Annotated in this window: 51 protein-coding genes and 1 pseudogene (2 of these 52 only partly in view); 25 read left to right on the top strand and 27 right to left on the bottom strand. The window is 71.6% G+C overall.

The genetic code is table 11. From position 1 onward, the window contains the following. Positions 1-226: the final stretch of a twin-arginine translocase subunit TatC gene (gene tatC, locus AB0F17_RS19880; protein WP_358024798.1), read on the top strand. It extends 647 nt beyond the left edge of the window; 226 of the gene's 873 nt are visible here — the last part of the coding sequence; its start codon lies beyond the left edge, outside the window; its stop codon occupies positions 224-226. 16 nt (positions 227-242) lie between these two features. Next, a complete protein-coding gene (locus AB0F17_RS19875; RefSeq protein WP_358024794.1) occupies positions 243-1130 on the top strand; it encodes a YegS/Rv2252/BmrU family lipid kinase in 888 nt (295 codons plus the stop codon). Here AB0F17_RS19875 and AB0F17_RS19870 read toward each other — a convergent pair. Next, positions 1123-1902, bottom strand: a complete 780-nt coding sequence (locus AB0F17_RS19870) for a transposase (protein WP_358024791.1) — start codon at positions 1900-1902, stop codon at positions 1123-1125. The genes AB0F17_RS19875 and AB0F17_RS19870 overlap by 8 nt on opposite strands. Between AB0F17_RS19870 and AB0F17_RS19865 the strand changes: the two genes are divergently transcribed. The 3 genes from AB0F17_RS19865 to AB0F17_RS19855 all read left to right on the top strand — a co-directional run bounded on the left by AB0F17_RS19865 (position 1783) and on the right by AB0F17_RS19855 (position 6214). Further along, positions 1783-2943, top strand: coding sequence for a transposase (locus AB0F17_RS19865; protein ID WP_358024788.1), 1161 nt, complete (start codon positions 1783-1785; stop codon positions 2941-2943). The genes AB0F17_RS19870 and AB0F17_RS19865 overlap by 120 nt on opposite strands. A 230-nt stretch (positions 2944-3173) precedes the next feature. Next, a complete protein-coding gene (locus AB0F17_RS19860) occupies positions 3174-5897 on the top strand; it encodes a DEAD/DEAH box helicase (RefSeq protein ID WP_358024785.1) in 2724 nt (907 codons plus the stop codon). Between the two features lie 104 nt (positions 5898-6001). Beyond that, positions 6002-6214: a hypothetical protein gene (locus AB0F17_RS19855; protein ID WP_358024782.1), complete on the top strand. Its 213-nt coding sequence runs from the start codon at positions 6002-6004 to the stop codon at positions 6212-6214. A 46-nt stretch (positions 6215-6260) separates the two neighbouring features. Here the strand turns inward: AB0F17_RS19855 and AB0F17_RS19850 are convergent, their stop codons facing one another. The 3 genes from AB0F17_RS19850 to AB0F17_RS19840 are packed head-to-tail and all read right to left on the bottom strand — an operon-like array spanning position 6261 to position 9905. Next, positions 6261-7679: an RNB domain-containing ribonuclease gene (locus AB0F17_RS19850; RefSeq protein WP_358024779.1), complete on the bottom strand. Its 1419-nt coding sequence runs from the start codon at positions 7677-7679 to the stop codon at positions 6261-6263. 56 nt (positions 7680-7735) lie between these two features. Further along, the gene (locus AB0F17_RS19845; RefSeq protein WP_358024964.1) at positions 7736-8632 is read right to left on the bottom strand and encodes a 5'-3' exonuclease; all 897 of its coding nucleotides are present in this window, start codon (positions 8630-8632) and stop codon (positions 7736-7738) included. Between the two features lie 10 nt (positions 8633-8642). Next, the gene (locus AB0F17_RS19840) at positions 8643-9905 is read right to left on the bottom strand and encodes a SpoIIE family protein phosphatase (RefSeq protein WP_358024776.1); all 1263 of its coding nucleotides are present in this window, start codon (positions 9903-9905) and stop codon (positions 8643-8645) included. 143 nt (positions 9906-10048) lie between these two features. Here AB0F17_RS19840 and AB0F17_RS19835 point away from each other — a divergent pair, with 143 nt between their 5' ends. Both AB0F17_RS19835 and AB0F17_RS19830 read left to right on the top strand, forming a co-directional pair. Beyond that, positions 10049-11158 carry a Xaa-Pro peptidase family protein gene (locus tag AB0F17_RS19835; RefSeq protein ID WP_358024773.1) on the top strand — a complete coding sequence of 370 codons (1110 nt, stop codon included), beginning with the start codon at positions 10049-10051 and terminating at the stop codon, positions 11156-11158. A gap of 167 nt (positions 11159-11325) precedes the next feature. After that, entirely contained in the window at positions 11326-14106 is a 2781-nt protein-coding gene (locus tag AB0F17_RS19830) for an AAA family ATPase (RefSeq protein WP_358024770.1), read from the top strand. A gap of 150 nt (positions 14107-14256) precedes the next feature. On the opposite strand, the gene AB0F17_RS19825 is transcribed toward AB0F17_RS19830, so the two are convergent. The 3 genes from AB0F17_RS19825 to AB0F17_RS19815 form a co-directional block, all read right to left on the bottom strand. Further along, positions 14257-14709 (bottom strand): hypothetical protein, encoded by a 453-nt coding sequence (locus tag AB0F17_RS19825; protein ID WP_358024767.1) that lies wholly within the window; start codon positions 14707-14709, stop codon positions 14257-14259. Positions 14710-14714: 5 nt separating this feature from the next. Next, entirely contained in the window at positions 14715-15296 is a 582-nt protein-coding gene (locus AB0F17_RS19820) for a sigma-70 family RNA polymerase sigma factor (RefSeq protein WP_358024764.1), read from the bottom strand. Positions 15297-15370: 74 nt separating this feature from the next. After that, positions 15371-16729: a S8/S53 family peptidase gene (locus AB0F17_RS19815; RefSeq protein WP_358024761.1), complete on the bottom strand. Its 1359-nt coding sequence runs from the start codon at positions 16727-16729 to the stop codon at positions 15371-15373. 115 nt (positions 16730-16844) lie between these two features. Here AB0F17_RS19815 and AB0F17_RS19810 point away from each other — a divergent pair, with 115 nt between their 5' ends. The 7 genes and pseudogenes from AB0F17_RS19810 to AB0F17_RS19780 all read left to right on the top strand — a co-directional run bounded on the left by AB0F17_RS19810 (position 16845) and on the right by AB0F17_RS19780 (position 26072). After that, positions 16845-19565 (top strand): CHAT domain-containing tetratricopeptide repeat protein, encoded by a 2721-nt coding sequence (locus tag AB0F17_RS19810; protein ID WP_358024758.1) that lies wholly within the window; start codon positions 16845-16847, stop codon positions 19563-19565. A gap of 214 nt (positions 19566-19779) precedes the next feature. Next, a complete protein-coding gene (locus AB0F17_RS19805) occupies positions 19780-20631 on the top strand; it encodes a terpene synthase family protein (RefSeq protein ID WP_358024755.1) in 852 nt (283 codons plus the stop codon). A gap of 284 nt (positions 20632-20915) precedes the next feature. Next, positions 20916-21473, top strand: a pseudogene (locus AB0F17_RS19800) (ATP/GTP-binding protein); the annotation flags it as partial. Between the two features lie 70 nt (positions 21474-21543). Continuing rightward, entirely contained in the window at positions 21544-22032 is a 489-nt protein-coding gene (locus AB0F17_RS19795) for an Lrp/AsnC family transcriptional regulator (protein WP_358024751.1), read from the top strand. Between the two features lie 55 nt (positions 22033-22087). Further along, the gene (locus tag AB0F17_RS19790) at positions 22088-22972 is read left to right on the top strand and encodes an IclR family transcriptional regulator (protein ID WP_358024748.1); all 885 of its coding nucleotides are present in this window, start codon (positions 22088-22090) and stop codon (positions 22970-22972) included. Between the two features lie 62 nt (positions 22973-23034). Next, entirely contained in the window at positions 23035-24510 is a 1476-nt protein-coding gene (gene glpK / locus AB0F17_RS19785; RefSeq protein ID WP_358024746.1) for a glycerol kinase GlpK, read from the top strand. After that, positions 24507-26072, top strand: coding sequence for a glycerol-3-phosphate dehydrogenase/oxidase (locus AB0F17_RS19780; RefSeq protein WP_358024743.1), 1566 nt, complete (start codon positions 24507-24509; stop codon positions 26070-26072). The genes glpK and AB0F17_RS19780 overlap by 4 nt, the downstream gene beginning before the upstream one ends. An 86-nt stretch (positions 26073-26158) precedes the next feature. Here AB0F17_RS19780 and AB0F17_RS19775 read toward each other — a convergent pair whose 3' ends face one another. The 6 genes from AB0F17_RS19775 to AB0F17_RS19750 are packed head-to-tail and all read right to left on the bottom strand — an operon-like array spanning position 26159 to position 32811. Further along, positions 26159-27184: a BadF/BadG/BcrA/BcrD ATPase family protein gene (locus AB0F17_RS19775; protein ID WP_358024740.1), complete on the bottom strand. Its 1026-nt coding sequence runs from the start codon at positions 27182-27184 to the stop codon at positions 26159-26161. Continuing rightward, entirely contained in the window at positions 27169-28428 is a 1260-nt protein-coding gene (locus AB0F17_RS19770) for a 6-phospho-beta-glucosidase (RefSeq protein WP_358024737.1), read from the bottom strand. Before AB0F17_RS19770 ends, AB0F17_RS19775 begins: the two co-directional genes overlap by 16 nt. Then, complete coding sequence (locus tag AB0F17_RS19765) at positions 28425-29315, bottom strand: carbohydrate ABC transporter permease (RefSeq protein ID WP_358024734.1); 891 nt, start codon at positions 29313-29315, stop codon at positions 28425-28427. The genes AB0F17_RS19770 and AB0F17_RS19765 overlap by 4 nt, the downstream gene beginning before the upstream one ends. Continuing rightward, positions 29315-30238 carry a sugar ABC transporter permease gene (locus tag AB0F17_RS19760; RefSeq protein WP_358024731.1) on the bottom strand — a complete coding sequence of 308 codons (924 nt, stop codon included), beginning with the start codon at positions 30236-30238 and terminating at the stop codon, positions 29315-29317. Before AB0F17_RS19760 ends, AB0F17_RS19765 begins: the two co-directional genes overlap by 1 nt. Before the next feature lies 1 nt (position 30239). Continuing rightward, entirely contained in the window at positions 30240-31577 is a 1338-nt protein-coding gene (locus AB0F17_RS19755; RefSeq protein WP_358024728.1) for an ABC transporter substrate-binding protein, read from the bottom strand. A gap of 28 nt (positions 31578-31605) precedes the next feature. Then, positions 31606-32811, bottom strand: a complete 1206-nt coding sequence (locus AB0F17_RS19750; protein ID WP_358024725.1) for an ROK family transcriptional regulator — start codon at positions 32809-32811, stop codon at positions 31606-31608. Positions 32812-33104: 293 nt separating this feature from the next. Here AB0F17_RS19750 and AB0F17_RS19745 point away from each other — a divergent pair, with 293 nt between their 5' ends. The 4 genes from AB0F17_RS19745 to AB0F17_RS19730 all read left to right on the top strand — a co-directional run bounded on the left by AB0F17_RS19745 (position 33105) and on the right by AB0F17_RS19730 (position 38900). After that, the gene (locus AB0F17_RS19745; protein WP_358024722.1) at positions 33105-35336 is read left to right on the top strand and encodes an AAA family ATPase; all 2232 of its coding nucleotides are present in this window, start codon (positions 33105-33107) and stop codon (positions 35334-35336) included. Positions 35337-35898: 562 nt separating this feature from the next. Then, positions 35899-37530 (top strand): apolipoprotein N-acyltransferase, encoded by a 1632-nt coding sequence (gene lnt / locus AB0F17_RS19740; protein ID WP_358024719.1) that lies wholly within the window; start codon positions 35899-35901, stop codon positions 37528-37530. A gap of 13 nt (positions 37531-37543) precedes the next feature. Next, entirely contained in the window at positions 37544-38287 is a 744-nt protein-coding gene (locus AB0F17_RS19735) for a polyprenol monophosphomannose synthase (RefSeq protein ID WP_358024716.1), read from the top strand. Positions 38288-38405: 118 nt separating this feature from the next. Further along, a complete protein-coding gene (locus AB0F17_RS19730; protein ID WP_358024713.1) occupies positions 38406-38900 on the top strand; it encodes an FxsA family protein in 495 nt (164 codons plus the stop codon). 93 nt (positions 38901-38993) lie between these two features. Here the strand turns inward: AB0F17_RS19730 and AB0F17_RS19725 are convergent, their stop codons facing one another. The 3 genes from AB0F17_RS19725 to xylB all read right to left on the bottom strand — a co-directional run bounded on the left by AB0F17_RS19725 (position 38994) and on the right by xylB (position 42187). Further along, the gene (locus AB0F17_RS19725) at positions 38994-39338 is read right to left on the bottom strand and encodes an RNA polymerase-binding protein RbpA (RefSeq protein ID WP_103962598.1); all 345 of its coding nucleotides are present in this window, start codon (positions 39336-39338) and stop codon (positions 38994-38996) included. A gap of 288 nt (positions 39339-39626) precedes the next feature. Then, the gene (xylA, locus tag AB0F17_RS19720) at positions 39627-40784 is read right to left on the bottom strand and encodes a xylose isomerase (protein ID WP_358024710.1); all 1158 of its coding nucleotides are present in this window, start codon (positions 40782-40784) and stop codon (positions 39627-39629) included. Next, positions 40781-42187 (bottom strand): xylulokinase, encoded by a 1407-nt coding sequence (gene xylB, locus AB0F17_RS19715; RefSeq protein WP_358024707.1) that lies wholly within the window; start codon positions 42185-42187, stop codon positions 40781-40783. Before xylB ends, xylA begins: the two co-directional genes overlap by 4 nt. A gap of 83 nt (positions 42188-42270) precedes the next feature. Between xylB and AB0F17_RS19710 the strand changes: the two genes are divergently transcribed. Next, a complete protein-coding gene (locus tag AB0F17_RS19710) occupies positions 42271-43497 on the top strand; it encodes an ROK family transcriptional regulator (RefSeq protein WP_358024705.1) in 1227 nt (408 codons plus the stop codon). On the opposite strand, the gene AB0F17_RS19705 is transcribed toward AB0F17_RS19710, so the two are convergent. Then, positions 43463-44083 carry a hypothetical protein gene (locus AB0F17_RS19705; RefSeq protein ID WP_358024701.1) on the bottom strand — a complete coding sequence of 207 codons (621 nt, stop codon included), beginning with the start codon at positions 44081-44083 and terminating at the stop codon, positions 43463-43465. The two genes, AB0F17_RS19710 and AB0F17_RS19705, sit on opposite strands and share 35 nt — an antisense overlap. Positions 44084-44151: 68 nt before the next feature. Further along, on the bottom strand, positions 44152-44565 hold the full coding sequence (locus tag AB0F17_RS19700) for a hypothetical protein (RefSeq protein ID WP_358024698.1): 414 nt from the start codon (positions 44563-44565) through the stop codon (positions 44152-44154). Between AB0F17_RS19700 and AB0F17_RS19695 the strand changes: the two genes are divergently transcribed. Further along, a complete protein-coding gene (locus AB0F17_RS19695; protein WP_358024695.1) occupies positions 44564-45025 on the top strand; it encodes a helix-turn-helix domain-containing protein in 462 nt (153 codons plus the stop codon). The genes AB0F17_RS19700 and AB0F17_RS19695 overlap by 2 nt on opposite strands. A gap of 12 nt (positions 45026-45037) precedes the next feature. Here AB0F17_RS19695 and AB0F17_RS19690 read toward each other — a convergent pair whose 3' ends face one another. The 7 genes from AB0F17_RS19690 to AB0F17_RS19660 are packed head-to-tail and all read right to left on the bottom strand — an operon-like array spanning position 45038 to position 51416. Beyond that, positions 45038-46480, bottom strand: coding sequence for an MFS transporter (locus AB0F17_RS19690; protein ID WP_358024692.1), 1443 nt, complete (start codon positions 46478-46480; stop codon positions 45038-45040). Positions 46481-46494: 14 nt separating this feature from the next. Continuing rightward, positions 46495-47295: a glycerophosphodiester phosphodiesterase family protein gene (locus tag AB0F17_RS19685; RefSeq protein WP_358024690.1), complete on the bottom strand. Its 801-nt coding sequence runs from the start codon at positions 47293-47295 to the stop codon at positions 46495-46497. A gap of 36 nt (positions 47296-47331) precedes the next feature. After that, positions 47332-47871 carry a TrmH family RNA methyltransferase gene (locus AB0F17_RS19680; protein ID WP_358024687.1) on the bottom strand — a complete coding sequence of 180 codons (540 nt, stop codon included), beginning with the start codon at positions 47869-47871 and terminating at the stop codon, positions 47332-47334. Beyond that, on the bottom strand, positions 47868-48458 hold the full coding sequence (locus AB0F17_RS19675) for a methyltransferase (RefSeq protein WP_358024683.1): 591 nt from the start codon (positions 48456-48458) through the stop codon (positions 47868-47870). Before AB0F17_RS19675 ends, AB0F17_RS19680 begins: the two co-directional genes overlap by 4 nt. An 11-nt stretch (positions 48459-48469) precedes the next feature. After that, on the bottom strand, positions 48470-49417 hold the full coding sequence (locus AB0F17_RS19670) for a VWA domain-containing protein (RefSeq protein WP_358024962.1): 948 nt from the start codon (positions 49415-49417) through the stop codon (positions 48470-48472). 54 nt (positions 49418-49471) lie between these two features. Continuing rightward, positions 49472-50407: a DUF58 domain-containing protein gene (locus AB0F17_RS19665; RefSeq protein WP_358024680.1), complete on the bottom strand. Its 936-nt coding sequence runs from the start codon at positions 50405-50407 to the stop codon at positions 49472-49474. A gap of 7 nt (positions 50408-50414) precedes the next feature. Continuing rightward, entirely contained in the window at positions 50415-51416 is a 1002-nt protein-coding gene (locus AB0F17_RS19660) for a MoxR family ATPase (protein ID WP_358024677.1), read from the bottom strand. Between the two features lie 54 nt (positions 51417-51470). Between AB0F17_RS19660 and AB0F17_RS19655 the strand changes: the two genes are divergently transcribed. Continuing rightward, positions 51471-52232, top strand: coding sequence for a hypothetical protein (locus AB0F17_RS19655; protein ID WP_358024674.1), 762 nt, complete (start codon positions 51471-51473; stop codon positions 52230-52232). Positions 52233-52287: 55 nt separating this feature from the next. Further along, on the top strand, positions 52288-53142 hold the full coding sequence (locus AB0F17_RS19650; protein WP_358024671.1) for a DUF2268 domain-containing putative Zn-dependent protease: 855 nt from the start codon (positions 52288-52290) through the stop codon (positions 53140-53142). Here AB0F17_RS19650 and AB0F17_RS19645 read toward each other — a convergent pair. After that, complete coding sequence (locus AB0F17_RS19645) at positions 53131-53781, bottom strand: response regulator transcription factor (RefSeq protein WP_358024667.1); 651 nt, start codon at positions 53779-53781, stop codon at positions 53131-53133. The two genes, AB0F17_RS19650 and AB0F17_RS19645, sit on opposite strands and share 12 nt — an antisense overlap. After that, positions 53778-54983 carry a histidine kinase gene (locus tag AB0F17_RS19640; protein ID WP_358024664.1) on the bottom strand — a complete coding sequence of 402 codons (1206 nt, stop codon included), beginning with the start codon at positions 54981-54983 and terminating at the stop codon, positions 53778-53780. Before AB0F17_RS19640 ends, AB0F17_RS19645 begins: the two co-directional genes overlap by 4 nt. 136 nt (positions 54984-55119) lie before the next feature. Between AB0F17_RS19640 and AB0F17_RS19635 the strand changes: the two genes are divergently transcribed. The 3 genes from AB0F17_RS19635 to AB0F17_RS19625 all read left to right on the top strand — a co-directional run. Then, positions 55120-55683, top strand: a complete 564-nt coding sequence (locus AB0F17_RS19635; RefSeq protein ID WP_358024662.1) for an ATP-dependent Clp protease proteolytic subunit — start codon at positions 55120-55122, stop codon at positions 55681-55683. A 1-nt stretch (position 55684) separates the two neighbouring features. Further along, positions 55685-56302: an ATP-dependent Clp protease proteolytic subunit gene (locus AB0F17_RS19630; protein ID WP_358024659.1), complete on the top strand. Its 618-nt coding sequence runs from the start codon at positions 55685-55687 to the stop codon at positions 56300-56302. Between the two features lie 159 nt (positions 56303-56461). Next, positions 56462-57196: the 5' portion of a TSUP family transporter gene (locus AB0F17_RS19625; protein ID WP_358024656.1), read on the top strand. 27 nt of this gene lie beyond the right edge of the window; the window shows 735 of its 762 coding nt (coding positions 1-735); the start codon lies at positions 56462-56464; the stop codon falls past the right edge of the window.

The following is a 57196-nucleotide window of genomic DNA, read 5'->3' as shown; positions in this document are numbered from 1 at the left end:
CATGTTCGTGTTCGGCGCCGTCATCACGCCGGGTGGCGATCCGTTCGCGATGATGGCCCTGGCCGCGCCGATGATCATCCTGTTCGCGGCGGCCGAGCTGTTCATGTACGTGCGCGAGCGGCGCATGCCCGCAGGTGAGGACTTCTCCTACCTGTCCGACGACGAGGCGTCGCCTCTGGCAGCCGACGCGCCACCCCTGGAACAGGATTCCGATGCGGACCGATAGGCGATAAGTTCCGGGCGTGTCCCCACAACTCGTCCTGCTCGTCAACCCCGCCGCCCGCGGCGGCCGTGCGGTGCGCCTGCTCGGACCCGTGGCCCGCCGCCTGCGCGCGGGCGGGGCCGACGTGTCGGTGATCGTCGGTGACAGCGCGCCCGACGCGCTGGAGCGGGCCTGCGCCGCCGTGGCCGAGCGCCCCGACGCGCTGGTGGCCTTCGGCGGTGACGGCCTGGTCCACCTGGCCGTGCAGGCGGTCGCCGGGACGGACGTGCCGCTCGGCATCATCCCCGCGGGCACCGGCAACGACATCGCCACCGCCCTGGGCGTGCCGCGCGGGGACCCGATCGCGGCGGCCCGCGTGGTGCTGCGCGGCAGGTCCCGCCTGGTCGACGCCGCCCGCATCCGCGCCGGTCAGGCCGAGGAGCTGTTCGCCGGGGTGGTGTGCTGCGGGTTCGACTCCCGGGTGAACGAGCGGGCCAACGGGCTCACCTGGCCGCCGGGGATGGCCAAGTACCTGCTGGCCACCTTCCAGGAGTTGCGGCGCTTCCGGCCCATCCCCTTCCGCATCACGCTCGACGACGGTGAGCCGATCGAGCGGGAGGCCATGCTGGTCGCGGTGGGCAACACCTCCTCCTACGGCGCCGGGATGCGGGTCTGCCCCGACGCCCAGGCTGACGACGGGCTGCTCGACGTGATGATCCTGGGGGCTCTGTCCAAGGCCGAGTTCGTCCGGGTGTTCCCGAGCGTCTACCGGGGGGTGCACGTCTCTCACGAGGCCGTGTCGGTCAGGCGGGTGCGGAGCGTGCGGCTGGAGGCGCCTGACGTGGTGGCCTACGCCGACGGTGAGCGGATCGGGCCGGCCCCTGTCACGTGCGAGATCCAGCCGGGGGCGCTGCGGGTCATCACTTGAGATCTACAACGTAAAGGCGCGCGGGTCGTACGCGGTGCCGTACAGAGGGACCAGACGGGATCAGACTGTGACGCGTTGCGGGGCGGGCGGGTCGGCGGGCAGGGCGGAGCTGGAACAGGGCGAGCACCAGGGTGGCGGCCATCACGCCCGCCGCCGACAGGAACACACGTGCACGCCCGACACCAGCGCGCCGACCGCCTGCTCGCGCACCTCGGGCGGCAGCGCCCCGGCAGGCTCCCGGCAGGCAGTGCTTCGCCGCAGGAGGCGGCGAGCTGCGAGGATGACCAGAAGTGGGCACCCACGGGTAGGTGCGGATGTGGTCGAGGTATTGCTGTTGCGATCTTCGGGCGGACACGCCTTTGAGGGAGCCGGCCAGCCTGGACGGGGAGATTTTCGGCGGGGAGTACGCCGACAGGCGCGCGTGGTCACGCTCGCCGTCGAACTCGGCCGGTTCGGTCTCGAAGTCGGCGCCGACGGCCCGCATGATGTGTTCGCATCGGGTGGGGATGTCGTCGGTGAAACGGTCCGCGCCGGTACTGGAGTGTGCAGACCACGTGCGAGTGGAGGGTGGAGGGTGGAGACGACCGTCGGGTCCCTGCGAATGTCGGGGTTCGCACGCGTGCTTACGTAGAGTAACGCTACGATCTTGCCTGTGAAGATCGTCGTGCAGGTGAAACTGATGCCGCAGGCCGATCAGGCCGCCGCGCTGTCGGCGACCCTGCGGGCGGTCAACGACGCCGCGAACTGGGTGTCGGCCGTGGCGTTCGAGCATCGCGTGCCGCGTGAGTATGCGTTGCGTAAGCACACCTACGCCGAGTTGAAGAGGCGGGGGCTGGGGGCGCAGGCCGCTCAGCACACCATCAAGAGGGTCCGCGACGCCTACACCACGCTGCAGGCGAACATCCGCGCCGGCAACCTCGGCAAGAAGGGCTCCAAGCGCCGGACCAAAGCCGAATCCAAGCCGGTCACCTTCCGCCCCGAGGCGGCGCACCCGTTCGACGACCGGTGTCTGAGCTGGCAGTACGACGCTCAGACGGTCAGTATCTGGACCACCGCCGGGCGTATCAAGAACGTCCGCTTCGCCTGTTCCGCCGACGCCCTCAAGACGCTGCGCGAACACCGCAGGGGCGAGTCCGATCTGATCCAATGCGACGGCGTGTTCTACTTGATCGCGGTGTGCGAGGTGCCCGAAGCCCCGCTCAACGAGCAGCCCGGCGGCTGGCTCGGCGTGGATCTGGGCATCGTCAACATCGCCACCGTGGATGGCATGACGCCGTTCACCGGACGTGGCTTGAACCGGCACCGCAAGCGGCAGTTCGAACTGCGCCGCAAGCTCCAGGCCAAGGCCACCCAGTCCGCGAGGCGGCGGCTCAAGCATCGCCGTCGCAAAGAGTCGCGGCACGCCGCGAACGTCAACCACATCATCTCCAAGAAGATCGTGACCGAGGCCGCACGCACCTGTTCCGGTATCGCCCTGGAAGACCTGGGCGCAATCCGGGACAGGGTACGGCTCCGCAAGCCCCAACGGGTCACGTTCCACTCCTGGGCTTTCCACCAGCTCGGGACCTTCCTGGCTTACAAGGCGCGGCGGGCGGGCGTCCCGCTGGTGTACGTCGATCCGGCGTACACCAGTCAGCAATGCGCCGACTGCCATCACATCGACAAGAACAACCGGGTCGACCAGGCCCTGTTCATCTGCCGGAACTGCGGGGTCGTTGCCCACGCCGACCGCAATGCCTCCCGCAACATCGCCGCACGCGGCGAGGCTGCGTGGATTGCGGGGCGTGAGTCACGCGTCCCAGCCACCCCGTAGGTGGTCTGGACGGAGGAGGCCCCACCACAGCCAGTGGTGCCCTACCTCCAAGCCCGGTCCTTCAGGACCGGGTCAAGTTGACGAAGACCCCCTCGCTGGCGGCCAGGCTGGTGCTGTTCCACGTCGAGGCCGAGGCCAAGTTGACCGAGGCCATCTCCGCGGGGCCTCGGCGACTATCTGGCGGGCTAGCCGGGACGGACCGGAATGGCGATTTCGGTAAGGTGACGGTTATGACGAGTCCAGCGGAACGGTACGCGGCTTTCCGCGAGAAGTACGGGGACGACGGAGTCGCCCTCTCATCGTTCCGGGGTCACTACGACTTCGAGCTCGACGACTTCCAGATCGACGGCTGCCGCGCGCTGGAAGCGGGCGACGGGGTGCTGGTGGCGGCGCCCACCGGGTCCGGCAAGACGGTCGTCGGTGAGTTCGCCGTCCACCTGGCCCTGGAGCAGGGGCGTAAGTGCTTCTACACCACCCCGATCAAGGCGCTGTCCAACCAGAAGTACAACGACCTGGTCAAGCGCTACGGCACGGCCAAGGTCGGGCTGCTGACCGGTGACAACAGCGTCAACGGCGAGGCCCCGATCGTCGTCATGACCACCGAGGTGCTGCGCAACATGCTTTACGCCGGCTCGGCCACGCTGGCCGGGCTGGGCTACGTCGTCATGGACGAGGTGCATTACCTGGCCGACCGCTTTCGCGGCGCGGTCTGGGAAGAGGTGATCATCCACCTGCCCGAGTCGGTCCGGCTGGCGGCGCTGTCGGCGACGGTCAGCAACGCCGAGGAATTCGGCGAATGGCTGGGCGAGGTACGCGGCGACACCACGGTCATCGTCGACGAGCACCGGCCGGTGCCGCTGTGGCAGCACCTGATGATCGGCAACCGCATCTACGACCTGTTCATGACCGACGAGCAGACGCCGCGCCTCAATCCCACGCTGATGCGGGTCACCCGTGAGACCGAACGGCTGACCGCCGGGCGCGGCAGGCGGGGCTACGGCCGGCCGCAGCGTTCGCGCCCGCCGGACCGCGCCCAGGTGATCGAGAAGCTCGACTCCGAGGCGCTGCTGCCCGCGATCACGTTCATCTTCTCCCGCGCCGGCTGCGACGCGGCCGTCAAGCAGTGCCTGTACGCCGGCATCCGGCTCACCGACGAGCGGGAGCGGCACGAGATCAGGCAGCTCGTCGACGAGCGCACCGCGCACCTGCCCGACGAGGACCTGTCCGTGCTCGGCTACCTGGAGTGGCGCGACTGCCTGGAGCGCGGCCTGGCCGCCCACCACGCGGGCATGCTGCCGGCCTTCAAGGAGGTCGTCGAGGAGCTGTTCACCCGCGGCCTGGTCAAGGCGGTGTTCGCCACCGAGACGCTGGCGCTCGGCATCAACATGCCCGCCCGCAGCGTCATCATCGAGAAGCTCGACAAGTGGAACGGTGAGACGCACGCCGACCTCACCCCCGGCGAATACACCCAGCTCACCGGCCGGGCCGGGCGGCGTGGCATCGACGTCGAAGGTCACGCCGTGGTGCTCTGGCAGGCCGGCATGGATCCCCTGTCGGTCGCCGGGCTGGCGGGCACCCGCACCTACCCGCTGCGCTCCAGCTTTCAGCCCTCGTACAACATGGCCGTCAACCTGGTCGGCCAGTTCGGCCGTGAGCGCGCCCGCACGCTGCTGGAGGAGTCGTTCGCCCAGTTCCAGGCCGACCGGGCGGTCGTCGGGCTGGCCAAGCAGCTGCGCAAGCACGAGGAGGCGCTGGAGGGCTACAAGGAGGCGATGACCTGCCACCTGGGCGACTTCCCCGAATACGCGGAGATGCGCCGCCGCCTGTCCGACCGCGAGGCCGAGCTGTCCAAGCAACGCGGCGCCGCGCGCCGGGCCGCGGCCGTCAAGTCGCTGGAGGCGCTGCAGCCCGGCGACGTCATCCGCGTGCCGGGCGGGCGCCGGGCCGGTCTGGCGATCGTGCTCGACCCGGGCCGCAACCCGCGTGGTAACGGCCCCAACCCGCTGGTGCTGACGATCGGCAAGCAGGTCAAGAAGCTCGACCCGGCCGACTTCCCGGTCCCGGTCGAGCCGATCGAGAAGCTGCGCATCCCGAAGAACTTCAACGGCCGCTCGCCGAAGGAGCGCGCCAACCTCGTCTCCACGCTGCTCGCCAAGCTCGGCGACCGCGACCTGGGCAAGCCCACCAGGGCCCGCGACCACGCCGTCGAGGACGAGGAGATCAACGAGCTGCGCCGGCGCATCCGCCAGCACCCGTGCCACGGCTGCGACGAGCGGGAGGACCACGCCCGCTGGGCCGAGCGCTACCACAAGCTGCAGCGCGAGACCGAGGGGCTGCGGCGCCGCGTCGAGGGCCGCTCGCACGTCATCTCCCGCACCTTCGACCGGATCTGCTCGGTGCTGGAGCAGCTCGGCTACCTGCACGATGAGGCCGTCACCGACGAGGGCCGCCGCCTGGGCCGCCTCTACACCGAGCTCGACCTGCTCACCGCCGAGTGCCTGCGCAGCGGGCTGTGGGAGCAGCTCGACCCGGCGGAGCTGGCGGCGTGCGTGTCGGCGCTGGTCTTCGAGTCGCGCAACGCCGACGACGCCCGCCGCCCCAAGATCCCCGCCGGGCAGGCGCAGGACGCGCTGACGGCCATGATGCGGCTGTGGGGCGAGCTGGAGGGCATCGAGTCCGACCACGGGCTGTCCACGATCCGCGAGCCCGACCTGGGGTTCGCGTGGGCGGCCTTCCGCTGGACCAAGGGGCACAACCTCGACGCGGTGCTCATGGACGGCATCAACGGCAACGAGCTGGCGGCCGGCGACTTCGTGCGCTGGGTGAAGCAGCTGATGGACCTGCTCGGCCAGCTGGGCAACGCCGCCCCGCAGGGGAGCAAGATCAAGCAGACCGCGGGCAAGGCCATGGACGCCATGCGGCGGGGGGTAGTGGCGTATTCGTCGCTGTCTTGATGGCCGGGGCCTTCCTGGCCGACTGACCGTCCGGTCAAGGGGATGTAGTCGGCTGTATGCGTAACGTCACTTTGTGGTCAGTTTCTGTGTGTTTCGGTGCGGACATGCCCAGGTCGAAGCGGTTTTTCCCCGAGCCGGAGGACGCCATGTTCGCTCTCGTCGCCGCACTTCTGTTCCTGCTCGCGCTGATCTTCGAGATCGCCAACGTGGCCGTGGGCGGCGTGCTCACGGCCACCACGCTCACCACCGCCGGACTGCTCTGCGTCGCAGTGCACCTGATGGGGGTGGGGGCGGGCTGGAAGCCGCTGAAGCGGTAGCAGGGTCTCATGGAGCCGCGTGCGGGGCCTCCCGTGCGCGGCTCATTCACGCCAGGGTGAAACGTACTTCCCGGGTGGCCGGGTCGGCCTGGGTCAGGCGTACCGAGACCTGTTCGCCCAGGGGGAGCGGGCCGTCGCAGCGGGCGATCACCGCCGGGTCGGCGAGCTGGACCTGGCCGCCCTCGCGGTGCTCGTCGGTGTCGATCACCATCGCGTCGAACGTCTGGCCGACGCGCTCGCGCAGCAGGAACGCCTCCACCAGGTCGACGCAGGCGCGCTCCACCGCGCCCGCCCGGCGGCCGGTCGCGGACATGATGTCCGGCAGGCCCGCCAGCGCCTCCTCCACGTCCTGCGGCACCGGCTCGCCCGCGGCGATCGCCAGGCAGACCTCCGTCGCATAACGGTCGACCAGGCGCCGCAGCGGCGCCGTGACGTGCGCGTAGGGCGCGGCCACCGCGACGTGCTCGGCCAGCTTCGGCGGCTCCCCGTTGAACGCCACGTAGCCGGCGCCGCGCAGCAGCACCCTCGACTCGTGCAGGAACGCCGCCTGCTGGGGGTTCTTCGGATCCAGGTCGTGGACCACGTCGCCGTAGGAGGCGCCGCTGGGCCACGGGACGCCCAGCGCCTCGGCCACCCGGCGCACCTTGGCCAGGTCGCCGGAGCGCGGCGGCGGCAGCACGCGCAGCACGCCGATCTCCGCGTCGAGCATCATCGAGGCCGCCGCCATGCCGGTGAGCAGGGAGATCTGCGCGTTCCACGCCTCGGCGGGCAGTGGCACCCGGTATTCGAGCCGGTAGCCGCCGCCGTCCGGCACCACCTCCTGCTCGGGGGTGGGCAGGGTGACGCCGCCGCGCTCGCGTTCGAGCTCCAGCCGCAGCCTGCCGACCTCGGCCAGCAGGGCCAGCGTGCCGCCGGCGGTGCCGGTGTCGACCGCCGCCTGCGCGTAGTCGTAGTCGAGCCGCTCGCGGCTGCGTACCAGGCCCCGCTGGACGTCGGCGCCGACCGTGCGGCCCTCCGCGTCGAGGTCGATCCGCCACACCGCGGCCGGGCGGGTCACGCCGGGCAGCAGGCTGGCCGCGTCCTCAGAGATCACCTTCGGGTGCAGCGGCACCTTGTCCATGGGCATGTAGACGGTCTCGCCCCGGGTGTGGGCCTCGGCGTCGATCGCGCCGCCCGGCCGCACGAACGCGCCGACGTCGGCGATCGCGTACCAGACGCGGTAGCCGCCGCGCAGCCGCTCCAGGTGGAGGGCCTGGTCGAGGTCCATCGAGCCGAGCGGGTCGATGGTGACGAACGGCAGCTCCGTCAGGTCCTTGCCGCCGAACCTGGGCACCGACGCCACCCAGTCGGCCTCGTCCAGCACGGCCCTCGGGAACTCGCCGGGCAGCCGCTGCTCCCGCCGGATGCGCTCGAACCCGTCGTCGAGGCGGGCGGGGACGTCGCTGGGTACCCGGATGTTCGTCACCGGATCAACCTATCGCCACGGACTCGCCGGCCCGATCCCCGGGCGTCGCGGCGCGCTCACCTCTGGCCGAGCGCCTCCAGCAGGCGGTTGAGCGGGCTGTCGAGGCCGTACTGGTCGGCCAGCCGTACGAGGGCCTCGGGGTCGCGGGGCTTGCGCGGCAGCGCCAGGTCGGTGTCGGGCAGCGGCGCGTCCGAGGCCACCTCCACCACGGCGGGGGCGACCCGCAGGTAGTCGCGGGCGGCGGCCAGCTTGGTGCGGCTGCCCGCCGGGAAGCCGTCCGTGGCACCCGCGTCGAGGGCCTCCAGCAGCGCGCCGAGCGAGCCGAACCGGGTGATGAGCGCGGCCGCCGTCTTCTCCCCGACACCCGCCACGCCCGGCAGGCCGTCGCTGGGGTCGCCGCGCAGGGTGGCGAAGTCGGCGTAAGCGCGGCCGGGAATGCCGTACTTGTCCGCCACGAACGCCTCGTCGACCGTCTGCAGGTTGCGGATGCCCCGCACGGTGTAGAGGACGCGTACCGGGCGGGCGTCGTCGACCAGCTGGAACAGGTCGCGGTCGCCCGTCACGATGTCCACCGCGCCGTCGGCGCGGTGGGTCAGCGTGCCGATCACGTCGTCGGCCTCGTAGCCGGCCGACTCCAGCCGGGCGATGCCGAGCGCGTCGAGCACCTGCTCGATGACCGCGATCTGCGGCACCAGCGTCGCGGGCACCTCCTCGGTGTCGCCGTGGGCGACCCGGTGCGCCTTGTACGTCGGGATGGCGGCCACCCGGAAGGCGGGGCGCCAATCGGCGTCCATCGTGGCGACCAGCTCGGTGGGGGAGTGGTGGCGCACCAGGGTGGCGATCATGTCGATGAGGCCGCGCACCGCGTTCACCGGCGAGCCGTCGGGCGCGGTGATCGACTCCGGGATCCCGTAGAAGGCGCGGAAGTACAGCGACGGGGTGTCGAGAAGCATCAGCACCCGCCTATGGTCGCACCCTCGCAGGTCGGCCGCCCACTCCCAGCCCCACGGCCAGCAGGCAGGCGTCGTCTTCGGGGTTGGGGCCGCCGATGCCGGTCAGCAGCCGGTCCAGCCCGGCGTCGAGGTCGTGGCCCGGCAGCTCGCAGGCGGCCGCCGTGGCCAGCGCCAGGCCCTCGTCGATGTCGCGGGTGCGCCGCTCCACCAGCCCGTCCGTGAACAGCAGCAGCACGTCCCCGTCGCGCAGCGCCGTACTGGCCAGGCCGTACGGCTGGTCGCCGGTGGCGCCGAGCAGGACGCCCTTCGGCTGGCTCAGCGGGCCCGCCACGCCGTCGCGGACCAGGATCGGCGCCAGGTTGCCCGCCTGACCCCAGGTGAAGACCCGGCTCGCGGGGTCGAGGTGGCCGATGATCGCGGTCGCCGTGGTCTCCTGGAGCCGGTGCAGAACCAGCTCGTTCAGCCAGGCCAGCAGCTGGTTGGGCGGCTCGCCGGTCATCGTCAGGCCGATGAGGGCGTGGCGGAGCTGCGCCATGTGCGCGATGGCGGGCAGGCCGTGGCCGGAGACGTCGCCGATCGCCAGCAGCATCCGGCCGTCGGGCAGCGCGGCGGCCTCGAACCAGTCGCCGCCCAGGTTCGCCGTCTTCTCGGCCGGCACGTAGCGGACCGCGATCCGGGTGCACGGCAGGTCGAGGCAGCCGACCGGCTCGGGCAGGATCGCCTCGCGCAGCGCCAGCATCACGTGGCGCTCCTCGGCCGCCTTCTCCCGCGCTTCCAGGAGCTGGCGGCGCGACTCCGACATGATGCGCTCGGCGCGGCGGCGGCCGGTGATGTCCTGGACCACGCCGTGCACGCTCTCTGGCCCGCCGGGCGCCATCAGCGGCTCCAGTACGACGCGCAGGTTGCGCAGCTCGGCGCCGCGCCGGATGCGGAACTCGGCCTGGACCGGCTCCTCGCCCCGCACGACGCTCCACAGGAGCTGGTCGAGCGCGCCCTGGTCGCCGGGCTCGACGTGCTTGGCCAGGTCGGGCAGGTGGATCGGCCCGTCGTCCCGGTCCCGCCCGAAGATCAGGTAGACGTGATCGGACCAGGTGCCCGCCCCGGTGTGGAGGTTCCATTCGGCCCAGCCCATGTTGCCGAGCCGCTCGGCGTGCGCCAGCCGTGCGGCGAGCAGCTCGGCGTCGCGCTCGGCCGCGGGCGGCTGCGCGAGGCGCCGGACCAGGTCGGCGGCACTCATCGGGCGGCGCTGGTGGCTGCCCCAGACGTCGACCATGAGTCTCTCTCTCGAAACGCGGTGGAACCGGACAATTGACACCACAATACGTGATCGACCACCTGCGGAGTGTAGCCATGGCTTGCCGCGTTGTGAGAGCTTTTCGCGGATTTTAGGAGGAGCGGTCCGAGTAGATTGTGCCTGTGACGTCCTCAGACTTGTATCCCGTGTCCCGCCTGGCCGCCGTCCAGGAGGCCACCGCGAAATCCGGCCTCGACGCCCTCCTGCTCACGCCGGGCTCGGACCTGCGCTATGTGAGCGGCTACGGGGCCAAGCCGCAAGAACGGCTGACCTGCCTGGTGGTGCCGGCCGCCGGCGAGGCGTTCCTGATGGTGCCCCGGCTGGAGCTGCCCGCCGCGCAGGCATCGCCCGCCTCGCGGCTCGGCCTGGACTTCGTGGCGTGGGACGAGACCGATGACCCCTACGGCATCGCGGCCGCGCGGCTCGGCCGGGTGGCCAAGGTCGGGCTGGCCGACCGGATGTTCGCGATGTCGTCGCTGCGCTTCCGCGAGGTCATGCCGCAGACCGAGCAGGTGCTGGCCGGCAGCGTGCTGCGCGAACTGCGGATGCGCAAGTCGCCGGCCGAGGTGGCGGCGCTGCGCGAGGCGGGGGAGGCCATCGACTCGGTGCACCGGCGGGTGCCGGAGTTCCTGCGGGCCGGGCGCACCGAGCGCGAGGTCGGCCGGGACATCGCCGAGGCGATCCTGGCCGCCGGGCACGAGACGGTCGACTTCGTCATCGTCGCCTCGGGCCCCAACGGCGCCAGCCCGCACCATGACGTGTCGGACCGGGTGATCCAGGCGGGCGAGCCCGTGGTGGTCGACATCGGCGGGCAACTGCACAACGGCTACTGCTCCGACTCCACCCGTACGTACTCCGTCGGCGCCCCGCCGGCCGACTTCGCCGAGTACTACGAGGTGCTGCGCCGCGCCCAGGACGCCGCCTGCGCCGCCGTACGGCCGGGCGTGCCGTGCGAGTCGATCGACGCGGCGGCCCGCGACCTGATCGGCGCGGCGGGCTACGGCGACTACTTCATTCACCGCACCGGGCACGGGATCGGCGTGGAGACGCACGAGGAGCCGTACATCGTCTCCGGCAACGCCGAGCCGATGGAGCCCGGCTTCGCCTTCTCCGTCGAGCCGGGCATCTACCTGCCCGAACGGCACGGCGCGCGCATCGAGGACATCGTGGTGTGCACGGAGACCGGCGGCGAGCGGCTGAACGTCACCTCCCGCGACCTGGTGATCGTCTGACGCTGCCGAACCGGCCGACCCGCCGGGCCCTGCTGGGGAACGGCGGGTCGGCTATGTGAAAAGGGAAAACGGTTACCGCCCCTTCGCTGCACGTTTGCGGTGAAAGAGGTGTATCAGGACCCTCCGCGCGCGCTCTGGGAAGTCGAGGGGCGACGGAGGGAGAGGGGATGTTCGTCGGGAGAGCAACGGAGCTCGCCCTGGTGCGCGGGGAATTGCGTGCCGCGGGCAACGGCGCCGTGCGGCGGATGGTCATTGAGGGGCCCGAGGGCATCGGGAAGACGGCGCTGATCCGCCAGGTCCTCGACGGGGAGGCGAACGTACGGGTGCTGGCGGCCAGCGGGGACGAGGCCGAGCGGCACCTGCGGTACGGGATCGTCAGCCAGCTCGCCGACCAGGCGCGATCCGTCCTGGACGGCGCCGGACCAATGGACGCCGGATTCGGGAGAACCGTCCTGGACGGCATCGGACTGGGGAGCGGTGGATCGGGGGGTACCGGCCTGGGGAGGGCCGGACCGGGCGGCTCCGGATCGAGGTTGAGGGGAGCCGGGCCGGAGGGCGCGGCCATCAGGAGCGCGGCGGCGCGGGACCTGTGGTCCGTGGGGGAGGCCCTGTGCGAGGCGGTCGGCCGCCTGCAGGCCGTCGGGCCCGTCGTCGTCCTGGTGGACGACGTTCAGTGGGCCGACAGGGCGTCGCTGCGGGCGCTCGGCTACCTGCTGCGCCGCCTGCGCGCCGGCCGCGTGCTCGTGGTGGTCATCTGCCGCAGCACCGCCGATCCGTGGCTGCCGGAGGGGCTGCGGCGGCTGCTGACCGGCGAGGGCAGGCTCCGTCTCGTCCTCGGCGGCCTGTCCGCCGCGGACCTGGCCGGGTTGACCCCGAACCCGTTGAGCGAGCGTGCCGCCAGCCGTCTGTGCGAGCACACTTCGGGCAATCCGCTGTACGCCCGCGAACTGCTCGCCACCGTCGCGCCGACCATGCTGGCCGATCCCGGCGCCCGGCTGCCCGCTCCCGAGGGTTACGCCCGGTCCTTCGCCCGCCGCCTTCGCGCGTGCGGCGCGGAGACACGCGCGCTCGTCGCCGCCTGTGCCGTGCTCGGCGAGCCGAACCCGCTGCACGTGGTCGCTTCGGTGGCCGCGGTCGCCGGCGAGCCGCTGACCGCGCTCGAAGAGGCGGTCGGCGCCGGGCTGCTCGAGGAGCTCCCCGGACGCTTCGTCGCCTTCCCCGACCCGCTGGCCGCGGCCACCGTCTACGGCTCGCTCGGCGCGGGCGTCCGCGCGCGGCTGCACCTGGCCGCCGCCCGGGTCGTCGAGGCCACCGGTACGGCACTGCGCCACCGCGCCGCTGCGGCGGGCGGGCCCGACCAGCCGCTGGCCGAGGAGCTGGCCAGGTACGCCGCCAAGGAGGCCCAGCACGGCCTCTGGCTCGACGCCGCCGCCCACCTGGAGCTGGCCGCCGGGCTCTGCGAGTGCGCGGCCCGGCGCGACGAGCTGCGTACCGCCGCGTTGAAGCACCTGCTGCTGGGCGGCGACGTCGTCCGCGCGGCCGAGCTGGCCGCCGTCCGCAACGCCGACCCGCGGCCCGTGCGCCGCTACATCCTGGGACGGCTCGCGCTGGCCGCGGGGCGGCTCGACGAGGCCGCCGAACTGCTCGCGGGGGCGTGGCGGGATCGTTCGCCCTGCTTCGCCGCCGACACGGCCGAGCAGCTCGCCTGGCTGTACCTGGTCAAGGGGGATCCCGCCACCGCGGCGACCTGGGCCCGTCTGGCGGCCGGCCAGCCGATCAAGAGCACGACCAGCCGTCCGTACGACGTGCTGGCCCTGAGCACGGCCACCCTCGGCGCGGAGGGACACCCGAAACAGGCCGAGCTTGGCGCGACGCCCGGCGATGGCGGGCGGGCGGCGGGCGCCTTCGGGGGCGGACCCGCGGAAGAGGGTATCCCGGCGGCCGTCGGGCTCCTGCGGGAGGGCGAGGCCGGTGCGGCGGCCGGCGTGCTGGCCAGGGTCGTGACGGCGCGGGATGAGGCGGGGCTGCCGCACCACCGCCTGGTCGGCAGCGCGCTGCTCGCCGTGGCCGAGCACGGCGACGGGCGCTGGGAGGACGCGCTGACGGGGGCGGAGCGGGCGCTGGCTGAGGCGGAGGGACTCGGCCAGCGCTGGCTGCTGCCCACCCTGCACGTGGCGTGCGTCGCGCCGCTGGCCGCGCTGGGAGAGCACGAACGGGCCCTCGCCCACGCCACCGCCGCCAGGGCCGTCGCCCGCTGCCAGCGCAACGTGATGGGCGAGACCCAGGCGGACCTGGCGATGGCGCTGCTCGGCGCCGGGGCCGCGCCGGCGGGTGCCGACGACCCGTTCGTCCCCGACCACCGGCCGCAGCTCATCGAGACCCTCGTCGCGGAGGGACGCCTGGAAGAGGCCGAGACCGAGCTGGCCGCGCTGCCCGGCGATGGCGCGCGGGCGCGGGCCCGGCGGGCCAGGCTCACCGGGCTGCTCTTGGCGGCCAGGAACGTTCCAGCGCGGGCCGAGGAGAGCTTCACCGCCGCCCTGGGCTTCCTGGACGGCGCCGCCTGCCCGCTGGAGGAGGCCCGTGTCCTGCTGGACCTGGGCCGGTTACAGCGGCGTACCGGAAGGCGCAGGGCCGCCGCCGCCCGGCTGCGGGCCGCCGGGGCCATCTTCGCCCGGCTGGGCGCCCGCCCGCTCGTGGCCGCCTGCGCGCAGGAGCTGGAGGCGTGCGGCCTGGAACCGCCGGGCACCGTACGGCTGGGGCTGACGCCTCAGGAGTACAGCACGGCCAGGCTCGTCTCCAGCGGCCTGACCAACCGGCAGATCGCCCGGGAGCTGCTGATCAGCGTCAAGACCGTCGAGTATCACATCGGCAAGATCTACACCAAGCTCGGCATCGGCTCCCGGGTCGCGCTCGCCGCCAAGCTGGCCGCGCTGGAGGAGAGCGCCTGAACCGCCCACAGAGAACCACGACGCCGCGCCGGAGGAGGGAACCGGCGCGGCGCCGCTTCCTGAAGGCGCGTCCAAGAGCTTCCTGAAGGCGCGTCCAAGAGCTTCTTGGAGACCAGTCCAAGAGCTTCCTGGAGTCGCGTTCACGAGTTCCTAGAGACGCGTCCACGAGGTGACGATCGTCGCGCCTCCGTCCGGGGTGACGCGCAGCCGTAGCGGGCCGCGGGCCAGGCCGTCGGCGGTGAAGCGGCCCAGCTCGTCGGAGCGCACGCGCAGCTCCTCGTCGCGCCGCTGGACATCGATCTCCGCGGGCCCCTCCGGCGACAGCCGCCCCACCACCCGGGCCGCGAAGACCTCCAGCTCCACCGCCACGCCGCCCGCCTCGAACGTGAGCAGCCGCGGCAGGCCGGCGCCCCTGACCCTGGTCGAGGGCTCCTCGTCCCAGGAGTCGAAGGTGAGCGCGGCCAGCTCGGCGTCCAGCGTTCTCAGCGTGAACGCCTGCATGGCGTCGTCGAGCAGCGCGGGAGGTACGGGGTCGAGCAGGCCGGCGATCTCGCGCAGTTCGTCCTCCAGCTCGTCTTCCAGGTCGAAGCCCTCATCGTTCATATGCCTCACCTGCGTATTCCGGTCACTCCGCGTTCGGCCACCAGCGTGCGCAGCCGCTGGAGGCAGCGGGCCCTGATCGGGCCGATGCTGCCCACCGCGATGCCCAATCCTGACGCGATCTCCTGATAGGTGGGGCGCGGAGAGGCGATCAGCAGCCGCAGCAGGCGGCGGCAGCGGTCCGACAGCTCCTCGAAGGCGCCCCACATCACCAGCGCGCGCTCGGCGTCGGCGATGGCCTCCTCCGCCTCCAGGATCAGGTGCTCGGGGGAGCGCTCGTCGATGTCCATCCCCAGCAGCTCCATGTCGCTGACGGGCGTGGCCCGCCCGCTCGCGCGGATCACCCGCAGCGCCTCGTGCCGGGCCGTGCTGGCCAGCCAGGCACCCACCTTGTCCGGGTCCCTGAGCCTGGTGAGGTGCTCCGCCAGCCGGAACCACGTCGTCTGGCAGACGTCCTGCGCGTCGGACCCGTTGACGAGATAGGCACGCGCCACCGCCCACACCAGGCCGCTGTGGCGCTGGTAGAGCTCCTTCCAGGCACCGGCGTCCCCATCCGCGGCTGCTCTGACGAGGGCTGCGGTGTCGTCCACGGCGGTCCTTCCCTGTCCTGGAGCGGAGTGCTCATGATATTTCGTGAGACGCTCCAGAACAGGGAGTGGTTGAGTCATCGCAAGAAACCACTGAGATCAGGTATCGCCAGCTGTCCCGAGATGAGCTCCCCGGCCGCCTGCCGCGAGGTCACCCCGGCCTCCGACATGCGCGCCGCGATGAGACCGGCGATGAACGGCGTGGCGAACGACGTACCGCTCCACTGCGCGATCCCGCTGAACTTGACCACGTCCCCCTCCGACAGCGGCGCGACGCAGGTGCAGCCCGGATACAGCGGGACGACCGGGTGGAAGCGGCAGGTCGTGTTGTGCGGATAGTCGTACTCGTAGTCGCCCGAGGTGTAGGCGTTGATCAGTCGCTCTCCCGGCGCGAACACCGTCACCCAGGCACCGTAATTGCTGAAGCACGCCCGGCCGAGCCCGTCCTCGCGCAGCGCGCCCACCGACAGGATCACGTCGCCGGTGGCGTTCACCGCCTCCGCGGCGAACGCGGCCGGCCAGAACGGCACGGTCTCACCGTCGTTGCCGGCCGCGGCCACCAGCAGTGTCTCGGGGTGATCGGCCAACTCGCCGACGAAGTCGGCCAGTCCGAGCAGCGCCTGGGCGTCGTTCGTCCTGGTGCCCGCCGACAGTGACAGGATGTCGGGCCAGCCGTGGGTGTCGAGCGTCTGCAGGAGGAGCAGGCCGAGCTGGTCCTCCTCGACCGCGCCGCCGTACGGGAAGCCGTTGTGGACGCGTACGTCCGTGCTGGGCGCCACGCAGCGCAGCACGCCCGCGATGAACGTGCCGTGGCCGACGTACGGCTTGATGAAGCCGTCGGAGTCCACCTCTTCGGCCTGGGTGGTGACGTCGCCGTCGACCATCGGGATGTTCGGCTGGCCGGAGCTCTGCGCCAGCCACTGGTGGTCGAGGTAGTCGTGCACGAGCCCGGTGTCGATCACCGTGACGTGCGCGTCCTCGCCCCGGTCGCGGCCGGCGATCGGCGGCTTGAGCGGCTCGCCGCTGGGCACCGGCTCGTCCCCCGGGCACAGGTTGACGCCCGAGACCGTGACGAAGTGGACCAGCGTGCTCTGGATCCCGGCCTCCCTGAGCAGGCCGAGGCTGCGGAAGACGTCCCGGGAGCCGATGGACAGCCTGCGTACCGTGACCCGCCGCGCGTCCTGGTCCGGGGGCCAGACCACGCGAACCGGCTCCGGCGACGGAAGGGCGGCCTGGAGGCGGTCGATGGCACGTTCCACGTCGGGCGCGCGGACCAGGACGTGCTCGGCGAGATAGGCGAACCGCGGGAGGACATCGGACTCCGGGGTCGCGCCCTGCGGCCCGGCCACCGCCAGCCTGCCCTCCGGCAGCGCCTCGTTGAGGATCTCGAGCTGCTCCCAGAAACGCATGTCGCGTCCGTAGCGTGGTGTGCTCATCTTTCGGGACCTCCTCGGTGGGTGACTGCGGGCTCGCCATGTATGAGCGGAGTAGCGCGTGCCTGATACACGTGCCGCATGGACGCCCGGATGGCCCGCATCTACCATCGACTGCGTGTCTGGGGAAACGGCGAGGGATTCCCGGATTCCGGCTGATCCGCACGATGTGCTGGCCATGGTCTTCGCGCGTCCGCGCCAGGCCATGACGGCCGCCAAGGCCATGCTCGCCGACGGGCGGGGGCCGTACGAGACCTCGATCGCGCATCAGGCGATCGGCATCCTGCGCCGCGAGTTCGGCGACCTCGACGCGGCGATCCGCGAACTGCGGCAGGCGGTACGGCTGGCGCGGCGCTCCGGCTCGCCCGACCGCGAGGCCGACGTGCTGGCCACCCTCGGCATCGCCCTCCTCCAGCACGGCCGCACCCGGCCCGGCCTGTCCGCGCTCGACACGGCGGCCGCCCTCTCCGGCGGCACCACCAGGGCGCGGGTGCTGTTCAGACGCGCCGGGGCCCGCTGGATCCTCGGCCGGCACGGTGAGGCGCTCGAGGACCTGGAGATCGCCGCCCCGGCGCTGCTCGGCGCAGGCGACACCGTCTGGGCGGCCCGCGCGCTGACCCTGCGCGGGCACGTCCGGCTCGCGCGCGGCTCGGTCGCCCTGGCCGACGAGGACTTCCGGGTCGCCCAGCGGATGTTCGCCACCACCAGCCAGGAACACGACTCGGTGGTCGCCGTCCAGAACCGCGGCGTCGTCGCCTTCAGGGCGGGTGACCTGCCGGTCGCGCTGGACCTGCTCGACGAGGCCGACCGGGGTTTCCAGGCGCTCGGCACCCCGATGTTCGACCTGGCCGCCGACCGGTGCGCGGTACTGCTGGCGGCCGGGCTCGCGCGCGACGCGCTGGAGCAGGCCGACGGTGCGCTGGGGCACCTGGCGCGGCTGCGGGGGCAGGCGACCATGCGGGCCGAGCTGCTGCTCATCGCCGCCCGGGCCGCGCTGCTGGCCGGGGATCCGGGTACGGCCCGGGCGCGGGCGGGGGAGGCGCGGGCCCTGTTCGCCGGCCAGCGGCGCGCCTGGTGGGCGGCACACGCCCAGCTCATCCTGGTCCAGACCGCCCTCACCGAAGCCGCGGCACCGGCCGGGCAGCCCGCCGGTGGTGTGGGGCCGGGGGGTGGGGTGGTGTCCGCCAGGTCGCTGGCCGAGGCCGGGCGGCTGGCGGCCAGGCTGGCGGGGCTCGGCTCGCCGGAGGTGTGGCAGGCTCACCTGCTCGCGGGCCGTACGGCGCTGGTGCTCGGCAGGGGGCGGGAGGCGGATCATCATCTGGCGGAGGCGGCGCGGGCCCGTCACCGTGGTCCCGCGACGGCCAGGGCGGGTGGCTGGCTGGCCGAGGCGCTGCGGGCGGAGGCGGCGGGACGGCCCCGGCGGCTGCTGTACGCCTGCCGGGCGGGACTGGCGCTGATCGAGGAGCACCGGCTCGCGTTCGGGTCGTCGGAGCTGCGGGCCCTGGCGACCGCGCACGGCGCCGAGCTGGTCACGCTGGCCCAGCGGCATTGGCTGCGCGCGGGACGGCCCCGGCACCTGCTCGCCTGGACCGAACGGTGGCGGGCGACCTCGCTGGACGTGCCTCCCGTACGCCCGCCCGACGACCATTGGCTGCTCGCCCAGCTCGCCGCGCTGCGCGAGACCGACCACCTGCTGGGCCGGGCACGGTCCGAGGGCGGCTCGTCGGCGGCCACGCTGGAACGCGACCGGGACCGGCTGGAGGCGCGGGTGCGGGCCGCCACGCTGCGCGTGCGCGGCGCCGGTGCCCGCGACGACGACCCGGGCCCCGGCGGCCGGCGGCTCCTGGCGGCGATCGGCCGCGGCCGGTTGGTCGAGCTGGTGGTGGTCGACGGGGTGCTGTACGCGCTGCTGTGCGGTGACGGCCGGGTACGCCGGTTCACGGTCGGTCCCGCGGCGGCGGCCGTTATGGAGATCGAGTTCGCCAGATCGCGGCTGCGGCGGCTGGCCTACCAGGACCGCGCCGCCCCCCAGGAGCTCGCCCGCCTCGGCGACCGGCTGGAACGCGCCCTCCTGGGACCGGTGGCGACTCGTCTGGGCAACGAGCGGCCGAGCGGTGGGTCGCTTGTCGTGGTGCCGCCGAGCACGCTGCACGGGGCGCCCTGGGGGTTGTTGCCCGCGCTGCGCCGCAGGGCCTTCAGCGTGGCGCCGTCGGCGGCGGCCTGGCTGCGCGCCAGGACGGCCGTCCCGCCCGCCGACGGTGGTGTGGTGCTCGTACGCGGCCCCGGCGTGGCGAACGCCGACGGCGAGGTGCGCTCCATCGCCGAGTTGTACGCCGAAGCTGCGGGACCCGTCACAGGGCCCGGCTCCGCGTTCGGCGGTAGGTCCACAGCAGGACCCGCCACTGTGCTGGCCGATGGTTCGGCGACGGCCCAGGGTGTGCTGGCGGCCATCGACGGCTGCCGTCTCGCGCACCTGGCGGCGCACGGGACGTTCCGGGCCGACAGCCCGCTGTTCTCCTCGCTGCTGCTGGACGATGGCCCCCTCACCGTGTACGACCTCGAACGGCTGCGCCGCGCCCCTTATCGGCTCGTGCTGTCGAGCTGCGACTCCGGGCAGGTGGCCGCGGTGGGGGCCGATGAGGTGCTCGGGCCGGCCACCGCGCTGCTCCGCCTCGGCACGGCCGGCATCGTGGCCAGTGTCGTGCCGGTGAACGACGCGGCGGCGGTGCCCGTCATGGTGGCCCTGCACGACGGGCTGCGGCGCGGTCTCAGCCTGGCGCAGGCGCTCTGCGCGGCCCGCGGCGACGATGTCTCGTTCATCGCGATCGGCGCGGGCTGATAACAGTGGCTGACAGGCGGGCCGACTCGGTGGATGCTGGCACGGGGAACGCTGACACGCTGGATGACGTGGAGGTGACAGTGCGGGGTTACACGGTGGTGTCCCTGCCTTGATCGAATGTGGTTGATCATGTGAGAATTCGCCAGTAGAGGCAGCAATGCCGGTTTGGGGGGGTCGTCGCCCATGATCCGCATGCCCATGGGATGGCTCTAGGATGGCGGACGACGAGCTGAACGAGGCGTTCGAGCTCGGCATGGCGTGCGCGCTCGCGGCGGAGTGCGGCAGGGATCTCCGTCGTTGCGCCCAGATGTACGGCGGGCTGTTCCCGCCGGCGGCCTTCGACGCGGACTTCTACGCCGCTCTGGCGCTGACCGGTGCCTTCAGCGCCCCGTGGGCCACGTCCCACGCGCTCAAGATCGTCAATCGGACCGCGCTCTGGGTGTCGGCCGTCGACCGGCTGGTGGATCACACGACGACGACGCGTTCCCAGGTGACCGCCCTGGCCCGCGACTGCCTGGCCGTGGCCGACGGCGCGGTGCCGCGGGTGGCGGTCACCCGGTTCCTGGCCGACCTGCGTGACGAGCTGGCGACGGTCAAGGACTTCGAGGACCATCGCGTGCTCTGGCGGGATCAGCTGGCCGGCATGTTCGACGCGATGGACAGGGCGTGGGTGTGGCGCGACACCCGGGTCACCCCCACCTTCGCCCGCTACCTGGACAACGCCGACAGCCGGGGATCCTGCTTCGTGGACCTGTCGCACTGGATCTACGCGGGCGACGAGTGGGCCCGGCATCACCTGGAGGAGCTGCGGGCCGTCAGCGCGCACGTGCAGCGCTACCTGCACCTGCTGGGCGACCTCGCCTCCTATCGCAAGGACGTCAGCTGGGGCGACCTCAACGTGCTCATGCTCGGCGTCAGCCGTGCCGAGGTCACGGACGCGATGGCGGGGCTGGCGCACGAGGCGCTGGAGCTGCTCGAGCCGGTACGCGAGCGCAGCCCGCGCACCGCCGTGTACCTGCGGCGACAGATCGGGTTCAACGCGGGGCTGCACGGTATTTCCGGTTAGGCCCTCTGAAGCTGTTACGGTCTCGCAACATGCCATGACAGGGGCCTTTACCGCGGTGGACACCAGGAGCGAATAACTGGTCTAGACACGACAAACCATGACATATTCATTCCTGAGGATGATTGTGGCTTGAGTGGAATATGTGGCGTTGCTAGGGTGTCTCGATGCCAGGCATGTGATTCGACCTTTTCTCTGCTCCTTGACAGGTTCCACTGACCACGGCTCCTCGGGGCGGATTTGTGCATGCGCGGCACGGCCGCGGAGGGATGTACAGGCGGTGCTGGATGGACTTCGGTCGCTCTGATCGATGGAGGTTGCCGACCGCGATCAAGATCCTGATCGCGGGCGGGTTCGGCGCGGGCAAGACGACGATGGTGGGCGCGGTCTCCGAGACCCGCCCGCTGCGTACGGAAGAAGCGCTGACGCACATCGGCACGGACATCGACGACCTCTCGGGCGTCGAGGCCAAGCCGACCACGACCGTGGCCATGGACTTCGGCCGGATCACGATCCGGGACGACTACATGCTGTACCTGTTCGGCACGCCCGGGCAGGAACGGTTCTGGTTCGTCTGGGACGAGCTGGCGATGGGCGCGCTCGGTGCGGTGGTCCTGGCCGACACGCGGCGGCTGGCCGACTGCTTCCCGGCCATCGACTACTTCGAGCGGCGCGGGCAGCCGTTCGTGGTGGCGCTCAACTGCTTCGAAGGCGCGCGCCCCTTCACCGTCGGCGAGGTACGGCAGGCGCTCGGCCTCGACCCGGACATCCCGATCGTGCGCTGCGATGCCCGCAGACGGGATTCCGGCCGGGAAGTGCTCATCACGCTGGTCGAACACGCCATGAACAGAGGAGCCACTCCGGTCGGGACCATGTCGGGACCATGTCGTGACCACGAGCGGCTACCTTTGACCGATGGAGGAGATCGACCGCCAGATCATCACGCTGCTGGCCCGGGACGGCCGGATGAGCTTCACCGATCTGGCCAGGGAGACCGGGCTCTCGGTATCCGCCGTGCACCAGCGGGTCCGCCGCCTGGAAAAGCGCGGAGTCGTTCGCGGCTATGCCGCGATCATCGACTATGACGCGATCGCGCTGCCGATGACGGCGTTCGTGTCCATCAAGCCGATCGACCCCGCCGCGCCCGACGACGCGCCCGAGCGGCTGGCCCACCTGAGCGCGATCGAGGCGTGCCACAGCGTGGCGGGCGACGAGAGCTACATCCTCAAGGTGCGCGTCGCCACGCCGCTGGCGCTGGAGGAGCTGCTGCAGCACATTCGCGCGTCGGCGAACGTCTCCACGCGCACCACCGTCGTGCTGAGCACCCCGTACGAGCACCGGCCGCCCGAGGTGGCGGCCGACGGCGCCGACGAGCCGACGTCCAGCCCGGTGCCCCCTTCCTGAGGACAGTCCACGCTGCATCTGTTCGGCATTGCCGAACCACGGTACGGTGTGGGGCGTGGGAGAGACCATCCAGTCCGTCGAACGGGCCGCCGGCATCCTGAGGCTGCTCGCCTCCGGCCCGCGCGAGCTGGGCGTGGCCGAGCTGGCCCGCGCGATGGGCCTGCCCAAGGGCACGCTGCACGGCATCCTGCGCACGCTGGTCCATGTCGGCTTCGTCGAGCAGGACGCCGCCACGGGCCGCTACCGGCTCGGCGGCACGCTGCTGCACCTGGGCAGCAGCTACCTCGACGTCAACGAGCTGCGCACCCGCTCGCTCAACTGGGCCGACGCCCTGGCCGGGCGCAGCAGGGAGAGCGTGTGGATCGGCACCGCGCACGAGGGCGGCGTCCTGGTGGTCCACCACGTGTTCAGGCCCGACGACAGCATGCAGGTCCTGCAGGTCGGCACGCTGCTGCCCGCGCACGCGACCGCGCTCGGCAAGGTCCTGCTCGCCTACGACCCGTACGGCGACGCGGGGGCGGCGTTCGACGCGCCGTCCGGCACCACGCCCCACGCATCCGGTACGACGTCCCACGCATCCGGTACGACGTCCCACGCGACCGTCGAGACGTCCCACGCGAGCGCCACAGCGACAAGCGGCGACGAGACCGCCGCCGAAGGGCTGCCCGCCTTCACGCCCAGGACCATCACCGGCGCCGACGACCTGGCCAAGGAGCTGGAGCTGGTCCGCGGCCGGGGCTGGGCCTGCGACGTGGAGGAGCTGGTCGAGGGCGAGGTCTCCATCGCCGCCCCGATCAGGGACGGCCGCGGCGTCACCGTCGGCGCCATCGGCGTCAGGGGCGCGGTCGAGCGGCTGGCCGACGACGGCGAGCCGCACATCACGATCGTCTCCTATGTCCGCGACGCCGCCCGCGCCATCACCCGCGACCTGAGCCGGTGACATGGTGACCCGCAAACCCCAGAACCGTTCGGCGATGCCGAACACGCCGAAGTGAGGAAGCCGTGCCCCGACCGCAGTACGTAGCCGCCATCGACCAGGGCACCACGTCCAGCAGGTGCATGGTGTTCGACCAGGCCGGCCGGATCGTCTCGGTGGCGCAGCGGGAGCACCGGCAGATCTTCCCCAGGCCCGGCTGGGTCGAGCACGACGCCGCCGAGATCTGGGACGCCGTCCAGGGCGTGGTGGCCGACGCCGTCACCGGCAGCGGGATCGACTTCGCCCAGCTCGTCGCCCTCGGCATCACCAACCAGCGCGAGACCACCGTCCTGTGGGACCGCCGCACCGGGCGGCCCGTGGCCAACGCGATCGTCTGGCAGGACACCCGTACCGACGCCCTGGTCCGGTCCCTGTCGGAGCACGGGGAGCTCTTCCGCGAGCGGGCCGGGCTGCCGCTGGCCACCTACTTCGCCGGGCCGAAGATCCGCTGGCTGCTCGACGAGACCCCCGGGCTGCGGGAGCGGGCCGAGCGCGGCGACGTGCTGTTCGGCACCGTCGACAGCTGGCTGATCTGGCGGCTCACCGGCCGCCACGTCACCGACGTCACCAACGCCAGCCGTACCATGCTGATGAACCTGCGCACGCTGAGCTGGGACGACGAGCTGCTCGCCGCGCTCGGCGTGCCGCGCGCGATGCTGCCGGAGGTCCGTCCCTCCGCCGAGGTGTACGGCACGACCGGCGATGGCGTGCCGGTGGCGGCGGCGCTGGGTGACCAGCAGGCGGCCCTGTTCGGCCAGACGTGCTTCGGCCCGGGCGAGACCAAGAGCACCTACGGCTCCGGCAGCTTCCTGCTGATGAACACCGGCACCGAGCCGGTCGCCTCCAAGCACGGGCTGCTCACCACCGTCGGCTACCAGATCGGCGACGCCCCCGCCACGTACGCGCTGGAGGGCTCGATCGCCGTCACCGGCTCGCTCGTGCAGTGGCTGCGTGACAATCTCGGCCTGATCTCCAGCGCCGCCGAGATCGAGACCCTCGCGGGCACCGTCGAGGACAACGGCGGCTGCTACTTCGTCCCCGCCTTCTCCGGCCTGTTCGCCCCGCACTGGCGCTCCGACGCGCGCGGCGTGATCGCCGGGCTGACCGGGTTCGTCACCAAGGGGCACATCGCGCGGGCCGTGCTGGAGGCGACCGCCTGGCAGACGCGCGAGGTGGTCGACGCGATGAACGCCGACGCCGGGCTCGCGCTCACCTCGCTGCGCGCCGACGGCGGCATGACCGCCAACAACCTGCTCATGCAGATCCTGGCCGACGTGCTCGCCGTGCCGGTGGTGCGGCCGATGGTGTCGGAGACCACCTGCCTGGGCGCCGCCTACGCGGCCGGGCTGGCCACCGGCTACTGGCCCGACACCGACAGCCTGCGCGCCAACTGGCACAAGGCGGCCGAGTGGCGGCCGAAGATCGGCCAGGACGTGCGCGACAGCGAATACCGCAACTGGCGCAAGGCCATCGAACGCAGCCTCGACTGGAGCACCCCATGACCACGATCGCCTCCCGCGCCGAGACCCGTGAGGAGCTGTCCAGGGGCACCTACGACCTGCTGGTCATCGGCGGCGGCATCCTCGGCACCTCGGTCACCTGGATGGCCGCCCAGGCGGGCCTGCGCGTCGCCATGGTCGACGGCGGCGACTTCGCCGGGGCCACCTCCAGCGCCTCCTCCAAGCTCGTCCACGGCGGCCTGCGCTACCTGCAGACGGGCAACGTCAAGCTGGTCGCCGAGAACCACCGCGAACGCCGGGCGCTGGCCGGCGACATCGCCCCCCACCTGGTCAAGCCGCTCACCTTCGTGGTGCCGGTCTACCGGGGCGGCCCGCACGGCGCCGCCAAGCTGGGCGCGGGCGTGTTCCTGTACTCGGCGCTGTCGGTGTTCGGCGACGGGCTCGGCCGGGTCATCACCGCCGGCCAGGCGCTGGCCAAGGTGCCCGCGCTCCGGCCTGAGGGGCTGCGCGCCGCCGCCGTCTACGGCGACCACCAGATGAACGACAGCCGGGTCGCGGTGATGACCGTGCGCGCCGCCGTCGACGCGGGCGCGGTCGTGCTCAACCACGCCGAGGTCGTCGGCCTGCGCGAAAGCGGCGGCACGGTCTCGGGGGCGGAGCTGTGCGACCGGCTCGACGGCACCGAGTTCGGCGTCGACGCCCGCCTCGTGCTGAACGCCACCGGCCCGTGGGTCGACCACCTGCGCCGCATGGAGGACCCCGGGGCCGCGCCGAGCATCCGCCTGTCGAAGGGCGCCCACCTGGTCATGCGCCGCCACGAGCCGTGGAAGGCGGCCCTGACCACCCCGATCGACAAATACCGCGTGTCCTTCGCCATCCCGTGGGAGGACCACCTGCTGCTCGGCACCACCGACGAGGCCTACGAGGGCGACCCCGCCGGCGTGCGCGCCACCGACGCCGACGTGGCCCAGATCCTCGACGAGGCCGGGCACGCCGTACGCGACTCGCAACTGCGGCGTGAGGACATCACCTACGCCTTCGCCGGGCTGCGCGTGCTGCCGGGCGGCCCCGGCGCGGTGTCGTCGGCCAAGCGGGAGACGGTGGTCAGCCGGGGCAAGGGCGGCATGCTGTCGGTGGCCGGCGGCAAGTGGACCACCTACCGGCACATCGGCAAGGTCGTCCTCGACACGCTCGCCCACCTGCCCGGCCACCCGCTCGGCGACGACCTCGCGGCCATCCTGCCCGCCATGCCGCTGCCCGGCCTGGCCAGCCCCGACGCGGTCGCGATGCGCCTGTGGACCGACCGCGACCCCGGCGCCCGGATGGACCCGCTGGTGGCGCGCCACCTAGCCTCGCACTACGGCTCGATCGCGTTCGACCTGTCCAGGCTCATCCGCGACACGCCCGCGCTCGGCGAGCGCATCCACCCGGACGGGCCGGACATCTGGGCGCAGGCGGTCTACGCGCGCGACCACGAGTGGGCGGCGACGGTCGACGACGTCGTACGGCGCCGCACCACCCTCACGGTCCGCGGCCTCGACACCCCCGACGTCCGCACCCGCGTCGAGACCCTCCTCACCGGCGGCCCGGTCCCGGCGTCGTGACCGCTTCCGACACCTGTCGGGTCCGTTCGTCGTGACCGCTTCCGGGACCTGTCGGGTCCGTTCGTCGTGACCGTTGCGGGGGCCCGTCAGGTCCGTTCGTAGCGGGCGCGCAGGCGGGTCTTGGCCGGATCCGTCGCGCCCAGGTGCTCCAGGCCGTTGAGAGCGGCGCCGACGATGGGCGGGACGTCGGCGACCAGGATCTTGGCCCGGGGCGCCCTGGCGGCGAACGAGGCGTCCAGGAGGGCCGTCAGGAGCGGGTCGCGGGCCTGGAGGATGCCGCCGCCCAGCACCACCTCCGTGGGCGTCTCCAGCAGGTCCAGGCGGCGCAGGCACACCTCCGCCAGCACGGTGATCTCCTCCGCCTGGCGTTCCACCAGCGATCTGGCGATCGGGTCGCCCGCCGCGGCCGTGGCGAAGACGCCCGGGGCGAGCTCGTGCAGGCGGGACTCGTCCAGGTGGCCGAAGTGGACCTCCAGGATCAGCTCCTCGACCGTGCGCACGGCGAAGTGCCGCGTGCACAGCTCCGCCAGCGCGGTCGCGGGCCCGCGACCGTCCTCGGCGCGGGCGGCGTGCCACAGCGCCTCCTCCGCGATGCCCTGGCCGCCGCCCCAGTCGCCGCTGAGGCGGCCGAGCGCGGGGAAGCGGGTCACCTCGCCGGTGGGGGAGACGCCGACCGCGTTGATGCCCGCGCCGCACACCACGGCCACGCCCCAGGGGCCCGACGCGCCCGCCCGGAGCACGGCGAAGGTGTCGTTGCGGACGGAGATGTCCGGGCCGAAGCCCCGGCGGGCGAACTCGAGCGCCAGGGCCTCCTCCTCGACCGGCAGATCGGCCCCCGCCAGATAGGCCGCCACATGATCGAAGCGGCCCGGGACGATGGAGCGGTCCCGGCCGGGGTCGGCGTCCGGCGGCACCCGCGCGAGCGCCTGCCGTACCGCCTCCTCCACCACGTCCAGCGCCGCCGCCACACCATCGCTCTGCGGCGCGAACGGGCCCGCCCGGCCGGTGGCCAGCACCTCGCCGTCCTCCGTGACCAGCGCCACGTCGGTCTTGCTGTTGCCGCCGTCGACCGCGAGGACGAGCCTGCGGTGCTCCACTAGCTCACCGTCCACGGCAGGTAGTCGCGGTTGGCCGCCAGCAGCAGGCCGGTCAGCTCCTCCGCGGTGGCGTCCTGGCCGATCAGGGGATGGGCCAGCAGGGCGTCGCGGACCCGGTCCGCACCGCCGTACCGGGCCGCCTCAAGGGCGAGCGTCTCGTAGGCGGACACGTGCGCGATCAGCCCCGCGTACAGCGGCTCGACCGGCGGCACCGGCAGCGGCGCGGCCCCCAGGGCGGAGACGGCCGCGGGCACCTCGATCACCGCGTCGTCGGCCAGGAAGGGCAGCGTTCCGCGGTTGCGGACGTTCACCACGTGGGTGCCGGGACGGTCGCCGAGCAGTGAGGCGATCAGCGCGACCGCCGCCTCGGAGTAGTACGCGCCGCCCCGCTCGCCCAGCAGTGCCGGCTTCTCGACGACCGATGAGTCGGCGTACATCTCCAGCAGCCGGGTCTCCATCGCCGCCACCTCGGCCGCGCGAGACGGCTTGGCCCGCTGCTCCTCCACCACCGCGTCATGATCGTAGAAATAGCGCAAATAGTACGACGGCACCACACCGAGCCGGCGGAGCAGCGCGGGGCGCAGCGCCAGGTCGTCGGCCAGCGACTCCGCGTGCTCGGCGAGCAGCGCGGGCAGCACGTCCTCGCCGTCCAGGTACACGGCCCGTTCCCAGGTCAGGTGGTTGAGCCCGACGTGGCCGAGCGAGATCCGCGACGGCGGCACGCCCAGCGCGGCGGCGAAGCGGCGCTGGAAGCCGATCGCCACGTTGCACAGCCCGATCGCCCGGTGCCCGGCGTCGAGGAGCGCGCGGGTGACGATGCCGACCGGGTTGGTGAAGTCGACGATCCACGCCTCGGGCGCGTGCGTACGGACCGTCTCGGCGATGTCCAGCACGATCGGCACCGTACGCAGCGCCTTGGCCAGCCCGCCCGCCCCGGTCGTCTCCTGCCCCACGCAGCCGCACCGCAGCGGCAGCGTCTCGTCCACGTCGCGCGCCGCCTGCCCGCCCACCCGCAACTGGAACAGCACGGCCTGCGCCCCCGAGACCCCCTCCTCGACCGAGGAGGTGGCCAGCACCCGGGCCGGATGCCCGGCATGCGCCAGCATCCGGCGCGCCATCCCGGAAACAACCTCAAGTCGCGTTAAATCGGGATCTATCAGTGCGATCTCCGAGACCGGCAGCTCGTCGCGGAGCCGCGCGAACCCGTCGATCAGCTCGGGCGTGTACGTCGAGCCGCCCCCCACCACGGCCAGTTTCAACCCTTCACTCCTGTCAAAGTCACGCCCTCGATGAAGACCTTCTGGGCGAAGAAGAACACGATGATCACCGGCGCCATGACGAGCAGCGTGGCCGCCATGGTCAGGTTCCACTGCACGCTGTGCAGCGCCTTGAACGAGGCCAGCCCCACCGACAGGGTCCAGCTGTCGACATTGGTGGCGGAGTACAGCAGCGGCCCGTAGTAGTCGTTCCAGCAGTAGAAGAACTGGAACAGCGCCACCGCCGCGATGCCCGGCTTGGCCATCGGCAGGACCACCCGGATGAGCGTCCTGAAGTCGGTGCAGCCGTCCACCCGCGCCGCGTCGGTGTAGTCGCGCGGGATGGAGAGCAGGAACTGCCGCAGCAGGAAGATCGAGAACGCGTCGCCGAGCAGCATCGGCAAGATCAGCGGCAGCAGCGTCCCGGTCAGGTTCAGCCGCGCCCAGATCAGGTAGATCGGCACCGCGACCACCTGGGGCGGCAGCATCATCATCGTGATGACCAGCAGGAAGGCCAGCCTGCGCCCGCGAAAGCGGAACCGGGCCAGCGCGTAGGCCACCGGGATCGACGACAGCAGCGTGAACAGCGTGCCGAGCCCCGCGTAGATCATCGTGTTGCGCAGCCACAGCAGGATCGGCGACTTGGCGAACACCTCGCCGAAGTTGGCCCAGTTCCAGGTGTGCGGCCACAGCTCGTCGGTCAGCGTCTGGTTGTCGGACATGACCGCCGTCAGCAGGACGAAGACCAGCGGCCCGATGAACGCGATCCCCAGCGCGACGGCCGTCGCGTGCGTCGCGATCCAGTACAGCGCCTTCCTGGCACGGCCACGCCGGACCCGGACGCGCCGCCCCGCCGCCTGGGAGGGCGGCGCCAGCAGTGTGGCGGTCATCAGGCCACCTCCTCGAACCCGCGGAACTGCCGCAGCAGGACCAGTGTGAACACCATCGACGCCGCGAACAGCACCAGCGCCAGCACGCAGGCGTAGCCCATCGTGTAGTCACGGAAGCCCGTCTGGAACAGCCACTGCGGCAGCGTCAGCGTCGACATCTCCGGATACCCGGGCACGAACGAGGTGCCCGGCGCGTCGGTGACGCCCGCCGCGACCCTTGAGGCGATCATCGCCTGGGTGAAGTACTGCAGCGTGTAGATGACCCCGGTCACCGCCGAGAACATCAGCACCGGACGGATCGTCGGCATCGTGATGCTGCGGAACTGCCGCCACGCCCCGGCCCCGTCGATGGCCGCCGCCTCGTACAGATGCTTGGGCACGTCCAGCAGCGCCGCCAGGAAGATCACCATGATGTTGCCGACGCCCCACATGGCCAGCAGCGTCAGCCCCGGCTTCGACCAGTCCTTGTCACCGAACCAGTCGGGCCCGGAGATGCCGACCAGCGCGAGGATCCGGTTGAACGGTCCGGTGGCCGGGTTCAGCAGGAAGACGAAGGCCACCGTCCCCGCCGTCACCGGCACCAGCGACGGCAGGTAGAACAGCGTGCGGAAGAACCCCACGCCGGACTTCAGCTTGGTGATCAGCTGCGCCACGCCCAGGGCGAACAGCACCTGGGCGGGCACCATGACGGCCACCAGCCACGCCGTGTTCCGGATCGAGAGCCAGGCCCGCTCGTCCTGGAGGAAGTAGCGGTAGTTGTCCAGGCCGTTGAACTTCAGCGAGAACAGGTCGTAGTTGAAGAAGGAGAAGTAGACGGTGGCCAGCAGCGGGTAGGCGAAGAACACTCCGAAGCCCACCAGCCACGGCGACAGCCACAGCAGGGCCCGGAACCCCTCCCGGCGCCTGAGAGGTACGGACGCCACGTCAGCCGCCCGACAGCTTGAACTTGGCGTCGATGGTCTTGTCGACGCCCGCCAGCCCCGCGTCCAGGTCCTTGACCGAGCCCTTCTCCCACGAGGTGATGAACCCTTGCAGCGCCTCCTGGTTGAACACGCTGTTGACGTGCGCCGGGATCGTGCTCGTCTTCGGGTTGGCGAAGATGTCGAGGAAGGTCTGGAAGTGCTCGTCCTTCTTCAGCGCGGGCGATTCCAGCGCGGCCCTGGTGGTCGGCACGTTGCGGATCGCGTTGGCCAGCGTGACCAGCGCGTCGGTGTCGGTGGTCAGGTACTTCACCAGCGCCCAGGCGGCCTCGGGGTTCTTGGCGCCCTTCGGCACGCCGATCACGGTGCCCGCGGTGAAGCCGCTGCCGTACAGGTCGGGCTTGCTGTCGTCGACCGGCATGGGGGCGGTGCCGTAGTCGAGCTTCGGCGCCTCGTTGGCGATCATGGCCACCCGCCACTCGCCGTCGATGCCCATGGCGACCTTGCCCTGGTAGAAGGGGTGCTTGCCGGAGAACTCGTCGCCCAGGCCCTTGCGGAACTTGTCCAGGTTCGCGTAGCCGTACCAGTCGATGAGATCCTTCTGCCACTTCAGCAGGGTCTTCCAGGCGGGGTCGGAGCCGATCGCCGAGGTGCCGTCGGGGTTGGTCCACTTGGCGCCGACCATCGCGCTCCAGTGACCCGCGGTGTTCTCGTAGTACTGGCCGCTCGGCACGAACCCGGCGACCTTGATGGTGCCGTCCGGGTTCCTGACCGTGAGCTCCTTGGCCAGCTTGGTCAGCTCCGACAGGGTCTTGGGCGGCTGGTGGCCCTTCATCAGGGCCTTGTTGTAGTAGAGGCCGTACGCGTCGGTCAGCAGCGGCATCACGCACCGCTTGCCCTCGTACTGCGTGTAGTCGTTCACGACCGCCGGCAGGCCCGACAGGTCGACGCCGTCCTGCTTGATCACCGGGTTGAGGTCCTGGAACACGCCGCTCTTGCACCAGGTCGCCACCGAGTCGGTGGTGAAGGAGGAGGCCACGTCCGGCGGCCGGCCACCGCGTACGGCCTGCGTGATCTGCTCGTCCTGCACGCCCTTGACCAGCTTGACCTTGATCTGGGGGTACTTCTTGTTGAACCCGGCGATGGCGTCGGTGAACGCCTTCACCTCCGAGTCCGCCGAGAACCCGTGCCACAGCTCGATGGAGGCGGCGGGCAGCGCCGTGGGCGCGGTGTTAGTGGGTTTGGACTGGGAACCGAGGGCGGGACCGCCCTCTTTACCCGCGGTACACGCGGCCAGGCTCAGGACGGCGAGCCCTGCGGCCGCCAAGGGAACGAAGCGCACAGGGGTGCCTCCTCATGCCGTGTCTTCATCATGATGTCGGGACCGTTGACCCGAAAACCTCGTCGCGGACGAGGTCCAGGGCCAGGTCGAGGGCTCCGGCGAGGACGGGGTTGCCTTCGACGGACGACAGGCGCAGCCGGGGCCGCGGAATGGTCAGCGCGTGCAGCTCGTGTTCGACCAGCTCGCGCAGGGGTTCGCCGCCCGACAGCACCACGCCGCCGGTCAGCACGATGAGCCCGGGATCGATGACGGAGGTGATGGCGGCCAGGCCCACCGCCAGCCGCGCGGCGATGTCGCGCAGCCCGGCCCGCGCGTCGTCGGCCTTCTGGCCCACCTGGTGGTCGTCCGCCGCGCGCACCGCGTTCGCGATGGCCTGGCGGAAGTCCGTGCCGCGCACGCCGTACGAGCGCAGCAGCTTCAGTACGGCGGAGCCGCCGGTGAGCGCCTGGTAGCCGTGGTTGGCGTACCGTCCCGACTCGCGGGCCGTCGGCGCGCCCGGGGTCGGCATGTAACCGACCTCGCCCGCGCCGCCGGTGGCGCCTCTGTGCATCCGCCCGCCCAGCACGATGGCCGAGCCGATGCCCTCGTCCGCCCACAGCAGCACGAAGTCGGAGTCGCCGCGGGCGGCGCCGTGCGCCATTTCGGCCAGCGCCACCAGGTTGACGTTGTTCTCCACCGACACCGGCACGCCGAGTCCCTTGGCGAGCGTCGGCACCAGGTCGCCGATCTGCCAGCCCGGCATGTCCTTGGCGGTGGCGTAGCCGAGCCGGCCGGTGGACGGGTCGATCGCCGCCTGCACGCCGATCACCACCCGGCGCAGCGGGCCGGGAGAGCCCGCGCCGTCGAGCGCCGCGCGCAGCCGGGCGACCAGCTCGCCGCCCGCCCGGCGCGGCGTGGGCAGCGTGTACGAGCCCACGGTCGTGCCGGCGATGTCGGCGATCCTGGCCTCGATCCGGGCGGGCGTGACGTCCAGCGCGCCCACGTAGGCTGCGGCCGGATTGATCCGGTAGACCTCCGCGGTACGGCCGGGCAGCCCTTCCCTGATGCCGTCGAGCACCACCAGCCCGGCCTCCTGGAGGCGGGACAGCAGTTGCGAGGCCGTCGGCTTCGACAGGCCGGTCAGGGTGCCGATCTCGGGGCGGGTCAGCGGGCCGCGCTCGAGGAGGGCCTGCAAGGCCGCGCGATCATTGATCGCCCGTAGCAGACTGGGAGTCCCCGGCACCGGACCGCTCACGTTCACCCCTTGGCTCGAAGTTAGGAAACTTTCCTAACTTGATGCGAACCTAAGAGTCCGAGACGGTTTCGGTCAAGAGGTGAAACCAAGCCGTGACCGGATGCGGGGAAGGACATCAGACGAGAAGATGGGAGTGCCTCAACAGGCGTGCTAATGTCATCGTTTGTCGTAACAACAAGCAGAATGGCCCGGAGTGTCCCATTAACAACAATAATGGTCAGGCGGCAACTCGTCAAACGGAGCTCGCAAGGGAGCAGGAGTACGTCGCCCGCCTCTATGCCCGCCTCGACGCGTTGCGTGTACGCACCCAGAGCCAGCTGAAGGAGGTGCTCGGCGCCGGCGCCGTCGGCACGTTGCAGAACAGGTCGGAGCGCGACACGTTCGCCGGAATGTACGCCTCCAGGCTGGCCCGGCTCTGGGCGGTGGAGCGCGGGCTGGTTTTCGGCCGTCTCGACCACGTCGACGAAGGCAGGCTCTACATCGGCAAGCTCGGCCTCACCGACGACGAGCAGGATCGGCTGCTCATCGACTGGCGCGCGCCCGTGGCCCAGCCGTTCTACCGCGCCACCCCGGCCGCGCCGATGGGCCTCACCCGGCGGCGGCACCTGCAGACGAAGGGCCGCGCGGTCATCGGCGTCGACGACGACCTGCTCGACTTCGACACGCTGACCGACGAGGACCGCGCCACGCTCAACGGCGAGGCCGCGCTGCTGGCCGCCCTCGACGAGCGGCGCACCGGCCGGATGCGGGACATCGTCGCCACCATCCAGGCCGAGCAGGACCGCGTCATCCGCGCCGACCTCAACGGCGTGCTGGTCGTCCAGGGCGGCCCCGGCACCGGCAAGACCGTGGTGGCCCTGCACCGCGCCGCGTACCTCCTCTACACCCACAGGGAGCGCCTGGAACGCCGCGGTGTGCTGATCCTCGGCCCCAACCTCACCTTCCTGCGCTACATCGAGCAGGTGCTGCCCTCGCTCGGCGAGACCGACGTGCTGCTGTCGACGATCGGTGAGCTCTACCCCGGCCTGACGGCCACCGCCAGGGAGCGGCCCGACGTGGCCGCGATCAAGGGCGACATCCGCATGGCCGAGGTGATCGAGCGGGCCGTACGCGACCGGCAACGGGTGCCCCGCAAGCCCATCGAGCTGAACCTGGGCCGCTACGCGCTCACCATCGACCGCAACATGCTCGAAGCGGCCAAGAACAAGGCCACCCGCTCCCACCGCCCGCACAACCAGGCCCGCGCGGTGTTCGTCAGGACCATACTCAACGCCCTGGCCAGGCAGGCGGCCAGGAAGCTCGGCAAGGGCCTCATCGACGACGACGAGCTGGCCGACCTGCGTGAGGAGCTGCGCACCGAGCAGCCGGTCAAGACCGCCCTGAACAGGCTCTGGCCGTACCTGACCCCGCAGCGCCTGCTCCTGGGCCTGTACGCCTCGCCGGAGCGGCTCGACCACGCCGCCTCGATCCTGACGCCGGACGAGCGCGCGCTGCTGCGCCGTGACGGAGGGGAGTGGACCGAGTCCGACGTGCCGCTGCTGGACGAGGCGGCCGAGGTGCTCGGCGAGATCGACGAGCAGGTGCTGCGCGCCAGCGCCCTGCAGGCCGAGGAGGAACTGGCCGCGGCCAGGCAGGCGGCCGAGCACGAGCGCGAGGCGGAGCTCGCCTACGCCCGCGAGGTGCTCGAGCTGACGGGCCTGTCCGACGTCATGGAGGCCGAGCGCCTGGCCGAACGCCAGCGCGGGGAGGGCCCCTACCTCACCACGGCCGAGCGGGCCGCCGCCGACCGCGCCTGGGCCTACGGCCATGTGATCGTGGACGAGGCGCAGGAGCTGTCGTCCATGGCCTGGCGGGTGGTCATGCGGCGGGTGCCCACCCGGTCGATGACGATCGTCGGCGACATCGCGCAGACCGGCTCGACGGCCGGGGCCCGATCGTGGAACGAGGTGCTCGACCCCTACGTGGCGGGGCGCTGGCGCCAGGAGCGGCTCACCGTCAACTACCGCACGCCGGTGGAGCTCATGGAGGTCGCCGCCCGCGTGCTGGCCACCATCGACCCGGCGCTCGAGGCGCCCACCTCGGTCCGCGACACCGGCGCCGAGCCCTGGTCGGCGCCGCTGTTCGCGCTGCCCGAGCTGGTCAAGGCCGAGGTCGGGGAGGGCGGCAAGGTGGCCGTGGTCGTCCCCGACGCGCTGCTCGGCGAGCTCGGCAAGGCGATCTCCGACACGGTGGAGGGGGCCGCCGTGGTCTTCGCCGGCGCCACCCGGGGGACCGCGGCGCTCGACGCCCCCGTGGCCGTGCTCGGCGTGGCCGATGCCAAGGGGCTGGAGTTCGATTCGGTCATCGTGGCCGAGCCCGACCTGATAGCCTCGCAGTCGCCGCGCGGCCTGAGCGACCTTTATGTCGCTCTCACCCGGGCCACTCAGCGGCTCGGCGTCGTCCACGAACGGCCGCTGTCGGCCCTCCTGTCGGAGGCGCTGAGCGGCTTGCCAAGCCGTGCGTCCGGGCCGACAAATGGGCATTAGATCGCTTTAATGCGACAACGCAAGCATGTCCTACCTGCGGAAACTTGATGTTTCTGCTGATCGGGACACGGTTGACATCTGAGGTGGAGTCGGTAGTTTGCTGCGCAGTCCAGCACGGGACTTGGCCGGTTGGCCGTCTCTGACATCGTCGGATCCTGCGTCCGTGACGGAGCGTGACTTCGTCCACACAGCCAGGTGCAGGGCCGTCGGTCCGTCGAGTCGGGGCACCCCAGCCGGGCGGGGGGTTGGACCCGGGACGGGCCCGGGAGCCCAGTAGACAACGGAATTCCGCGCTCGCCGCCGACGAGACGGGTCCGGTCCGAAGGGTTTCCGGGCCCTCTTCCCTCTCGTGCGCAGGATCGCCATCAGCGCCGGGTGGTCCCGTCAGGTCACGGGATCACCCTGCCGCTCCCCGCCCGGCGTCGCTCACCCCTACTTTCGGGCCGTCCAGAGTTTGGTTACCCCTACTTCTGAGGCAACAAGGGGCCGCGACGGCCGAATCGCCGCCCGGGAGCGGTAGCGTTTTCGCAAGCAGGAGTGCGAACGGCGAGGAGAACCCCGCGTGGTGCAGGACAAGACGGGCCCACCGCCCACTGGCGGCGGGACCCCGCACACCCCTGACCCGCCCACGCCCGATTCCGGCCCACCCATTCCGGCCGCGCCCGCGGGGCGGGGCGTGCGGGAGTCCGGGCGGGTGCTCATGGCTCGGGTGGCCGCCGCCGTGGCCGGTGGGGGGCTGCTGTTCCTCGCCTTCCCGCCCATCGACTGGTGGCTCGCCGCGCCGCTCGGCGTCGGGCTGATCGTCGCCGCCCTCCACGGCACTCGCCCCCGGCGCGCCGCCTGGCTCGGCTACCTGGCCGCCGCCGTGTTCCTGTTCCCCACGCTGGCCTGGGTACGGACGATCGGCGACGACGTCTGGGTGATGCTGGTGGGGGTCGAGAGCCTGTTCTACGCCGTGATGGCCGCCCTGGCCGCGCTGGTGTTCCGGCTGCCGCTGTGGCCGTTGTGGTTCGGCGGGCTCTGGGTGGCCATGGAGCAGGCGCGCGGGCTGTTCCCCATCGGGGGCTTCCCCTGGGCGCGGCTGGCGTTCAGCCAGGGCGAGTCGCTGTTCACCGAGTACGCCGCGCTGGGCGGGGCGCCGCTCGTGTCGTTCGCCGTGGCCCTGTGCGGGGCCCTGCTCGCGTACGCGCTGCTGCGGCGGCCGCCGGCCGCCCGGCGGGTCGCCGGGCGGCTCGTCCCGGTGGCGATCGCCCTGGCCGTGCCCCTGCTGACGCTGGCCGTGCCGAGGCCGGGAGACGAGGGGCGTTCGGTCAACATCGGCATCGTGCAGGGCAACGTGCCGGGCCGGGGGATGTACATCCTGGGCGACGAACCCGCCGTTGTCCTGAAAAATCATGCCAACGAGACGAAAAAGCTGGCGCAGGCCGTACGGGATGGGAAACTCCCTAAGCCCGACCTCGTCATCCTGCCGGAGAACTCCACCGACATCGACCCCTACCGGGACGCGGGCGCCCGCCAGATCATCGACGACTCCGTCAAGGACGTCGGGGTGCCCACGCTGGTCGGCGCGGTCGTGGCCATCGGCGACGAGAACCGGGCGACCCGCAGCCTGGTCTGGGACCCGGTGACCGGGCCCGGTGCCTACTACGACAAGCAGCATCTGGTGCCGTTCGGCGAGTACACGCCGTTCAAGGAGATCGTGCTGGCCCTGTGGGAGCGGGCCGGCCTGGTGGGCAGGCAGTCGGTCGCGGGCACCAAGCCGGGCGACCTGAAGATGGGCCCGGTGACGATCGGCGCGGTCAACTGCTACGAGGTGGCCTACGACGGCACCGTGCGCGGGACCGTCCAGACCGGGGCCACGCCGCTGGTGGTGCAGACCAACAACGCCACCTACGCCGAGTCCAACCTGCCGCCGCAGCAGCTCGCCATGTCGAAGCTGCGGGCCGTCGAGCACAACAGGGCGGTCGTGACGGCGGCCACCACCGGCATCTCGGCGTATGTCACACCTGAAGGTAAGGTCTCCTGGCGGACCCGCGAGCTCGTCGCGGACATGAACGTGGTGAAGGTGCCCGTGCGCACCCAGACGACGGTCGCGACGCAGGTCGGCGCGTTGCCGGAGTGGGCGCTGGCGTTGATGGGAGTGGCGGCCGCCGGGGTGGCCGCGTGGCGTGTCAGGCGTAAGGCGACCGCGTGAGGGATGACTGATCATGGAGATTCTTGGCCGGATACTCATCGTCATACCGACGTACAACGAGCGCGACAACGTCGTGATGATCACCGAGCGGGTGCGGGCCGCGATGCCGGACGCGCACGTGCTGGTGGTCGACGACAACAGCCCCGACGGCACCGGTGAGATCGCCGACGAGCTGGCCGCCAAGGACGATCACATCCACGTCCTGCACCGGGCCGGCAAGGAAGGGCTGGGCGCCGCCTACATCGCCGCGTTCCGCTGGGGCCTCGACGAGGGCTACAACGTGCTGGTGGAGATGGACGCCGACGGCTCGCACCAGCCCGAGGAGCTGCACAAGCTGCTGAAGGCGGTCGCCGACGGCGCCGACCTGTCGATCGGCTCGCGCTGGGTGCCCGGCGGCAAGGTGGTCAACTGGCCCGCCTCGCGCGAGCTCCTGTCCAGGGGCGCCAACATCTACACGCGGCTCATGCTCGGCATGTCGGTGCGCGACGCGACCGCCGGGTTCCGCGTCTACCGCGCCGCGACGCTGGAGAAGATCGGGCTGGCCGACGTCGAGTCGCAGGGCTACTGCTTCCAGGTCGACCTCACCCTGCGGACGGCCAAGCACGGCCTGCGGGTGGTCGAGGTGCCGATCACGTTCGTGGAGCGGACCGTCGGCACGAGCAAGATGAGCAGCCGGGTCATGGCCGAGTCGTTCTGGCGCATCGCCGTCTGGGGCCTGACCGGCCTGCCCGCCCGGCTGCGCGGCAAGCGCGCCTGAGAACCTGTGATCGCCCTCAGGCGGCGCCGGAACGGTTCGGGCAGGCTTGGCGTTGTCCCTTGTATAGGCGGTCATTTACGCGTCCTACAGACGTCGCGTACGCGGAATGGGGAAGACTATGCGGCTCCTGCTTTTCCTGGCCTTCCTGATCGTCCCGGTGCTGGAGATCTGGCTGCTGATCCAGGTGGGCTCGGCGATCGGCGGCTGGACGACCGTGGCCCTGCTCATCGCCGACAGCCTGCTGGGCGCGTGGCTGGTGCGCCGCGAGGGGCGCAGGGCGTGGCGGGCGCTGCAGGAGGCGCTGCAGTCCGGCCGGATGCCCGACAGGGAGCTCGCCGACGGCGGCCTGATCCTGGTGGGCGGCGCGCTGCTGCTGACGCCGGGGTTCCTGAGCGACATCCTCGGGTTCCTGTGCGTGCTGCCGTTCACGCGGCCGGCGATGCGGCGCCTGGTGTCGTGGTTCTTCGACCGCCGGGTCAAGAGGATGGCGGCGGCCTCGCCGTACGCGAACCTCTTCCCGCCGCCGTCCGGCGGCCACGTCGACGGGCACATCGGCGGGCGCGGCGGTGTGGTGCACGGCGAGGTGATCAGGGAAGACCGCGAGTCTTCCTGACCGAGCCTTCGCGAGGCCGCGCTCCGCGCGGCGCGTCAGGGCATGGCGAAGCCCCCGGGCGAGATGCCCGGGGGCTTTCACCGTGAGAAGGTGTCAGGCGCTTTTCCGACGCTGGGCTCGAAGTACGGCCAGCCTCTCGTTGAGCACCTCTTCCAGGTCCTCGATGGACCGTCGCTCCAGGAGCATGTCCCAGTGCGTCCGCGGGGGCTTCGTCTTCTTCGACTCCGGCTGCTCGCCGTCGACCCGAACCGCGGTCGCACCGCACATGCGGCACTCCCACGTCGCGGGAATCTCGGCCTCGGCGGCAAGCGGAACCTCGAAGCGATGGCCCTTGGGACAGGTGTAGGACACGTCCTGGCGCGGGGCCAGATCCGTGTTACGGTCGTTCTCGTAGCTGGTTGCCCCGAGCCGGGTGCCACGAAGCGCGCGCTCGCCCATGTTTAAATGCCTCCTACAGGGCCCCCATCGTGAGGGGTCTGTCTCCCACGGTGTCTAACGCTTGGTACCGTGATGGGATTCCCCCATGTGGGGTGATCCAATCGCTATCGCCCCGAGGAGTTGCCCGCAGCCGGGCTTCCGTCGGCGTTCCGGAGCTCCGGGCCACGTGAAGGCAAGGGTCATTCCCAGGACGATTCGCGAATCGGCCCGACCGCAAGACGGCCTCCGCGCGCCCCCTGAAGCGCATGGCCCCCGGCGAGCGCACCGCGCCCACCGGGGGAGAGCGAGCTAGCGCACGCCGTACAGGTGCTCGATGGCCAGCTGGTCGAGGTGTTCGAACGCGGCGCCGCGGGCGGCGAGCGTGTCGATGTCGGGGGTGAACGAGCGCACGTCGCGCCAGCTCTCCCCGGCGGCGAGCGTCGGCACCGACAGCTCGTCGAGCCGCGCGGCCCGCAGCGCCTCCTGGACCTCGGGGTCGGCGCGGAAGGCCCGCACCTTCTCCCGCAGGATCAGGTAGTTGCGCATGCACGCGGCCGCCGACACCCACACGCCCTCGTCGTCCTCGGTGCGCGGCGGCTTGAAGTCGAAGTGGATGGGGCCGGAGAAGCCGTTGGACTCCAGGACGTCGACGGTCCAGAAGGCGCCCCGGGCGTTGCCGGCGCCGAAGCGGAAGTCCTGGTCGTAGCGCGGGCCGTTCTGCCCGTTCAGGTCGATGTGGAACAGCTTGCCGTGCCACAGCGCCTGCGCGATGCCGTGCGCGTAGTTGAGCCCGGCCATCTCCTCGTGGCCCACCTCGGGGTTGAGCCCGACCAGCTCCGCGTGCTCCAGCTCGTTGATGAACGCCAGCGCGTGGCCGATGGTGGGCAGCAGGATGTCGCCCCTCGGCTCGTTGGGCTTGGGCTCGATCGCGAACCTGAGGTCGTAGCCGTGGTCCAGCACGTACGCGCCGAGCACGTCGAAGGCTTCCTTGTAGCGGTCGAGCGCGGCCTTGACGTCCTTGGCCGCGCCGGACTCCGCGCCCTCCCTGCCGCCCCAGCAGACGTATACCTGCGCGCCCAGCTCGGCGGCCAGGTCGATGTTGTCCATCACCTTGCGCAGCGCGAACCGGCGCACGTCGCGGTCGTTGGAGGTGAAGGCGCCGTCCTTGAAGATGGGGTGCGAGAACAGGTTGGTGGTCGCCGTGGTGACCACCAGGCCGGTCTCCTCCAGCGCCTTGCGGAAGGCGCCGACCCGCTCGTCCCGGTCGTGGCCGTCGAAGTCGAAGACGTCGTTGTCGTGGAAGTTCACCCCGTACGCGCCGATCTCGGCGAGCTTGTGCACGGCCCGCTCGGCGGGCATGGGCGCCCTGGTGGCCGGGCCGAACACGTCGACGCCCTGCCATCCGACGGTCCAGATGCCGAAGGAGAAACGGTCCTCGCGGGTGGGCGTGTACAGGTCTTCGCTCATGACTGTTCCTCTCGGGGGTGCTGCCAGCCGGCCGTACGATCGCGTAGCTCGGCGTACTGGTCGCGGACGTGGGGAGTGGGGGGCCCGTCGTACTCCTGGACCGGCTGGGCCGACCAGACGGGCGGTGCGGGCGTGCCGGCCAGCGCCCAGGCGGCCTGGCGGGCCGCGCCGAGCGCCACGTATTCGGCGGGCGCGGGGACGGCGACCGGCATGCCGAAGATCTGGGGGGCGATGCGGCGCACCGCCTCGGACTTGGCGCCGCCGCCGATGAGCAGCACGCGGCGCGGCCGTACCCCCTGCCCGGCCAGGTGGTCGATGGCGTCGGCCAGGGAGGACAGCAGCGCCTCGACCGCCGCGCGCGCGAGGTTCTCGCGGGTGGCGTTGCGCGTGGTGAGGCCGCTGAGCGTGCCCGAGGCGTCCGGCCGGTTCGGGGTGCGCTCGCCGTCCAGGTAGGGCAGCAGCGTGAGCCCGCCGGCGCCCGGCGCGGCGGCCAGCGCGAGCTCCGACAGCTCCGCCAGCGAGCAGCCGATCATCGACGCCGCCGAGGACAGGATCCTGGCCGCGTTGAGCGTGGCCAGCAGCGGCATGAACCGGCCGGTCGCGTCCGCGAACCCGGCGACCATCCCCGACGGGTCGGCGGCGGGCACCTCGCTCACCGCGAACACCGTGCCCGAGGTCCCGATGGACACCGCGACGTCGCCGGGGAGCAACCCGAGCCCGAGCGCCGCGCCCATGTTGTCGCCGGTGCCCGGCCCGATCGCGGCGCCGCCCGGCAGCTGTCCGACGATCTCGTTCGGCGCGGCCACGCGCGGCAGCTCGATCTCGTGCCCGATCGCGGCCGACACGAACTCGGGCAGGTACGCCCCCGTCGCCGGGGACCAGTATCCGGTGCCCGAGGCGTCTCCCCGGTCGGTCGTCCGCTCGCGGCGCTCGCCCAGCCGCCAGGTCAGCCAGTCGTGGGGGAGCAGCACCGCCTCGGTGCGGGCGGCGAGCTCCGGCTCGTGCTCGGCCATCCAGCGCAGCTTGGTGACCGTGAACGAGGCCACGGGCACGCTGCCGGTCAGCTCGGCCCACCGGGCGGGACCGCCCAGCTCGCCGGTCAGCCGCGCGGCTTGCGGCGCCGACCGCGTGTCGTTCCACAGCAGGGCGGGCCGTACGACCTCGCCGGCGCCGTCGAGCGCGACCATGCCGTGCTGCTGGGCCGCCACCGCGACCGCGGCGGCCCGCTCCAGCAGGTGCCGCCCCTTGTCGAGCGCGCTCTCCCAATGGCTGGGATGGCACTCCGTGCCGTCGGGATGCGGGGCCGCGAACTCGTCGACCACCGTGCCGTCACCGGCCCGGCACAGCACGATCTTGGTCGACTGAGTCGAGGAGTCGACCCCGGCCACCAGTGCCTCTGTCACCCGGACTCCATATTAGTAAACTGTATGGATTAAATAGCGTAACAGACCGGCGAATCGCCAGGAAGACCCATTAGTCTTAGATCGTGACAAAATCCAGGGAAGGGCCGCTCAGGCACGCCACCATGCGCGAGCGCAACCTCGCCGTCGTGCTGGAGCAGGTCGTGCGCTGCCAGCCGGTCACCCGCGCCCGGCTCGCCGAGCACACCGGGTTCACCAAGACCACCGTCTCCAACCTGCTCGCGGTGCTCGAAGGCGCCGGGCTGGTCCAGGACGGCGCGCTGGTGCAGGACGGCGAGCGCGGCCGGCCCGGGATCGCTGTCTCGGTCAACGGCGACGGCGCCGCCGCGCTCGGGCTGGAGATCAACGTCGACTACCTCGCCGCGTGCGTGCTGGACCTGGGCCGGCGTACGCGCTACCACCAGCTCGTGACCTTCGACAACCGGGGCCGGCCGCCCGAGTCGGTGATCGCCTCACTGGGGCGGCTGGCCGCCGAGGCCGTCGCCGCGGCCGCCGGGCAGGGCCTGAACGTGGCGGGCGCGATGGTCGCCGTCCCCGGCCTGCTCGACCGGGAGAACGGCCTGGTCCGCCGCGCCCCGAACCTCGGCTGGACCGACGTCCCGGTCAGCACCCTGCTCCGCGACGCCCTGCCCGACCTCCCGATCCCCGCGGCCCACGACAACGAGGCCAACCTGGCCGCGCTGGCCGAGCTGTGGTTCGGCGACGGCGCGCGGCACGGCGGCTTCATCCACGTCTCGGGGGAGATCGGGATCGGGGCCGGCATCGTCATGGACGGTCAGGTGCTGCGCGGCACGCACGGGTTCGCCGGCGAACTCGGCCATCTCATCGTGGATCCGGGTGGCGCGCCGTGCACCTGCGGCGGGCGCGGCTGCCTGGAGCAGACCGCCGGTCAGGACGCCATCTTGCGCGCCGCCGGACTGCCCGCCGTCACGGCGACCACGGCCGCCAAACCGGACGGCCCGATCAAGGCGCTCATCGCCCTGCTGGAACGCTCGGACCCGCGGGCGCTGGCCGCGCTCGAGGCGGCGGGCCGGGCGCTCGGCGCCACCCTGGCCTCGGCCGTCAACCTGGTCGACCCCGGCGCGATCGTGCTCGGCGGCATCTTCTCGCCGCTGGCGCCCTGGATCCGCCCGGCCGTCGAGGCCGCGCTGGCGGAGGGGGGCGGCTCGCTGCGTACCGAGGTGCCGCCGGTGGTGGTGTCGGAGCTGGCGGGGAACGCCGCGGTGCTCGGCGCGGCCGGGGTGGTGATCGAACGCGTCATCGGCCACCCGGCCCTGCTGCTGCCCGCCTAGCGCGCCACAGCTCGGCGGCCAGCAGGAGGCCGCCGACGGCGATCAGCGCGCCGTGCGCGATCCGCAGCGAGTACGGCCCGAAGAACTGCGGGATGAACAGCGCGAACCCCACTCCGAACGGCACCGCGCTCCACCGGGCCAGCACTCCGGACCGCCATACGGCGACCGCCGCCATGACCGTCCCCACGCCCAGCAGCGCGAGCCCGGAGGCGAACATGGTCACCGCGACCGGCCCGTACCGGAACTCCTGGGCCAGCTCCATCAGCGCCGGCGCGTTGTCGCGCAGCGACCGGTGGGCGATGACGTTCAGCCCGAAGTCCTCGGCGCCGTAGTAGGGCAGGGTGAGGCCCGCGCCGATCCACGTCACCACCGCCGCCCGCAGCGACAGCCGGTCACCCAGCACCTGGTGCAGGCCCAGGACGGCCAGGCCGGCGAGGATGAAGCCGATCATGGCCGCCAGATGGCCGGCCACCCACGCGCCCGACGCCATGGCGGCCGCGTCGTCGCCGGACGGCCGCACGGCCGGGTAGATGAGGAACAGCACGCCACTGGCGGCGAAGGCCGCAGAGGTCAGCCGGGTGTTCATGGTCACTCCAAGGGGAAAGGTGCATTGCTCTGTTCTGTGAGCAATGCTCTCTCTTTGGAGCGACGATGTCAAGAGCGGTGCTCTCGTTCGGTGAGCAGGGGAACCAGGGTGCGGTCGCCGAGGCGGGTCATCGCGGCCAGCGGCCTGGTGGCCGCGCCGACCAGTAGCGGCAGGCCCCGCCTGCCCGTCGCTCTGGCCAGGGCGGGACCGAGGGCGGCCATCATGGCGGTCAGGCCCGGCAGTGGCCGGATCCACATGGTGAGCTCCTTGATCAGGCTCCGCTCGTCGAGGTGCAGCAGCACCGACTCCTCGATCTCCTGGCGGCCGAGGCGGGCGGTGGCGGCGAGCATGCGCGTCCGCTCGTCGCCCACGTCCGTGTGGTAGCGCAGGCCGCTCAGGGCGCCCATGGCCGCGGTGAACAGCTCGCGCACCTGCTCGTGCCCGTGGAAGCCCGCCGGGGTCGTGAACAGGTTCGGGGACATGCACTGCTCCATCGCCCAGGCCGTCGGCGTGGTCGGCGAGCCGTGGACGCCGCTGATCTTGCGGGATCTGTTCCTGGGGGTGCGCAGGTTCGACGACCTCGCGCAGGATCTGGGCATCTCGCGCAACCTGCTGACCCGGCGGCTGGAGCACCTGGTGGCGGCGGGAGTGGTGGAGCGGCGGCCCTACCAGGAGCGGCCGGTGCGCTTCGAGTACGTGCTGACCGAGGCGGGCCGCGACATCGTGCCCGCGCTGTTCACGCTGATGGCCTGGGGGGCCCGCTGGGCGACCCCGCCCGGCGGGCCGCCCGCGCTGCTGGTGCACTCCTGCGGCGAGCGGTTCACGCCGGTGGTGACGTGCCCGCACTGCGGCGGCGCGGCCGACGCGGAGAGCGTGCTGGTCGTCCGCGGCCCCGGCGCCGCCCAGGGTCCGGGCACGATGGTCCTCGCCGCCGAGGCGTGACGATCCTGGGGGTCAGATCCGCGCCGGCACCTCGTTGCCCGCGTCGCGGATGGCCTTGGGCAGGTTGACCATGGCCAGCAGGACGAACCCCACGATGAAGAAGACGACCATCGAGATGATGGCCATCCGGTAGCTGTTGGTGAGCTGGACCGCGATCGTCACGGTCAGTGCGCCGATGAACGCCGACCCCTTGTCGCTGATCTGCAGCAGGCTGAAGTATTCGGCCTCCCGCCCCTTCGGGATCACCAGCGAGAACAGCGAGCGCGACAGCGCCTGGGTGCCGCCCAGCACGATCGAGATGGCGAAGGCCAGCAGGTAGAACTGCAGGGCTTCCTTCTCCTGCAGGAAGTACGCGATGATCACGATCACCGTCCACACGACCAGGCTGCCCAGCACCGTGTTCTTGGTGCCGAACCGGCGGGCCAGCAGGCCCATCAGCAGCGCCCCGAAGAACGCCACGAACTGCACCATGAGGATGGCGCTGATCTGCGTCTCCTTGCTCAGCTTGAGCGCCTCGGAGGCGAAGGCCGAACTGTTGCCGATGACGGTCTGCACGCCGTCGTTGTAGACGAGGTAGGCCACCAGGAACAACAGCGTCAGCGGATAGCGCCGCAGCTCGCTGAGCGTCCGGCCGAGTTGCTTGAAGCTGCCGCCGACCGAGCGCAGCGCCGTGCTCTCATGGGCCGGGACCGGCCGGTTGCGCAGCCGGAGGAGCGGGACGATCGTGAAGATGGCCCACCACAGGCCGGCCGAGGTCATGCTGATCCGCACCGACATGCCCTCGGTCAGCCCGAGGCCCTCGTGGTTGAGATAGAGCACCAGGTTGAGCGCCAGCAGCAGGCCGCCGCCCAGATAGCCGATCGCCCAGCCGCGGGAGGAGACGCGGTCGCGTTCCTCGGCGGTGGAGATCTGCGGCAGGAAGGAGTCGTAGACCACGACGGACGAGCCGTAGGCCAGGTTGGCCAGGATGAACAGCACCCCGCCCAGCACGTAGCGGTCGCCCTCGAGGAAGTACAGGCCCGCGGTGGCCAGCGCGCCCAAGTAGGCGAAGGTGGCGAGCATCTCCTTCTTGCGGCCGGTGTGGTCGGCCAGCGCGCCCACGATCGGCAGGCAGACGATCTGCAGCAGCACCGACACGGTCAGCATCAGCCCGAAGAACGCGGCCGGCCTGATGTCGGCGCCGAGCACGTCGACGTAGCCAAGGCCGGGCTGGGCCTCGGCCAGCTTGTCGAAGTCGGCCGAGCAGGTGGCGGCCGCGACCGAGGGGAAGTCCTTGGCGCAGGCCGCGGTCTTGGCGACCGAGATGAGGTACGGGCTGAGGAAGACCGAGATGATCGTGGTGTAGAAGGCGGAGTTGGCCCAGTCGTAGATGTACCAGCCGCGCTGTTCGCGCCTGCGCGCTGCGGGGGAGTCGGCGGTGTCGTCGGGAGCCGCGGGGGGTGCGGGTACGGGCATGTGTCGTGTCGCTCCTATGCGGCCATGCGGCCGGGATGCCACAGGCCGCGACGCTCCAGCACGTCGCGAAGGCCGGTGACGTTGTCGGTCATGATGCCGTCGACGCCGAGATCGAGCAGGTGTTCCATGCGGACGGGGTCGTTGATCGTCCACACGTGCACCTGCATGCCGATGGCGTGCGCCGTACGGATGAGGCGGTGGGTGGTGACCTTCAGGCCGCGGAAGCCCACCGGCACCTGCGCGCAGGGCACACCCGCGCGGTTCAGCCGGGCCAGCAGCCGGCCGTAGCCGGAGGTGGCCGCGGCGGCGCGCAGCGCGGCGACGCCGCGCGGGCCGAGCGCCGAGCAGACCTCCCCGCCGAGCGCGGCCCTGGCCAGCACCAGGCGCTCGTCGGAGAAGGAGGTCAGGCAGATCCGGTCGTGGGCCGCCGTGCGCCGGACCGCCTCGGCGAGCGGCGCGATCGCGGCGGTCTCCTTCACGTCGATGTTGAAGCGGATCTCCGGCCAGCTGCCGAGCAGGTCCTCCAGCAGCGGGATCTCGTGCACGCCGTCGATGCGCGCCTGCCTGACCGCGCTGTAGGGCAGCTCCGAGATGCGGCCGCGCCGATCGGTGACCCGGTCGAGCGTGTGGTCGTGGAAGGCGAGCAACACTCCGTCGGCGGTGGCGTGCGCGTCGGTCTCCAGGTAGCGATAGCCCAGTCGCACGGCCTGCTCGAAGGCGGCGGCGGAGTTTTCAGCGCCCTCGGCGGCGCCTCCGCGGTGCGCGAAGGCCAGCGGACCCGGATGATCGAGAAACGCGAAGCGACGGCTGAGCACGTCCTGAAGTATGCCTTCCGTGAATGAACAATAAGGTTACGAATCAGCGAGATTCTGCCATTCCTGGCGCCGGGCCTCGGCCAGCGCGATGGCGGCGGCCACCGAGACGTTGAACGAGCCGACCCGCCCGACCTGCGGGATGTAGCAGACCCCGTCGACGGAGTCGAGCAGGGCGGGCGAGCAGCCGTGGTCCTCGCTGCCCACCACCAGGCACACGTCACGGGCCAGGTCGGCCCGGTGCAGGGGCTTGGCCTCACCGGTCAGCTCGATGGCCAGCACGGTGTAGCCGTCCTCGCGGGCGGCCTTCACGGCGTCGACGGCGGGCACCGGCTCGTGCCAGGTGACCAGCCGCTCGGTGCCGAGCGCCGTCTTGCCCGCCTTGGGGTTGGTCGGCGGGGTGGCGTTGCCCGCCAGCCAGATCTGGTCGACGCCGAACGCGGCGGCGCTGCGGAAGATCGAGCCGACGTTGAACGGGCCGGTGACCGACTCAAGGATCAGCGACAGCCGGTTCGAGGTGTTCCTGCGCCAGGTGCGGTTGAGCCGCTTGACGTCGGTGGGGCGCAGCTGCCTTCTCATCGGGTTACCTTCAGGATTCGGTAGGCGGCGCGGGAGGCCGCGCGGGTGGCCTGCCAGCCCTGCTCGCCGAGCCAGCGCTGCAGCGAGTCGGAGCCGAGGTGCTTCTGCACGACCAGGTAGGCGACGCCGTCGGGCGTCAGCCGGGACAGCCAGCGGGTGAGCATCTCGTGCAGGGCGGGCTTGCCAATGCGGATAGCGGGATTAGACCAGATAGCCCGAAATTTCACGTCTTCGGGTACCTCGTCGACATGCAGCGACCTTACTTTGTCAAGGCGGGCGGCCTGCGCGTTGCGCGCGGTGAGCTCCACGCTGCGCCGGTTCACGTCGACGGCCCAGACGGTGGCTTCGGGCGCCCGCGAGGCCAGGGTCAGCGCGATCGGGCCGTAGCCGCAGCCCAGGTCGAGCAGGTCGCCCTCCTGCGGCGGCGGCGGAACGCTCTCCAGCAACACGCGGGTGCCGAGATCGACCCGCTCAGGGGAGAACACCCCCCGGTCGGTCTCCAGCCGCAGGTGCAGGTCGGGCAGCACCAGGTCGACGGAGCCCGGCCTGCTCGCGGTCCGCGGCTGCTCGGAGAAGTAGTGGGCCACGTGGCAAAACGTTACGGGATCCGGGCACCGAACAGGACCGCGGCACCCGCCACCAGCAGCCCGGCCACGATGGCGGCCACGATGAACCACTGGGTGACCTCCTGGTTCACCAGCTTGAAGCCGAGCGAGGTGCCGATCTGCTCGTAGACGTCACGCAGCTCGCTGCCCGACTCCGCCGTGTAGGCCCGGCCGCTGGTGCCGTCGGACAGCGACTGCAGGGTCTGCTTGTTGACCGGCACGTTCACCGGCCGGCCGTCGATGGAGACCGTGCCCTCCTGCGTGCCGTACGCGATCGTGGAGACCGGCACGCGCGCCTGCTGGGCGGCGTCGATGGCCTCGTTGACGCCTCTGCCCGAGGTGTTGTCGCCGTCGGACAGCAGCACGATCGCGGCCGGCGGCGGGTCGGTGGCGGCCTGCTGGTCGAAGGAGCGTACGGAGTCGAGCGAGTTGAAGACCGCCTCGCCGATCGCGGTGCCCGGCCGGGTGGTCAGGTTGCCGATCGCGGTCACGACGGCCTGGTGGTCGGTGGTGGGAGCGATGACCACGTTGGCCGAGCGGGCGAAGGAGACCACACCGACGTTGAACCGGTCGGGCAGCTCCCTGGCGAACGCCTGGGCGGCGGCCTTGGCGGCGCTGATCCTGTTGGGCTGGACGTCGTCGGCGTCCATCGACAGCGACACGTCCAGCGCGATCATGATGGTGGCGCGGTCGCGCGGCACCTTCACCTGGTCGGCCGGTTTGGCCGCGCCGATGACCAGGAACGACATCATGACGAGGAACAGCAGCGGCGCCACGTGCCGCCGCCAGCCGGGGCCCGCGGGCGCGACCAGGTCGAGCAGCGCGAGGTTGGTGAAGCGCACGGTATAGCGGCGCCTGGCGAACTGCGCCGCCACATAGCCGACCACGACCAGCGCCACCACCGCGAACAACCACAACCACGCCGGCGACAGAAAGGTCACCATGCCTCCTTCATCGGCATAGCACCATTGTCGCCCTGTTCGATGGCTGCCTGACTACGCACGTGCCCTCCGATGGGCGAGGTGGGCCATGCGCCGCTGGCGCAGGACGAACTGCGCCACGTCGAACACCCAGTCCCTGTCGGTCCGCAGCACCAGGTGCGCCACTCCGGCGCGGCGCAGCGCGGCCTTGGTGCCTTCGCGTTGCAGCGCGGCCGCTTCGGCGTAGTTTCGGCGTATTTTGGGGGAAAGGTGCACTTCGCGTACGTGCCCGCTCTCGGGGTCGGCGAACGCGACCCGGCCCACATCGGGCAGTTCGAGTTCGCGTGGGTCGATGATCTCCACCGCCAGCACCTGGTGGCGGGCCGACAGCCGCCTGATCGGCCGCTCCCACGGCCGCTCGGCGTCGGGGTCGAGTTCGGGCCGGGCGTCGAGGAAGTCCGACACGATCAGCCGCATGCCGCGCCGCCTGCGGGTGGCGGTCAGCACGTCGATGCCCTCCGCCAAATCGGGCGCGTCGGGTACAGCCTGCCCGCGCGGCGCGTCCATCAGCGAGTGCAGCAGCCCGTACAGCGCGGGCCGCCCGGTGCGCGCCGGCATCCGGTGCACGAACTCGTCGTGCAGCACCAGCGCCCCGAACCGGTCGCCCATCCGGCTGGACAGGAACCCGATCGCGCCCACCGCGGCCACCACCAGGTCGCGCTTGTCGGTGTCGGCGGTGCCGAAGTCCATGCTGGGCGACAGGTCGGCCAGCGCCCACGTCTCCAGCTCCCGGTCCGCGATCAGGTCGCGGACGTGCGGCACGGTCGTGCGGGCGGTGACCGCCCAGTCCATCCGCCGCACGTCGTCCTCGCCGGGCACGTAGAGGCGGCTGTCGCCGGCCTCGCTGCCAGTCCCCGGCAGCAGCCCCAGATGGGCGCCGTGCAGCAGTCCGTCCAGCCGCCGGGTCACCGTCAGTTCCAGGCGCCGCAGCGCCTGCTCGGCTGTGTTCACCGGCCGCTCATCGATTCTGGTTCCACACGACGAGGGGCGGCGGTACGGCGTGCAGGATCTGCCTGACGACCTGTTCGGGATCGACGCCGTCGGCCAGCGCGTCGAAGGTGAGCATCAGCCGGTGCGACATCACGTCGACGGCCACGTCGCGTACGTCGTCGGGCAGCAGGTAGTCGCGGCCGCGCAGCAGGGCCAGGGCGCGCCCGGCGGCGACCAGGCCGAGCGTGGCGCGCGGGCTGACGCCGATCTCGATGGTGTCGGCCAGCTCGCCGAGCCCGTACTCGGCGGGCGAGCGGGTGGACATGACCAGCCGTACGACATAGTCGGCGACGAGCTGGTGGACCGAGACCTGCTCGGCCGCCTCCTGCAGCGCCATCAGCCGGTCGGGGTCCAGCACGCGGCCGGGCGTCGGCGGGGTGACGCTCATGCGGTGCAGGATCTCCAGTTCCTCGTGCGCGCTGGGGTGCGGGACCCGCACGCGGAACAGGAACCGGTCGCGCTGCACCTCGGGCAGCGGATAGACGCCTTCGGACTCGATCGGGTTCTGGGTGGCCAGCACGATGAACGGCCTGGGCAGCGGGTGCGTGATCCCGGCCAGGGTGACCTGGCGTTCGGCCATCACCTCCAGCAGCGCCGACTGGACCTTGGCGGGGGCGCGGTTGATCTCGTCGGCGAGCAGGAAGTTGACGAACACCGGACCCAGTTCGACGTCGAACTTCTCATTGGACGGATGGAAGACGCGGGTGCCGACGATGTCGCTCGGCACCAGGTCGGGCGTGAACTGGATCCGGGCGAACGTGCCGCCCACCACGGTGGCCAAGGTGGCGGCGGCGAGGGTCTTGGCGACGCCCGGCACTCCTTCCAGCAGGCAGTGACCGCGGGCCAGCAGGGCGACGATCAACCTCTCGACCATGTGATCCTGGCCGACGATGACCCGCCGGACCTCGTCAATGGTCTGACGCAGCACAGCGGCATCGGTTTCGTCTGGCACATCTTCGGCGACGCTCATGACGCCATTCCACCAAACGTCCCGCAAACGTGCACGGTGCCGGTCTGTGCTTTCATGGCAAACGTGGCCAGTCCGCTGCAGTACGGAGATCCGCCCCGGCTGGGGCCGTTCGTGGTGCAGGCCCGCCTGCACTCCGCGCCGGCCGGTTTCGTCTACCTCGGTCAGGGACCGGACGGGCGCGCCGTCTCGCTGGGCCTCCTGACCCGCGGCGCCGCCTTCGACGCCGCCGCCCGCGAACGGTTCGTGACCGCGGTGCGCGAGGCCGCGCCCGCGCGCGGCTGGCTCGGCCGGGCCTCCAGGACGCGCGCCGCCGTGCTGGACGGCGTGCCGGAGGTGCTGTCGATGGAGACCGGCACGGCGCCCTGGGTGGCCGTGCCGTACGTGCCGGGCCGGCCGGGGGCCGAGTGGTTCCTGGAGCCGGTGATGGTCGGCGGCACGTTCATCGGGCAGGCGCACGGCCCGGACTTCGTGCCGTACTGGCTGACCGACCGCGCGCCCGCCCTGCCGGGCGCGCCGATCGGGCGCCGGCCGCTCACCGAGACGCGCCGGCGGGTGCTGCTGGCCGCCATGGCACTGGCCGTGCTGTTGCTGCTCGGTACGGTGATCGCGCTGCTGCTGATCATGGGCAGGGAGGACGAGGAGCCGCTGCCCAGGCCACTGCCGCCGACGAACTTCCAGCCGACCGCGCCCCCGACGCCGGCCACGCCGGAGCCGCAGCAGCCGTCGCCCAGCCAGACGCCGTCGCCGAGCAGGAGCGGGCAGGTCACGCCGGGGCCGTCGCCGGGTGAGGACTCGGGAGATGGCTCGCCGCTCTGATTTCGCGGTTTTCGGCTTGAGTCTCACGTCGCGTGAGGTTCTAGCGTCCGTGGACATGGAGTTCATCGTTCACGACACGCTCACGTCCATGGCCGAGCTGCTGGAGCAGCCGCTGGAGCGGCGTCCCGGCCTGCTGCGCGAGCTGCTCGCGCCCATCCGCCCGGCCATTCCGATGCCGGGCGACATCGTCGACATCCATCACCAGGGGCCCGGCTTCCGGGTGGACGCCGAGGACCCGCGTTACCTGCCCGCGATCCGCGCCATGATCGAGGCGGACGTGCTGGGGCAGGTCGAGCGGGAGCTGCACCGGGCCGCCGACCGGCTGGCCGGTCTCAAGCTGCCCGGCTCGCTGCAGGTGGTGTTCGTGCTGGGAAATCCCGACGACGAGCACCTGATGAAGGTCACGGGCGGCTACTACGGGATGGGAGGTTCGCCCGGTCTGCTGTACCTGCTCGGCTGGCCGACGGAGGAGACGATCGGCAGGATCGCGCACTGCGCCGTCCACGAGTTCCACCACCAGGCGCGGTACGCCAACGTGCCCTGGCGTCCCTTTGTGGGGGAGCATGTGGTCTCCGAGGGGCTGGCGGAGGCGTTCGTACGGGAGCTGTCGGGGGCCGAGGCCATGGGGCCGTGGTCGTCGATGGTCACCGGCGCGGAACTGGACCGGGCCCACGCGAAGATCATGGCCGACTTCGATCTGGAGGGCATGCACCTCACGTCCGCGTACGTGCTGGGGGACACCACCGTGGCGCGGTATGGGCAGGAGCCTCGCGGCATTCCCGACATGGCGGGATATGCGGTGGGGTTGCGGCTGGTGGACGAGCACCTGGCCGCCACCGGCATGACGGTCGCCGAGAGCACGACGTTGCCGGTGTCGCAGATCGTACGGCGGGGTGTATCAGCGAGGTGAGACGAAGCCCGACTCGTAGGCGGCGATCACGGCCTGGGTGCGGTCCCGCGCGCCCAGCTTGGTCAGCACGTTGCCGACGTGCGTCTTGACGGTCTCCTGGCTGACGACCAGTTCGGTGGCGATCTCGCCGTTGGACAGCCCCCTGGTCATCAGCCGCAGCACGTCGCCCTCGCGGCCCGTCAGCCGGCCGATGCCGGGCATCTCTGACGGCCGGGCGCCGGGCGACCTGCGCCCGGCCAGTGTCCGGATCGCCGCTGGGAACAGCAGCGACTCCCCGGCCGCCACCAGTTTGATCGCGTGGACCAGCTCGTCGGGCCTGGTCCGCTTGAGCAGGAACCCGCTGGCGCCCGCCCGCAGCGCCTCATAGACGTGGTCGTCGTTCTCGAACGTGGTGACCACCAGCACCTTGGGCGGCTCGTCCATGGCCACCAGCCGCCGGGTGGCCTGGATGCCGTCCACGGCGGGCATGCGTACGTCCATCAGCACCACATCGGGCCGCTCCCGGCGCACCACGGGCACCACCTCGGCGCCGTCGGTGGCCTCACCGACCACGCTCAGCCCGGGCTCGGCGTCGATGATGACGCGCAGACCGGCCCGGATGAGGCCCTCGTCGTCGGCGATCACGACCTTTAGCGTCATGAGCCCGACCGTAGCGGCAGGCGTACCCATACGCGCCAGCCGCCCTCCACCGGGCCCGCCTCCAGATCGCCGCGGAGGAGCCGAACACGCTCTCGCATGCCCGTCACCCCCCGGCCACCCGCCCGGTCGCCCGGCTGTGTGTCGTTCGCGCCGGTCTCGTTGGTGATCTCCAGTCTCAGGTCGTCCTCCCGCACGGCGACGGCCAGCCGTACCGGCCCCTGACCGTGTTTGAGCGCGTTGGTCAGCGCCTCCTGCACGATCCGGTAGGCCTCCCTGGAGACCACGGCGGGCACAACGGTCAGGTCGCCCACCTGGCGCCGCACCTCGGCGCCGGAGGCGGCGGCCAGGTCGCCGAGATCGGCCAGCGTCGCCTGCGGCGGGCCGGCCTCAGGGGAGGGGTCGCCGTCGCGCAGGACGCCGAGGACGTGGTCGAGGTCGTCGAGGGCGGCGCGGGCCGACTGCTCGATGGCCGCCAGAGCGGTCCTGGCCGTCTCCGGATCGCGGTCGAGCACCCGCCCGGCCGCGGCGGCCTGCAGGGTGACGACGCTCAGCGCGTGGCCGACGGAGTCGTGCAGCTCGCGGGCCAGCCGGTTGCGCTCGGCCAGCGTACGGGCCTGACGCTCGGCCGCGGCCAGCCGTTCGCCGGGGGTGGGGCCGAGCAGCACGGGGGCGAGCCGGGCCAGCAGCGCGCCCGCGCCGGCCGCGAACAGCACCACCGCCCCCAGCACGGCCAGCCCGATCGGCGGCCAGCGCAGCGCCGCCCAGCCCGGCTCGACCACGATCCCCAGCATGGGCTCGGGCCCGCCGACGAACGGCACCGCGAAGGTGAAGACCGTGAACGGAATCCCGGCCAGCGTGCACCCGCTCACCAGGCCGCCGACGCCCAGGTGAAGGGTGTACCAGGCGGCTGTGCGCCACCGTTCCTGCCACGACCGGCGCGCCTGTCTGGGCGGCGTCTCCACGTGCGCGCCGAGCAACCCCTGGGCGGCGCTCACCTCCAGCGCCCGCACCGGCAGGAACAGCCCGGTCACCGCCACCACCGGCAGCACCGCCACGAACACCCCGAGCTGGATGGGCAGCAGGAAATTGGCCGACTGGCCCTGGAGCAGGCCCGCTGTCAGAACCCCGGTCATCATGTACGGCATCAGCAGCGCGCCGCCGAGGATCAGGCACGCCCATCGCCGGGGCAGGTTCCATCTCACATTCGTGATTGTATGTCGACGGTTATTCGCTCACGGTGGAATGCGCCTTTAGAGAAATGCGCCCCCAGCGAAAAGGAGCTGGAATTCGCGCGGCCCGGGTCTAGCGTCTTGAATAGCTCGAGAGAAAGGCGATTCCATGACGGAGACCCTGCGTACCGGCTGGCCTGACCAGCTCGGCCAGCGCTTGCTGAAGGAGCGCATACTTGTTCTCGGCCAGGAGGTCGACGACGAGATATGCAATCGGCTGTGCGGTGAGCTGCTTTTGCTGGCGGCCGAGGATCCGCACCGGGATATTACGCTTTACATAAATTCGCCCGGCGGGTCGGTGACCGCGGGGATGGCTCTGTACGACATGATGCAGTTCGTCCCGTGCGACGTGGCGACGGTGGCCATGGGCTTCGCCGCCTCCATGGGGCAACTGCTGCTGTGCGCGGGCACCCCCGGCAAGCGCTACGCGCTGCCCAACGCGCGGATCGTCATGCACCAGCCGCTCGGCGGCATCGGCGGCTCGGCCAGCGACATCCAGATCCAGGCGGAGAATCTGCTCTACACCAAGCGCAGGCTGGCCGAGATCACCGCCCAGCACACCGGCCGGCCGCTGGAGCAGATCCAGGCCGACTCCGACCGCGACCGCTGGTTCACCGCGCAGGAGGCGCTCGACTACGGATTCGTCGACCACCTGGCCGAGGGGATGAACTGACATGAGCGGACGTTACGTGCTGCCCTCGTTCACCGAGCGCACCTCTTATGGCATGAAGGAGATGAGCCCGTACAACAAGCTGTTCGAGGACCGGGTCATCTTCCTGGGCACGCCGATCGACGACACGAGCGCCAACGACGTTATGGCGCAGCTTCTGACGCTGGAGTCGCTCGACCCCGACCAGGACATCAACATGTACATCAATTCGCCGGGCGGCTCGTTCACCTCGATGACGGCGATCTACGACACGATGCAGTACGTCCGGCCGGAGATCCACACCGTCTGCATCGGCGAGGCGTCCTCGGCCGCCGCGGTCCTGCTGGCGGCGGGCACGCCGGGCAAGCGCGCCGCCCTGCCGCACGCCCGCGTCCTGCTGCACCAGCCCGCGACCGAGGGCGGCCGGGGCCAGTCGAGCGACATGGAGATCCACGCCAGGGAGATCCTGCGGATGCGCGACCAGCAGGAGTTCATGCTGGCCAGGCACACGGGCAAGACGGAGCTGGAGATCAGGAAGGACATCGAGCGGGACCGGATCTTCACGGCCGAGCAGGCGCGCTCCTACAACCTGATCGACGACATCTACGCCTCCAGAAAGCGCACACTGACCGCCGCCCGCTAGCGCCGGGCGGCGACGAAGACCTGCGGGGGCGGCCGCGCCATGAGGTCGGCCGCTCCCGGCAGGCCGGCGTGTTGGTGGTAAGGGGCATACCGCCTGTTTGGTTGTGATGGTGCGACATATACGCTCTTGGCGGTTCTCGGGGGAAATCGGGGGAGTGGCGTGCCGCTGGAGCATGTGGTGCTGGTGTTGGCGGCTGCCCTCTGTGCGGGCTGGGTCGACGCCGTCGTGGGTGGGGGCGGACTGGTGCAGTTACCCGCGGTGATGGTGACGGGCATTCCGCCCGTGCAGGCGATGGCCACCAACAAGCTCTCCTCCGTCTTCGGCACCGCCTCGGCCGCCGTGACCTACACGCGTACCACCAAGGTGGACCGGGCGGTCGCGCTGCCCGGCGTGGGACTGGCCGTGGTCAGCGCCGGGCTGGGGGCCGTGGCCGCGGCGGCGATCTCGGCCGAGGTGCTGCGCCCGGCCGTGATGGCGGTGCTGGTGGGCGTGGCCGCGTTCGTGACGCTGCGCCCGGCGCTGGGCTCGGTGCCGCAACCCCATCTGCGGACGAACGGCCGGGTCGTCGCGGCCGTGACGATCGCGGGCGTGGGCGTCGCCTTCTACGACGGCATCATGGGCCCGGGGACGGGCACGTTCCTGATCATCGCGTTCACCACGATCCTCGGGCTCGACTTCGTGTCCGCCTCCGCCTCGGCGAAGATCATCAATACCGGCACCAATCTGGGCGCGCTGTTCGTGTTCGCCTGGCAGGGGCACGTGCTGTGGGGGCTGGGCCTGGGGATGGCCGTCTGCAACGTGGCGGGCGCGCAGGTGGGCGTCCGCATGGCGCTCAAGCGCGGCACGGGCTTCGTCCGCGTCGTGCTGCTGTGCGTGGTGGTGGCCATGGTGATC

Source organism: Nonomuraea sp. NPDC026600 (genome assembly GCF_040638335.1).
Lineage (GTDB): Bacteria > Actinomycetota > Actinomycetes > Streptosporangiales > Streptosporangiaceae > Nonomuraea.
This window is presented reverse-complemented; position numbering and strand designations above follow the sequence as displayed.

What these genes read in the sequence shown, in the direction of transcription:
- AB0F17_RS19700 (WP_358024698.1), bottom strand. Translation starts at nt 44,565, where the DNA reads ATGTCCCCGAACCTGTTCACGACCCCGGCGGGCTTCCACGGGCACGAG.
- AB0F17_RS19695 (WP_358024695.1), top strand. Translation starts at nt 44,564, where the DNA reads ATGCACTGCTCCATCGCCCAGGCCGTCGGCGTGGTCGGCGAGCCGTGG.
- AB0F17_RS19830 (WP_358024770.1), top strand. Translation starts at nt 11,326, where the DNA reads ATGTTCGTCGGGAGAGCAACGGAGCTCGCCCTGGTGCGCGGGGAATTG.
- AB0F17_RS19780 (WP_358024743.1), top strand. Translation starts at nt 24,507, where the DNA reads ATGACCACGATCGCCTCCCGCGCCGAGACCCGTGAGGAGCTGTCCAGG.
- AB0F17_RS19650 (WP_358024671.1), top strand. Translation starts at nt 52,288, where the DNA reads ATGGAGTTCATCGTTCACGACACGCTCACGTCCATGGCCGAGCTGCTG.
- AB0F17_RS19845 (WP_358024964.1), bottom strand. Translation starts at nt 8,632, where the DNA reads ATGCTTCTCGACACCCCGTCGCTGTACTTCCGCGCCTTCTACGGGATC.
- AB0F17_RS19645 (WP_358024667.1), bottom strand. Translation starts at nt 53,781, where the DNA reads ATGACGCTAAAGGTCGTGATCGCCGACGACGAGGGCCTCATCCGGGCC.
- AB0F17_RS19795 (WP_358024751.1), top strand. Translation starts at nt 21,544, where the DNA reads ATGGAGGAGATCGACCGCCAGATCATCACGCTGCTGGCCCGGGACGGC.
- AB0F17_RS19680 (WP_358024687.1), bottom strand. Translation starts at nt 47,871, where the DNA reads ATGAGAAGGCAGCTGCGCCCCACCGACGTCAAGCGGCTCAACCGCACC.
- AB0F17_RS19660 (WP_358024677.1), bottom strand. Translation starts at nt 51,416, where the DNA reads ATGAGCGTCGCCGAAGATGTGCCAGACGAAACCGATGCCGCTGTGCTG.
- xylA (WP_358024710.1), bottom strand. Translation starts at nt 40,784, where the DNA reads ATGAGCGAAGACCTGTACACGCCCACCCGCGAGGACCGTTTCTCCTTC.
- AB0F17_RS19630 (WP_358024659.1), top strand. Translation starts at nt 55,685, where the DNA reads ATGAGCGGACGTTACGTGCTGCCCTCGTTCACCGAGCGCACCTCTTAT.
- AB0F17_RS19730 (WP_358024713.1), top strand. Translation starts at nt 38,406, where the DNA reads ATGCGGCTCCTGCTTTTCCTGGCCTTCCTGATCGTCCCGGTGCTGGAG.
- AB0F17_RS19735 (WP_358024716.1), top strand. Translation starts at nt 37,544, where the DNA reads ATGGAGATTCTTGGCCGGATACTCATCGTCATACCGACGTACAACGAG.
- AB0F17_RS19860 (WP_358024785.1), top strand. Translation starts at nt 3,174, where the DNA reads ATGACGAGTCCAGCGGAACGGTACGCGGCTTTCCGCGAGAAGTACGGG.
- AB0F17_RS19635 (WP_358024662.1), top strand. Translation starts at nt 55,120, where the DNA reads ATGACGGAGACCCTGCGTACCGGCTGGCCTGACCAGCTCGGCCAGCGC.
- AB0F17_RS19765 (WP_358024734.1), bottom strand. Translation starts at nt 29,315, where the DNA reads ATGACCGCCACACTGCTGGCGCCGCCCTCCCAGGCGGCGGGGCGGCGC.
- AB0F17_RS19690 (WP_358024692.1), bottom strand. Translation starts at nt 46,480, where the DNA reads ATGCCCGTACCCGCACCCCCCGCGGCTCCCGACGACACCGCCGACTCC.
- AB0F17_RS19855 (WP_358024782.1), top strand. Translation starts at nt 6,002, where the DNA reads ATGCCCAGGTCGAAGCGGTTTTTCCCCGAGCCGGAGGACGCCATGTTC.
- AB0F17_RS19825 (WP_358024767.1), bottom strand. Translation starts at nt 14,709, where the DNA reads ATGAACGATGAGGGCTTCGACCTGGAAGACGAGCTGGAGGACGAACTG.
- AB0F17_RS19705 (WP_358024701.1), bottom strand. Translation starts at nt 44,083, where the DNA reads ATGAACACCCGGCTGACCTCTGCGGCCTTCGCCGCCAGTGGCGTGCTG.
- AB0F17_RS19805 (WP_358024755.1), top strand. Translation starts at nt 19,780, where the DNA reads ATGGCGGACGACGAGCTGAACGAGGCGTTCGAGCTCGGCATGGCGTGC.
- AB0F17_RS19870 (WP_358024791.1), bottom strand. Translation starts at nt 1,902, where the DNA reads ATGCTCGAACGCCACGGCCGACACCCAGTTCGCGGCGTCGTTGACCGC.
- AB0F17_RS19725 (WP_103962598.1), bottom strand. Translation starts at nt 39,338, where the DNA reads ATGGGCGAGCGCGCGCTTCGTGGCACCCGGCTCGGGGCAACCAGCTAC.
- AB0F17_RS19840 (WP_358024776.1), bottom strand. Translation starts at nt 9,905, where the DNA reads ATGGTCGACGTCTGGGGCAGCCACCAGCGCCGCCCGATGAGTGCCGCC.
- AB0F17_RS19815 (WP_358024761.1), bottom strand. Translation starts at nt 16,729, where the DNA reads ATGAGCACACCACGCTACGGACGCGACATGCGTTTCTGGGAGCAGCTC.
- AB0F17_RS19655 (WP_358024674.1), top strand. Translation starts at nt 51,471, where the DNA reads ATGGCAAACGTGGCCAGTCCGCTGCAGTACGGAGATCCGCCCCGGCTG.